At 59.4% G+C, this 56,492-nt stretch carries 52 protein-coding genes and 3 pseudogenes (2 of these 55 cut by a window edge); 20 read left to right on the top strand and 35 right to left on the bottom strand.

Going from position 1 to position 56,492, the window contains the following annotated elements; translation table 11 throughout:
- Positions 1 to 10 carry the end of a GntR family transcriptional regulator gene (locus ATY79_RS02225; RefSeq protein ID WP_088702894.1) on the top strand. The gene continues 683 nt to the left of window position 1, outside the view, so only the last 10 of its 693 coding nucleotides appear in the window; its start codon lies off the left edge, out of view; it ends in the stop codon at positions 8 to 10.
- A gap of 63 nt (positions 11 to 73) precedes the next feature.
- On the opposite strand, the gene ATY79_RS02220 is transcribed toward ATY79_RS02225, so the two are convergent.
- Genes ATY79_RS02220 through ATY79_RS02210 form a run of 3 tightly spaced genes read right to left on the bottom strand, consistent with a single transcriptional unit; the run spans position 74 to position 3,147 of the window.
- Positions 74 to 871, bottom strand: coding sequence for an ABC transporter ATP-binding protein (locus tag ATY79_RS02220; RefSeq protein ID WP_088702893.1), 798 nt, complete (start codon positions 869 to 871; stop codon positions 74 to 76).
- 11 nt (positions 872 to 882) lie between these two features.
- Positions 883 to 1,776, bottom strand: coding sequence for a nitrate ABC transporter permease (gene ntrB, locus ATY79_RS02215; protein WP_088702892.1), 894 nt, complete (start codon positions 1,774 to 1,776; stop codon positions 883 to 885).
- A 57-nt stretch (positions 1,777 to 1,833) separates the two neighbouring features.
- Positions 1,834 to 3,147, bottom strand: coding sequence for a CmpA/NrtA family ABC transporter substrate-binding protein (locus ATY79_RS02210; RefSeq protein WP_088702891.1), 1,314 nt, complete (start codon positions 3,145 to 3,147; stop codon positions 1,834 to 1,836).
- Between the two features lie 473 nt (positions 3,148 to 3,620).
- On the opposite strand from ATY79_RS02210, the gene ATY79_RS02205 reads away from it, so the two are divergent.
- A complete protein-coding gene (locus ATY79_RS02205) occupies positions 3,621 to 4,022 on the top strand; it encodes a GFA family protein (protein ID WP_088702890.1) in 402 nt (133 codons plus the stop codon).
- A 106-nt stretch (positions 4,023 to 4,128) separates the two neighbouring features.
- On the opposite strand, the pseudogene ATY79_RS02200 reads toward ATY79_RS02205, so the two are convergent.
- The 3 genes and pseudogenes from ATY79_RS02200 to ATY79_RS02190 form a co-directional block, all read right to left on the bottom strand.
- Positions 4,129 to 4,857 (bottom strand): annotated as a pseudogene (locus tag ATY79_RS02200) (TOBE domain-containing protein); the annotation flags it as partial.
- A gap of 357 nt (positions 4,858 to 5,214) precedes the next feature.
- The gene (locus ATY79_RS02195; RefSeq protein ID WP_088702889.1) at positions 5,215 to 6,423 is read right to left on the bottom strand and encodes a CaiB/BaiF CoA-transferase family protein; all 1,209 of its coding nucleotides are present in this window, start codon (positions 6,421 to 6,423) and stop codon (positions 5,215 to 5,217) included.
- Positions 6,423 to 7,616 carry an acyl-CoA dehydrogenase gene (locus tag ATY79_RS02190; RefSeq protein WP_088702888.1) on the bottom strand — a complete coding sequence of 398 codons (1,194 nt, stop codon included), beginning with the start codon at positions 7,614 to 7,616 and terminating at the stop codon, positions 6,423 to 6,425. The genes ATY79_RS02195 and ATY79_RS02190 overlap by 1 nt, the downstream gene beginning before the upstream one ends.
- Positions 7,617 to 7,764: 148 nt before the next feature.
- Between ATY79_RS02190 and ATY79_RS02185 the strand changes: the two genes are divergently transcribed.
- Complete coding sequence (locus ATY79_RS02185) at positions 7,765 to 8,661, top strand: LysR family transcriptional regulator (protein ID WP_189637944.1); 897 nt, start codon at positions 7,765 to 7,767, stop codon at positions 8,659 to 8,661.
- A gap of 58 nt (positions 8,662 to 8,719) precedes the next feature.
- Here ATY79_RS02185 and gabT read toward each other — a convergent pair whose 3' ends face one another.
- From gabT to ATY79_RS02140, 9 genes are all read right to left on the bottom strand, one after another.
- A complete protein-coding gene (gene gabT / locus ATY79_RS02180; RefSeq protein WP_088702886.1) occupies positions 8,720 to 10,027 on the bottom strand; it encodes a 4-aminobutyrate--2-oxoglutarate transaminase in 1,308 nt (435 codons plus the stop codon).
- Positions 10,028 to 10,120: 93 nt separating this feature from the next.
- Positions 10,121 to 11,626 carry an aldehyde dehydrogenase gene (locus ATY79_RS02175; RefSeq protein ID WP_088702885.1) on the bottom strand — a complete coding sequence of 502 codons (1,506 nt, stop codon included), beginning with the start codon at positions 11,624 to 11,626 and terminating at the stop codon, positions 10,121 to 10,123.
- 21 nt (positions 11,627 to 11,647) lie between these two features.
- The gene (locus tag ATY79_RS02170) at positions 11,648 to 12,436 is read right to left on the bottom strand and encodes an ABC transporter permease (protein WP_088702884.1); all 789 of its coding nucleotides are present in this window, start codon (positions 12,434 to 12,436) and stop codon (positions 11,648 to 11,650) included.
- Between the two features lie 10 nt (positions 12,437 to 12,446).
- Entirely contained in the window at positions 12,447 to 13,316 is an 870-nt protein-coding gene (locus ATY79_RS02165) for an ABC transporter permease (RefSeq protein WP_088702883.1), read from the bottom strand.
- Positions 13,313 to 14,410: an ABC transporter ATP-binding protein gene (locus ATY79_RS02160; protein ID WP_088702882.1), complete on the bottom strand. Its 1,098-nt coding sequence runs from the start codon at positions 14,408 to 14,410 to the stop codon at positions 13,313 to 13,315. Before ATY79_RS02160 ends, ATY79_RS02165 begins: the two co-directional genes overlap by 4 nt.
- 72 nt (positions 14,411 to 14,482) lie before the next feature.
- The gene (locus ATY79_RS02155) at positions 14,483 to 15,541 is read right to left on the bottom strand and encodes an ABC transporter substrate-binding protein (RefSeq protein ID WP_088702881.1); all 1,059 of its coding nucleotides are present in this window, start codon (positions 15,539 to 15,541) and stop codon (positions 14,483 to 14,485) included.
- Between the two features lie 2 nt (positions 15,542 to 15,543).
- On the bottom strand, positions 15,544 to 16,977 hold the full coding sequence (locus ATY79_RS02150; RefSeq protein ID WP_088702880.1) for a sigma 54-interacting transcriptional regulator: 1,434 nt from the start codon (positions 16,975 to 16,977) through the stop codon (positions 15,544 to 15,546).
- Complete coding sequence (locus ATY79_RS02145) at positions 16,977 to 18,131, bottom strand: PAS domain-containing protein (RefSeq protein ID WP_088702879.1); 1,155 nt, start codon at positions 18,129 to 18,131, stop codon at positions 16,977 to 16,979. Before ATY79_RS02145 ends, ATY79_RS02150 begins: the two co-directional genes overlap by 1 nt.
- Before the next feature lie 305 nt (positions 18,132 to 18,436).
- Positions 18,437 to 18,949 (bottom strand): hypothetical protein, encoded by a 513-nt coding sequence (locus ATY79_RS02140; protein ID WP_088702878.1) that lies wholly within the window; start codon positions 18,947 to 18,949, stop codon positions 18,437 to 18,439.
- A 314-nt stretch (positions 18,950 to 19,263) separates the two neighbouring features.
- On the opposite strand from ATY79_RS02140, the gene ATY79_RS02135 reads away from it, so the two are divergent.
- The 3 genes from ATY79_RS02135 (at position 19,264) to ATY79_RS02125 (ending at position 23,360) form a co-directional block, all read left to right on the top strand.
- Positions 19,264 to 20,247, top strand: a complete 984-nt coding sequence (locus ATY79_RS02135; protein WP_088702877.1) for an alpha/beta hydrolase — start codon at positions 19,264 to 19,266, stop codon at positions 20,245 to 20,247.
- Between the two features lie 83 nt (positions 20,248 to 20,330).
- Positions 20,331 to 21,008, top strand: coding sequence for a YoaK family protein (locus ATY79_RS02130; protein ID WP_088702876.1), 678 nt, complete (start codon positions 20,331 to 20,333; stop codon positions 21,006 to 21,008).
- A 234-nt stretch (positions 21,009 to 21,242) separates the two neighbouring features.
- Entirely contained in the window at positions 21,243 to 23,360 is a 2,118-nt protein-coding gene (locus ATY79_RS02125; protein WP_088702875.1) for a carboxy terminal-processing peptidase, read from the top strand.
- A gap of 250 nt (positions 23,361 to 23,610) precedes the next feature.
- On the opposite strand, the gene ATY79_RS02120 is transcribed toward ATY79_RS02125, so the two are convergent.
- The 6 genes from ATY79_RS02120 to ATY79_RS02090 form a co-directional block, all read right to left on the bottom strand.
- Positions 23,611 to 24,336 carry an amino acid ABC transporter ATP-binding protein gene (locus tag ATY79_RS02120; protein WP_088702874.1) on the bottom strand — a complete coding sequence of 242 codons (726 nt, stop codon included), beginning with the start codon at positions 24,334 to 24,336 and terminating at the stop codon, positions 23,611 to 23,613.
- Positions 24,314 to 24,973, bottom strand: a complete 660-nt coding sequence (locus tag ATY79_RS02115) for an amino acid ABC transporter permease (protein WP_088702873.1) — start codon at positions 24,971 to 24,973, stop codon at positions 24,314 to 24,316. The genes ATY79_RS02120 and ATY79_RS02115 overlap by 23 nt, the downstream gene beginning before the upstream one ends.
- The gene (locus ATY79_RS02110) at positions 24,970 to 25,641 is read right to left on the bottom strand and encodes an amino acid ABC transporter permease (protein WP_088702872.1); all 672 of its coding nucleotides are present in this window, start codon (positions 25,639 to 25,641) and stop codon (positions 24,970 to 24,972) included. Before ATY79_RS02110 ends, ATY79_RS02115 begins: the two co-directional genes overlap by 4 nt.
- 68 nt (positions 25,642 to 25,709) lie before the next feature.
- Complete coding sequence (locus tag ATY79_RS02105; RefSeq protein WP_088702871.1) at positions 25,710 to 26,507, bottom strand: transporter substrate-binding domain-containing protein; 798 nt, start codon at positions 26,505 to 26,507, stop codon at positions 25,710 to 25,712.
- Positions 26,508 to 27,266 (bottom strand): GntR family transcriptional regulator, encoded by a 759-nt coding sequence (locus ATY79_RS02100; RefSeq protein WP_088702870.1) that lies wholly within the window; start codon positions 27,264 to 27,266, stop codon positions 26,508 to 26,510.
- A 678-nt stretch (positions 27,267 to 27,944) separates the two neighbouring features.
- Positions 27,945 to 28,148 (bottom strand): DUF2735 domain-containing protein, encoded by a 204-nt coding sequence (locus tag ATY79_RS02090; RefSeq protein ID WP_088702868.1) that lies wholly within the window; start codon positions 28,146 to 28,148, stop codon positions 27,945 to 27,947.
- 487 nt (positions 28,149 to 28,635) lie between these two features.
- On the opposite strand from ATY79_RS02090, the gene ATY79_RS02085 reads away from it, so the two are divergent.
- The 6 genes from ATY79_RS02085 to ATY79_RS02065 all read left to right on the top strand — a co-directional run bounded on the left by ATY79_RS02085 (position 28,636) and on the right by ATY79_RS02065 (position 34,463).
- Entirely contained in the window at positions 28,636 to 29,676 is a 1,041-nt protein-coding gene (locus tag ATY79_RS02085) for a glutamine synthetase beta-grasp domain-containing protein (RefSeq protein WP_088702867.1), read from the top strand.
- A 235-nt stretch (positions 29,677 to 29,911) separates the two neighbouring features.
- Positions 29,912 to 31,858: a tetratricopeptide repeat protein gene (locus ATY79_RS02080; RefSeq protein WP_088702866.1), complete on the top strand. Its 1,947-nt coding sequence runs from the start codon at positions 29,912 to 29,914 to the stop codon at positions 31,856 to 31,858.
- A gap of 124 nt (positions 31,859 to 31,982) precedes the next feature.
- Positions 31,983 to 32,114, top strand: a complete 132-nt coding sequence (locus ATY79_RS31840; RefSeq protein ID WP_280950855.1) for a hypothetical protein — start codon at positions 31,983 to 31,985, stop codon at positions 32,112 to 32,114.
- A gap of 11 nt (positions 32,115 to 32,125) precedes the next feature.
- Complete coding sequence (locus ATY79_RS02075; RefSeq protein ID WP_088702865.1) at positions 32,126 to 33,385, top strand: YcaO-like family protein; 1,260 nt, start codon at positions 32,126 to 32,128, stop codon at positions 33,383 to 33,385.
- Positions 33,382 to 34,128, top strand: coding sequence for a TfuA-like protein (locus ATY79_RS02070; protein ID WP_088702864.1), 747 nt, complete (start codon positions 33,382 to 33,384; stop codon positions 34,126 to 34,128). Before ATY79_RS02075 ends, ATY79_RS02070 begins: the two co-directional genes overlap by 4 nt.
- 65 nt (positions 34,129 to 34,193) lie before the next feature.
- Positions 34,194 to 34,463, top strand: a complete 270-nt coding sequence (locus ATY79_RS02065) for a hypothetical protein (protein WP_088703014.1) — start codon at positions 34,194 to 34,196, stop codon at positions 34,461 to 34,463.
- 30 nt (positions 34,464 to 34,493) lie between these two features.
- Here ATY79_RS02065 and ATY79_RS02060 read toward each other — a convergent pair whose 3' ends face one another.
- Positions 34,494 to 34,886: a helix-turn-helix transcriptional regulator gene (locus ATY79_RS02060; RefSeq protein ID WP_088702863.1), complete on the bottom strand. Its 393-nt coding sequence runs from the start codon at positions 34,884 to 34,886 to the stop codon at positions 34,494 to 34,496.
- Positions 34,887 to 35,125: 239 nt separating this feature from the next.
- Between ATY79_RS02060 and ATY79_RS02055 the strand changes: the two genes are divergently transcribed.
- From ATY79_RS02055 to ATY79_RS02040, 4 genes are all read left to right on the top strand, one after another.
- Entirely contained in the window at positions 35,126 to 36,193 is a 1,068-nt protein-coding gene (locus ATY79_RS02055; RefSeq protein ID WP_088702862.1) for an HlyD family efflux transporter periplasmic adaptor subunit, read from the top strand.
- The gene (gene rbbA / locus ATY79_RS02050; protein ID WP_088702861.1) at positions 36,190 to 38,961 is read left to right on the top strand and encodes a ribosome-associated ATPase/putative transporter RbbA; all 2,772 of its coding nucleotides are present in this window, start codon (positions 36,190 to 36,192) and stop codon (positions 38,959 to 38,961) included. The genes ATY79_RS02055 and rbbA overlap by 4 nt, the downstream gene beginning before the upstream one ends.
- A gap of 2 nt (positions 38,962 to 38,963) precedes the next feature.
- Positions 38,964 to 40,076, top strand: coding sequence for an ABC transporter permease (locus ATY79_RS02045; RefSeq protein WP_088702860.1), 1,113 nt, complete (start codon positions 38,964 to 38,966; stop codon positions 40,074 to 40,076).
- 112 nt (positions 40,077 to 40,188) lie between these two features.
- Positions 40,189 to 41,064 (top strand): hypothetical protein, encoded by an 876-nt coding sequence (locus ATY79_RS02040; protein WP_088702859.1) that lies wholly within the window; start codon positions 40,189 to 40,191, stop codon positions 41,062 to 41,064.
- 509 nt (positions 41,065 to 41,573) lie between these two features.
- Here the strand turns inward: ATY79_RS02040 and ATY79_RS02035 are convergent.
- Genes ATY79_RS02035 through ATY79_RS02025 form a run of 3 tightly spaced genes read right to left on the bottom strand, consistent with a single transcriptional unit; the run spans position 41,574 to position 43,864 of the window.
- A complete protein-coding gene (locus ATY79_RS02035; RefSeq protein WP_088702858.1) occupies positions 41,574 to 41,807 on the bottom strand; it encodes a hypothetical protein in 234 nt (77 codons plus the stop codon).
- 57 nt (positions 41,808 to 41,864) lie between these two features.
- Positions 41,865 to 43,493 (bottom strand): chaperonin GroEL, encoded by a 1,629-nt coding sequence (gene groL / locus ATY79_RS02030; protein ID WP_088702857.1) that lies wholly within the window; start codon positions 43,491 to 43,493, stop codon positions 41,865 to 41,867.
- Between the two features lie 56 nt (positions 43,494 to 43,549).
- Positions 43,550 to 43,864: a co-chaperone GroES gene (locus ATY79_RS02025; protein WP_088702856.1), complete on the bottom strand. Its 315-nt coding sequence runs from the start codon at positions 43,862 to 43,864 to the stop codon at positions 43,550 to 43,552.
- A gap of 505 nt (positions 43,865 to 44,369) precedes the next feature.
- Here ATY79_RS02025 and ATY79_RS02020 point away from each other — a divergent pair.
- From ATY79_RS02020 to ATY79_RS02000, 4 genes and pseudogenes are all read left to right on the top strand, one after another.
- Complete coding sequence (locus ATY79_RS02020; protein ID WP_088702855.1) at positions 44,370 to 44,840, top strand: Hsp20 family protein; 471 nt, start codon at positions 44,370 to 44,372, stop codon at positions 44,838 to 44,840.
- A gap of 70 nt (positions 44,841 to 44,910) precedes the next feature.
- On the top strand, positions 44,911 to 45,210 hold the full coding sequence (locus ATY79_RS02015; protein WP_088702854.1) for a DUF982 domain-containing protein: 300 nt from the start codon (positions 44,911 to 44,913) through the stop codon (positions 45,208 to 45,210).
- A 499-nt stretch (positions 45,211 to 45,709) separates the two neighbouring features.
- A pseudogene (locus ATY79_RS02005) lies at positions 45,710 to 45,961 on the top strand (transposase); the annotation flags it as partial.
- A 483-nt stretch (positions 45,962 to 46,444) separates the two neighbouring features.
- Positions 46,445 to 48,202: an adenylate/guanylate cyclase domain-containing protein gene (locus ATY79_RS02000; protein ID WP_088702852.1), complete on the top strand. Its 1,758-nt coding sequence runs from the start codon at positions 46,445 to 46,447 to the stop codon at positions 48,200 to 48,202.
- A gap of 538 nt (positions 48,203 to 48,740) precedes the next feature.
- Here the strand turns inward: ATY79_RS02000 and ATY79_RS01995 are convergent.
- The 10 genes and pseudogenes from ATY79_RS01995 to ATY79_RS01950 form a co-directional block, all read right to left on the bottom strand.
- Positions 48,741 to 49,270, bottom strand: a pseudogene (locus ATY79_RS01995) (GntR family transcriptional regulator); the annotation flags it as partial.
- A gap of 49 nt (positions 49,271 to 49,319) precedes the next feature.
- Positions 49,320 to 50,312 carry a dihydroxyacetone kinase subunit DhaK gene (locus tag ATY79_RS01990; RefSeq protein WP_088702851.1) on the bottom strand — a complete coding sequence of 331 codons (993 nt, stop codon included), beginning with the start codon at positions 50,310 to 50,312 and terminating at the stop codon, positions 49,320 to 49,322.
- A 55-nt stretch (positions 50,313 to 50,367) separates the two neighbouring features.
- Positions 50,368 to 50,778, bottom strand: a complete 411-nt coding sequence (locus ATY79_RS01985) for a hypothetical protein (RefSeq protein WP_088702850.1) — start codon at positions 50,776 to 50,778, stop codon at positions 50,368 to 50,370.
- Positions 50,779 to 50,780: 2 nt separating this feature from the next.
- Positions 50,781 to 52,358 carry a putative PEP-binding protein gene (locus ATY79_RS01980; protein ID WP_088702849.1) on the bottom strand — a complete coding sequence of 526 codons (1,578 nt, stop codon included), beginning with the start codon at positions 52,356 to 52,358 and terminating at the stop codon, positions 50,781 to 50,783.
- On the bottom strand, positions 52,342 to 52,686 hold the full coding sequence (locus tag ATY79_RS01975; protein WP_088702848.1) for an HPr family phosphocarrier protein: 345 nt from the start codon (positions 52,684 to 52,686) through the stop codon (positions 52,342 to 52,344). Before ATY79_RS01975 ends, ATY79_RS01980 begins: the two co-directional genes overlap by 17 nt.
- Positions 52,686 to 53,084 (bottom strand): dihydroxyacetone kinase phosphoryl donor subunit DhaM, encoded by a 399-nt coding sequence (gene dhaM, locus ATY79_RS01970; RefSeq protein WP_088702847.1) that lies wholly within the window; start codon positions 53,082 to 53,084, stop codon positions 52,686 to 52,688. The genes ATY79_RS01975 and dhaM overlap by 1 nt, the downstream gene beginning before the upstream one ends.
- Positions 53,081 to 53,695 (bottom strand): dihydroxyacetone kinase subunit DhaL, encoded by a 615-nt coding sequence (gene dhaL, locus ATY79_RS01965; protein ID WP_088702846.1) that lies wholly within the window; start codon positions 53,693 to 53,695, stop codon positions 53,081 to 53,083. Before dhaL ends, dhaM begins: the two co-directional genes overlap by 4 nt.
- Before the next feature lie 25 nt (positions 53,696 to 53,720).
- Positions 53,721 to 55,361, bottom strand: coding sequence for a dihydroxyacetone kinase subunit DhaK (locus ATY79_RS01960; RefSeq protein WP_088702845.1), 1,641 nt, complete (start codon positions 55,359 to 55,361; stop codon positions 53,721 to 53,723).
- 51 nt (positions 55,362 to 55,412) lie between these two features.
- The gene (locus ATY79_RS01955) at positions 55,413 to 56,417 is read right to left on the bottom strand and encodes an ABC transporter ATP-binding protein (protein ID WP_088702844.1); all 1,005 of its coding nucleotides are present in this window, start codon (positions 56,415 to 56,417) and stop codon (positions 55,413 to 55,415) included.
- Positions 56,410 to 56,492, bottom strand: partial view of an ABC transporter ATP-binding protein gene (locus ATY79_RS01950; protein ID WP_088702843.1) — the final stretch only. 1,015 nt of this gene lie beyond the right edge of the window; the window shows 83 of its 1,098 coding nt (coding positions 1,016-1,098); its start codon lies beyond the right edge, outside the window; the stop codon is at positions 56,410 to 56,412. The genes ATY79_RS01955 and ATY79_RS01950 overlap by 8 nt, the downstream gene beginning before the upstream one ends.

Raw genomic sequence — 56,492 nt, 5'->3', positions numbered from 1 at the left:
TGGCGCCTAGATCAGGTCCGCGGCAAGATCGAAAGCCACGGCGGCCAGAACGACCGTGGCTGTTTGGCGGCGTCTACTCGGCGGCTTCTATGAAGCGGTGGCGTTCGTAGAGGAATTTCAACACGGCTTCGCGGCATTTGAGATATGTCCGATCGGAGGCGAGTTCGATGCGATTGCGAGGACGGGACATGATCACGTCCAGCACTTCGCCGATGCGAGCCGCCGGACCGTTGGTCATCATCACGATGCGGTCCGACAAAAGCACCGCCTCATCGACGTCATGAGTGATCATCACCATCGTGTTGCCGAGCCGGGCGTGGATTTCCATCACCGCGTCCTGAAGGTGGGCGCGGGTCAGTGCGTCGAGCGCGCCGAAGGGCTCGTCGAGCAACAGGATCTTCGGCTCCATCGAAAGTGCGCGAGCAATGCCGACACGCTGTTTCATGCCCCCCGAAATCTCCGAGGGCCGCTTGTCCTTGGCATGAGCCATCTGCACAAGCTCGAGGTTGGCCATGACCCAGTCGTGCCGCTCGGCCTTGGTCTTTGTTCTGTTGAAGACCTTGGAGACGGCGAGGTTCACGTTCTCGTAGACCGTCAGCCACGGCAGCAGCGAGTGGTTCTGGAAGACGACTGCGCGTTCCGGGCCTGGTTCGTTGACTTCGCGGTTTTCAAGGAGCACGCCGCCAGCGGAAACCGGGGTGAGACCGGCAATGAGGTTGAGCAGAGTGGACTTGCCACAGCCCGAATGGCCAATGATCGAAACGAATTCGCCCTTGGAGATCGTCAGGTTGATGTCTTTCAGGACTTCGGCGCGCATGCCGCCCCGATCGAAATGTTTGTCGACGCGGTCGAGTTTCAGATAGGCGTTCATGAATGGGTTCCTCAGTTGGCCATGGCGCCGCGGGTGACGAGTTTGCCGAGCGCGGCCACCAGCTTGTCGAGGGCGGAGCCGACGACGCCGATATAGGCGAGCGCGACGATGATGTCTGGAAGGCGCGACGAGTTCCACGCGTCCCAGATGAAGAAGCCGATGCCGACGCCGCCGGTCAGCATTTCGGCTGCGACGATGGCAAGCCAGGAGAGGCCGACGCCGATCCTGAGGCCGGTGAAGATGTAGGGCGCTGCCGAAGGCAGCATGATCTTCCAGAAAAATTCAAACTGGTTGAGGCGTAGCACCTCAGCCACATTGCGATAATCCTGCGGAATATTGCGTACGCCGACGGCGGTGTTGATGACGACAGGCCAGATCGAGGTGATGAAGATGACGAAGATCGCCGAAGGGTTGGAATCTTGAAAGGCTGCAAGCGACAGCGGCAGCCAGGCGAGTGGGGGAACCGTACGCAGCACCTGGAAAATCGGATCGAGGCCGCGCATCGCCCAGACGGATTGGCCGATGATGGCGCCGATGACAACGCCAATGATCCCGGCAAGCCCGAAGCCGTAAGCGACGCGTTGCAGCGAGACCAGCACGCGCCAGCCGAGCCCGATATCCTGGGAGCCGTTGTTGAAGAAGGGATAGGCGATCAGATCATAGCTATCCTGCCAGACCTGATGGGGGGAGGGTAAGGATGCATCCGTCGAAGAACACAGCGCCTGCCAGACGAAGAGGATGAGCGCCAGCACCACGGCTGGCGGAACGACATTGCGAAGTGCCGTCAGCCCCGCACGACGAAAGTCGATCTGCAAACCGCGCTTGCGGGAAAACGGTAAGACCTTTGCCGCCGGCTTGGCGCAGGCAGCCGTGGAGGAATTTTGTTTGCTTGCCAGGGCGGACATAGACGCGCTCCTCGTGTGAAGAAAGGCCGGCGCGCTCGTCGCGCGCCGAAAGCGGGCTCAGGAGACAGCCTTGATCGAAAGGCTGTCGAGATAGGCTAAAGGATTTTCAGGGTCGAAGACCTTGCCGTCGAAGAAGGTCTCCTTGCCGCGCGATGACGATGCGGGGATGTCGGCTGCGGCGACGCCGAGATCCCTGGCGGCCTCGCGCCAGATGTCGTCGCGGTTGACCTGGTTGACCAGTGCCTTGACGTCGGTATTCGCAGGCAGATTTCCCCATCGGATGTTTTCCGTCATGAACCAGCTATCGTGGCTCTTGAACGGGTATGAAGCGCCGTCCTTCCAGAACTTCATATAAAGGTTGGTGCCTTTGGCCTCGCGACCGTTGCCATAATTGATATCGCCCTTGAGGCGGCCGAGCACATCCTTCGTCGGAACGTTGAACCACTGGCGCTTTCCGAGGATGTCGGCCATCTCCGCCTTGTTGTCCATGCTGTCGCACCATTGCTGGGCCTCCATGACGGCCATCAGCAGGGCCTTGGCGGCGTTGGGGTTCTTTTCGATCCAGTCGGCGCGCAGACCAAGCGCCTTTTCCGGATGACCATTCCAGAGTTCGCCGGTGGTGGCGGCAGTGAAGCCGATGCCCTGGTTGACGAGCTGCTCGTTCCACGGTTCGCCCACACAGAAGACGTCCATGTTGCCGACCTTCATGTTGGCGACCATCTGCGGCGGCGGCACGACGATGGTCGAGACGTCCTTGTTCGGATCGATTCCACCGGCGGCGAGCCAGTAACGGATCCAGAGGTCGTGGGTGCCGCCCGGGAAAGTCATGGCGGCCTTGACTTCCTTGCCTTCCGCCCTCTTTTTTTCGAATGCCGCCTTCAGTTTGGAAGCGTCGAGCTGCACGCCGGTTTCGGCATATTCCTTGGCGACGGAAATGCCCTGGCTGTCGAGGTTGAGCCGGGCGAGGATTGCCATCGGCACCGGTTTGTTGTTCTGCGTCACCTTGCCTGTATGCATGAGATAGGGGAGTGGCGACAGGATGTGAGCGCCATCGATCCCGTTGGCGGCACCGCCGAGCACCAGATTGTCGCGCGTCGCACCCCAGGATGCCTGTTTGGCGACGTCCGTCTCCGGAATGCCATGCTTGTCGAAGAAGCCCTTTTCCTTGGCGATGATAAGCGGTGCGGAATCCGTCAGGGCGATGAAGCCAAGCTTGACACCTTTCACTTCAGGGCCTGCCCCAGCGGCGAAGGCGCCAGACGGAAAGGCAGTCTTGACGGCGCCGATGAGGGCAGCCGTTGCAGTCGTCTTGAGCATGCCGCGGCGGGTGATGCCGATTGTCGAAATGCCAGTCGTCGAATTCTTTGTCATGCGCAGGTTCCCTCTGCTGGCCGAATTTGGACACAAAAAAACGCCGCAGGAAATTGCGTCCGTTGGATCAAAATCCCGGACTTCAAAAACCTTGCGACGTCGGTGTCGAGCACAGGCGCTTATGCAGCGCCTGTCTGCGCCGGTCGCCGTTGACCGGTGCGTCTTGGAACCTGCAACGATCGTGCCAGTTTTAATATCGATAGTTAACTATAGGAAACTAAACGGGAAATTTGACAATCGCAAATATGCATAATTTTTATGCATGGTGAATTTGTGAAGAAAATTTGTTCAGTGGTTGCTGAGGCCGTCGCCGCGAGAGCGCTTATTTGTGCAGTGCACAGTAAGTGAGCAGTTATTACAGGCGGGAGACAAGCGGCTGGGGCGATCGCAGTCGTCTGTCCTCAGATGCGCTTCGGCTGCCCAGCCGAGGCGTGTGCCAATGATCGGACTGATACATAAACGGAGGTGTGCCCATGAAAACGCGTCGCGCAGCGTGCAGTTGCGGAAAACTAGAGATCGTTTGCAAGGGCGAACCGTTACGGATCTCGATGTGCCACTGCCTCGAGTGTCAACGTCGCACCGGAGCTGTTTTCGGTGCTCAGGCATGGTTTGCCAGGCCACAAACGGCAATCTTTGGCAACTCAACGCAATTCACACGTCAATCGGATGCCAAACGTTCAGTGTTGTTCCGGTTCTGCCCCGTATGTGGATCGACTGTGTATTGGGAAGCAGAAGCATTTCCTGGCCACATCGCGGTCGCCGTCGGGGCATTTGCTGATCCCGTCTTTCCGCCCCCAGCTTATTCAGGCTGGGAAGCGCAACGGCACAGCTGGGTTGACCCTCTCCTCGCTGTGGCTGTCCATCATTCAGATTGACAACGATATTTGGTTTCCCATTGAGGCAATGCACCTCCCACGCGCGACCGAGCTAGTTGTGGTGATAGGTTCGCCATGTGGTCCGACGCCGGGCTGCCCCCGGGGCTCAACCTGGCCGCAGCGTCTTGCCCGACGTCGCATCAAAAAGATGAAGCTTGCCGGGGCGGGGCGCTATCGTCACAACTTGGCCCGGTTCAAAATCGTGGCGTTCGGAAAATACTGCGACAAGCTCGCCCGGCCCGTAGCGCAGGAAGACCATCGTCTCATGCCCAGTGGGCTCGGTGACGTTGACAGATGCCGTCAAGCCGCTTTCTTTAAGCGACAGGTGCTCAGGCCGGACGCCGAGGAGCACAGACTGGCCGTCGGAGGCTTCCGGGGTGAAACCGAGCGCGATCTCGTCGCCGGTCTCGGTGACGAAGATTGCGCCATCAGCCTTGTAGCGACCTTTCAGGAGATTCATCGATGGCGAGCCGATGAAGGTTGCGACGAACGTGTTGCCTGGGCGATCGTAAAGTTCCAGAGGTGTGCCGATCTGCTCGACATTGCCGCGTTGCATTACGACGATCTTGTCGGCCATGGTCATCGCTTCGACTTGGTCATGGGTGACATAGACGGTGGTGGTCTTCAGCCGCTGGTGTAGCTCCTTGATCTCCTTGCGCATCTGGACACGCAGCTTCGCGTCGAGATTCGACAGAGGCTCGTCGAACAGGAACACTTGCGGCGACCTGACGATCGCTCTGCCCATCGCCACGCGCTGCCTCTGGCCGCCCGAAAGCTGACGCGGATACCGGTCCAGATAGGGCACAAGGTCGAGCGTTTCGGCCGCCGCCTGCAGAGAACGGAGCCGTGCCCCTCATTCAACTGCGCTCGTCCATTCACTTGCGCGATGTTTAAACAGGATCGCCGGCCCGTTTTCGTGATGCGAATACGCGATGGGCATGAAGACTAGGTCATAAAGGCCGGGAACGTGACGACGTGTCAAACCATCAGGCATTCCTTAAATCGATGTTATCACAGGCTTTTATTTGCGACGCCGACTGCGGATCGTCCACCAGGCGTACGCACAGCGGAAATTGGAAGCACAGCCAGACCGTGTCGTCGATTACAGAAGGCTGGAAACGACAACTTTGGTTCCAACTGACTGGGAGTGGGATCATCACCAGCCACCATTCAGCCTGAACTTCAGCACGAGTTAATCTGACATCAGCCCTTCGATGGTGTCGATTGTCGTGTCTACTTCCGGCTTTTCGGAAGCAAACCTCCAGCGTCCGGCGCCAAAAAGCGGCGAGGCCCCGTCGAGCGTGAGGGGACTACGCGAGAAGCCAATCGGCGTTCTCAACCCGGGCAAGCCTTCCGGAGCGATCTTAAGCCTGCGCGCCTTGATCTGCGGATCGTCGATCGCCTCTGCGACGCTATTGATCGGCCCTGCTGGAATGCCCGCCCCTTCGAGTGCGGCGAGCAGTTCTGCTTTCGGCCGAAGTCTCGTCTTTTCCGCAATCATCGCGCACAGCTGCTTCCGATTTTCCACCCGCGCAGGATTGGTGGCGTAGGCCGGATCTCCGGCAAGCGCAGCGAGATCCAGCAGGTCGCAAAGGGACGCAAACTGCCGGTCGTTGCCACAAGCGATGATGAGATGACCGTTAGAGGCGGAGAAAACCTGATAGGGCACGATATTCGGATGGGCGTTGCCCATACGGTGAGGCACGTTGCCGCTTGCGAGATAGTTCATGGCCTGGTTGGCAAGGACTGAAACCCCGACGTCGAAGAGCGCCAGATCGACCTGCTGGCCAGCGCCGGAGCGGTCCCGCTCGGCAAGAGCTGCCTGAATGCCGATGACGCCGTAAAGTCCGGTAAAGACGTCGATCCAGGCGACACCGACTTTCTGCGGCTCGCGGTCTGGCTCGCCGGTCAAATCCATAATTCCGCACATACCCTGGATGAGGAAATCGTAGCCTGGCTGATGCGCGCGCGGGCCAGTCTGACCGAAACCGGTCACGGACGCGTAGACGATCCGCGGATTGATCGCAGTGACGCTTTCATAATCGAGGCCGAATTTCTTCAATCCCCCGACCTTGAAGTTTTCGACCACGACATCCGCTTCCGCGATCAAGGCTTTGACGCGGTCAAGGTCCTCCGGCTCGCCGAAATCGCAAATGACCGACGACTTTCCACGATTTGCCGCATGAAAATACGCCGCCACCTTCTCGGTGCTGCCCTTACCGTCCGGGCGTTCGATGAAGGGCGGCCCCCAACTGCGGGTGTCGTCGCCCTGTGGGCTTTCCACCTTGATAACTTCGGCGCCGAGATCGGCGAGCGTCTGGCCGATCCAGGGACCTGCCAGGATGCGGGCAAGTTCGACGACTTTCAGGCCGGCAAGCGGCGCACTGTTCGGACCGCCCATCAGAAGAACGCCTGAATCCCAGTCTGGGCGCGGCCGAGGATCAGTGCGTGGACATCATGCGTGCCCTCGTAGGTGTTGACCGTTTCAAGGTTCTGCGCATGGCGCATGACGTGGTATTCGATCTGGATGCCGTTGCCGCCGTGCATATCGCGGGCTTGCCTGGCGATATCGAGCGCCTTGCCGCAGTTGTTGCGCTTGACGATCGAGATCATCTCCGGCGCAAATTTGTGCTCGTCCATCAGGCGCCCTACGCGGAGTGAAGCCTGCAGGCCGAGTGCGATCTCCGTCTGCATGTCTGCGAGCTTCTTCTGGTAGAGCTGAGTGCCAGCCAATGGTTTGCCGAACTGGATGCGATCGAGCCCATATTGCCGGGCGCGGAACCAGCAATCCTCGGCAGCGCCGAGCACGCCCCAGGAAATGCCGTAGCGAGCGCGGTTCAGGCAGCCGAACGGCCCCTTAAGACCCGAAACATTCGGCAAAAGGGCGTCCTCGCCGACCTCGACGCCGTCGATCACGATCTCGCCGGTGATCGAGGCACGCAGCGACAGCTTGCCGCCGATTTTTGGCGCCGACAGGCCTTTCATGCCCTTTTCGAGGATGAAACCGCGGATCTGGCCGTTATGGGCTTGCGACTTCGCCCAGACAACGAAGACATCGGCGATCGGCGCATTCGATATCCACATCTTGGAGCCACGCAGGCGATACCCGCCATCGATTTTCTCGGCGCGGGTCTTCATGCCGCCAGGATCGGAGCCGGCATCCGGCTCGGTCAGACCGAAGCAGCCGATCAATTCCCCGGAGACGAGTCCCGGTAGATACTTGTCTCGCTGTTCTTCCGAGCCATAGGCATAGATCGGATAGATCACCAGCGACGACTGGACGCTCATCATTGACCGGTAGCCTGAATCGACGCGTTCGACCTCGCGCGCCACCAGCCCATAAGAGACGTAGTTGGCGCCGGCCGCCCCATATTTTTCCGGCAACGTCACGCCGAGAAGCCCGGCCTTGCCCATCAGCCGGAAGAGACCGGGATCGGTCTTCTCCTGAAGATAGGCATCCCCCACGTGCGGCAGCAATTCGGCCTCTGCAAAGGCCTTGGCGGCATCGCGGATCATGCGTTCCTCGTCAGTAAGCTGCTCCTCCAAGAGGAAGGGATCGTCCCACGCGAACGCGCTCGTCTGTGCAGAAGACATGGCTGCGGCGGAATTTGTCGTCACGGATTTCCCTCGAATGAAATGCGACCTCGGATATCGAAGCTGCTTGCTCATGTATTTACCGATTGTGGTTCGCGAGAAATAATCCTATTTAGACGTGATCTAATTCATAAAATGCATAGGTTCGATGCGCCCGCGCCGGTTCCTTCCCTCCATGAGCCTTCTGTCTGCATTCGAAGCCGTCTTGCGCACCGGTTCGACGGCCGCGGCGGCGCGTGAGCTTGATCTGACACAGAGCACGGTCAGCCGCCTCGTGCAGAATCTGGAGCAGCAGCTTGGTCGGCCGCTCTTCGAGCGACACAGGCAGAAGCTCATTGCGACGGAGGCAGCTCACGCCTATGGGCGGGACGTGAGCCGCGCGCTCGATCTCATCCAGCGGGGCAGCATGGAATTTACAGCCAACCCAGGCGGCGGCACCCTGTCGCTGGCGATCCTGCCGGCTTTCGGCACGCGGTGGCTGGCGCCGCGGTTGGGCGCATTCCTGGTCAAACATCCAGGGATCACCATCAACCTCGCAACGCGGCTAAAGCGCTTCAACTTTGCCGCCGAGAGTTTTGACGCAGCCATCCATTTTGGAGCAGACGATTGGCGCGATGCCGACCATATGAAACTATTCGAGGAGCGCCTGACGGCCTGCATTTCGCCGGCGCTCCTGGCTGAACATCCGATTGCCGATGCCGCGGACATGGCGAGGCTGCCGCTTCTGCAACTGGAAACAAGGCCGACCGGCTGGAGGATCTGGTTTGCCGCTCAGGGAGCAGAACCGGCGAGTGTGACGGGGATGCTTTTCGACCAGTTCGCAACGATGACGCAGGCAGCGATCTCCGGGCTCGGCGTGGCTCTTCTTCCGGACTATCTCGCTGACACGGAAATAATCGAAGGGCGCCTGGCACCGGTCCTGAAGAGATCGGTGCCAGGCTCGGGATCCTATTGGCTCGTCTGGCCGCAATCACGGGCCAATTACCCACCGCTCGAAGCTTTCCGCGCCTGGCTGGCTACAGAAACCCTGTCGGGAACTTCCTGAATCTCCGGAGCGAGACGGGGTAGGATACAGGTTATTTGCCGGCACGAGCTCTCGAGCCTTACGCTGCCACCATGCCCCGTGACGCAGAGAATGCTGCCTCGATCGAGGCCTCCAAGATGTCCAAACCTTCCGAAAGGATATCCCATTCGATCGTCAGGGGCGGCAGCAGACGGATTACGTTCAGACGGGTTCCGCACGACAGCAGGATGAGCCCGCGCGCTTCAGCTTCCGCGACGATGCGGTTGGTGATCGCAGGCGCCGCTGTTTTCGTCTGGCGATCCTCGACGAGCTCAAAAGCGACCATGGCGCCAAGACCGCGCACGTCGCCGATCCGTTCCATCCCCTGGCGCGATGCAAGCGACGTCAACCGGTCGGTGATGCGACGGCCGATTTCGGTCGCGCGTTCACAAAGCTGCTCGTCGTCAATGACATCGAGGACTGCATTGGCGGCCGCGACACTGAGCGGATTTCCCGCATAGGTGCCGCCCAGTCCTCCTGCGTGCGCAGCGTTCATGATATCGCTCTTGCCGGTAACGGCCGACAGCGGGAAGCCGCCGGCGAGGCCTTTTGCCATAGTCACGAGATCCGGTTTGACGTCGGAGTGTTCGAAACCGAACATCTTGCCCGTTCTCGCCATGCCGGACTGCACTTCATCGGCGATCAGCACGATGCCATGCCTGTCTGCGATCTCGCGCAAGCGGACAAGGAATTCATTCGGGGCAATATTGAAGCCGCCTTCGCCCTGAACCGGTTCGACGATAAAGGCCGCAATACGCTCGGGATCGATATCGGCCGCGAACAAGCGCTCAAGGCTGGCGATCGCCTCCTGCGTGGAAATGCCGAGAAAGGGGGTCGGGAACGGCGCGTGATAGATTTCGGCAGGGAAGGGGCCAAAATTCCTCTTATAGGGCATGACCTTGCCGGTCAGCGCCATGCCAAGCATGGTGCGGCCATGGAAAGCGCCGGAAAATGCGACAACACCGGGCCGTTTCGTATAGGCGCGGGCGATCTTGACCGCGTTTTCCACCGCTTCGGCACCCGTGGTTACCAGCATCGTGCGGTTGTCATTGCCTGTCGGCGCGATCCTGTTCAATCGCTCGGCAAGCCTGACATATCCCTCATAGGGGGCAACGTGAAAGCAGGTATGGGTGAATTGCTGGGCTTGATCGGCGACGGCGCGCATGACGGCCGGATGGCGATGGCCCGTATTGTTGACGGCAATCCCGGCAGAAAAATCGATGAAGCGTTTGCCGTCCACATCCCAGAGCTCGGAATTTTGAGCTCTTTTTGCGAATATGGCACGCGTTCCAACGCCGCCGGCGACGGCGGCCTTCTGACGGGAGTGCAGGTCTCTTGAAGCGGTCATGATTGAAGTCCAGTGTCGTTGATCGGGATTGGGCCAGGCCCGGATATTCGGATCGCCTGGGCAGAGCGCGCTGCCCAGGCGATGGGGCAGTCGTCAGCCGAGATGCACCCATACAGACTTCGTCTGGCTGTATTGCGTAAGCGCTTCCAGGCACTTGTCGCGGCCGTTGCCGGTCTGCTTGTAGCCGCCCCAGATCGCGGTCATGTCGCCGTGGTCGAAGCAGTTGACCCAGACGACCCCGGCCTCGATGTCGCGGGCGAAGATATGCGCCTTCGAGATATCGCGGGTCCAGATCGAGGCGGCGAGGCCGTAGATCGAGTCATTGGCGATCTCGATCGCATCCTCCACGCCATTGACCGGGATGACCGCAGCGACAGGGCCGAAGATTTCCTCACGGGCGATTTGCATCCGGTTGTTGACGCCGGTGAACAGGGTCGGTTCGACATAGGCGCCGGCCGGGGCCGAGTTGAATGTGCCGCCGCCGAACTTGAGCGAAGCGCCTTCATTGCGGCCGATGTCGATATAATTCAGCACACGCTTCTGATGTGAGGCGGTGACGAGCGGGCCGATGGTCGTCGACGGGTCGAGCGGATCGCCGAGCACAAAATTCTCTCTGGTCCGGGCGGCAAAGCGCTCGACGAAATCGTCGTGGATACGTTTGTCGACCAGGATCCGGGAGCCGGCATTGCAGACCTCGCCCTGGTTTCCGTAGATGCCGTTGACCGCGTAGGTGACGGCCGTGTCGAGATCGTCGTAATCGCCGAGAATGATCTGCGGGGTCTTCCCGCCGCATTCGGTCGTCACCCGCTTCATGTTGGACTGGCCGGCATAGATCATCAGGAGTTTGCCGACTTCCGTCGAGCCGGTGAAGGCGATCTTGTCGACATCATTGTGCAGCGCCAGCGCCTTGCCCGCTTCTTCGCCGAGGCCGTGGACGACGTTGAGAACACCTGAAGGGCCGCCCGCCTCGATGAAGAGTTCGGCGAGAAGATTGGCCGAGAGCGGCGACTGCTCGGCAGGCTTCAAGACGACGGAGTTGCCGGTCGCCAGCGCCGGACCAAGCTTCCAGGCGGCCATCATCAATGGATAGTTCCACGGCACGATGATGCCGACGACGCCAAGCGGCTGGCGCAGGATGTAGTGCAGGGCGTTAGCGGCCGTGTTGGTGACGGCGCCCTCGATCTTGTCGACGGTCTCGGCGAAAAACTTCAGGCTGGTGACCGAGCCGGGTATGTCGATGTTCATCATGTCCATGACGGGCTTGCCCATGTCGAGGCTGTCCAGGACGGCGAATTCCTCGGCATTGGCTTCGATGAGGCTGGAGAACTTCTCCAGCACGGCCATGCGGGCGCGCGGGTCCATGCGTGACCAGCAGCCGGACTTGAACGACTTGCGTGCAACGGCGACGGCGCGATTGATCTCGGCTTCTGCGCCGCGGGCGACGTCGATAATGGTTTGGCCGGTTGCCGGGTTGATGCTCGGAAAGGTGCGGCCGTCGGCGGAGGCGATATAGGCGCCGTCGATGAAATGCTGGGTGCGGAATTTCAGCGACGAGGCTTTGCCACGCCAGAAATCGTGAGTGTAAGTCGATGCGTCCATGATGTTTCTCCCTTCGATGAACTATGATTGATCGCGTTCACGCAGCAGCGCGACCGACAGGATGATGATGATGAAGGAGACGGCGACAATGACCGTGCCGATCGCATTGATCTCAGGTGTGATGCCGCGCCTGAGGGTGGAGTAGATGTAGATTGGCAATGTCACTTCGCGGCCCGTCAGGAAGTAGGTGACCGGAATCTCGTCAAAGGACAGCGTGAAGCAGAGCAGGCCCGAACCGATGACGGCGCTGCGGATGGCGGGCAACGTGACCCGGCGGAAGGTTTCGACCGGCGTGGCGCCGAGATCGGCGGAAGCTTCAAACTGACGGCGGTTGATCTTGGCGAGCCGCGCCATCACCTGCGAGACGACGACGCCGAGAAGGGCTGTCGCATGGCCGATGATCACAGCTGCCAAGCTCTGCGGAATGCCGATCTGCTTGTAGAAGTTCAGCATGGCGATACCGGTAACGATGCCTGGCAGACTGAGCGGCAGCAGGATGGCGTTCTGGAAAAGCCGCTTTCCTGGAAACTGATAGCGGTCGAGCGCCAGTGCCGCCGTCACGCCGATGGCGAGGCTTAGGGCCGTTGCGAAGACGGCGACCATCAGGCTGTTCCAAAGCGCCTGCAGGATCTGGTCGTTTGCAAGAAAGGCCTCATACCAATGCAGCGTAAAGCCGGCGAGGGGGAAGGACGTCACCTTGCTGTCGTTGAAGGAGAATATCACCAACATGACGATTGGCAGGTAGAGGAAGGCGAGCACACCGAGGCTCACACCCACCATGCCCTTTTGCCACCATCTCAGAGAATGCATGGTTTTTTCCTCACGTCAGATCGATATGGCCGGCCCGGTCGAGCCGGGTCGAAATCTGCAAAAGCACCAGCACCAAGACCAGAACGAGCGTGGCGAGTGCCGAGCCGAGCGGCCAGTTCAGGGCCGCCCCGAACTGCGTTTGCAACAGGTTGGCGACCATCGTGCCGTCCGGGCCGCCGACGAGGACGGGTGCTACGAAATCCCCGAAAGAAAGGCAGAAGGTCATGGTCGCGCCAGCAATTACGCCGCCGAGGGAAAGCGGAAAAATGACCTTCCAGAAGGTCATGAACGGACCGACGCCGAGGTCTTCGGAGGCTTCGATCAGACGCTTTGGAATATTATCCAGCACCGTAAACAGCGGCATCACCATGAAGGGCACGAAGATATAGACCAGCGTGATGACCATCGCAGTCTGGTTGTAGAGGAAGATATCAAGCGGGGCATCGACGATGCCGGTCGAGACGAGAAGCGAATTGAGGGCGCCGTCGGTGCCGAGGATGATCTTCCAGGTATATGCGCGCAGCAGATACGACACCCAGAGCGGCACGATCACCAGCATGTAGAGCCCATTGCGAAGTGCTGCCGAACGGACGGTGAAAACGAGAAAATAGGCAAGCGGATAGCCGAGCATCAGAGCGCAGACGGTGACGATCAAGGCGATCTTCAGTGTACGCAGAATGACCGTCGTATATTGCGGATCGGAGAAGATCTGGGCGTAGTTTCCGAACTGGAAATCCGGGTAAAAGAGCGGGAATTGTCGCGTCCAGAAGCCAACCGAAATCATGATGCCGTAGGGCACGATTAGAAGCAGCACAGCCCAGGCTAGCGGAAACGAGAAAAGGGCGGCAAAGCCCGGAAACGTGCGGCGCGTCAGCATCATGGCACGTCTCCCGCAAACACCAGCACGTCGGCGGGATCGACGTAAAAGGTCACCTGTCTGCCCGGAGCGAAGTCTTGGGCGGACGAGGCGGCCAAACGCGCCAATTCGGCAAACAGTGGCTTGCCGATGCCGTCGATACCGAGCTCCAGGCGCAACCGATCGCCGTGGAACAGGCTTTCCAGCACGGTGCAATCGAGCGCGTTGAAACCTTCAACCGGCGCGGTCTGAAGTCTCTCGGGACGGATGCCGATGGCTGCTTTTCCGGTCTTTACGGACCGACCGCGGTTGCTGCGGATGTGTAAGCCGTTGCCAAGGCGGAAGGTGGTCGCGCCATTATCCTGATCGGTAGTCTCGACGTCGATAAGGTTCGTCGCGCCAATAAAGTCGGCGACATAGGGGCTTGCCGGGTTGTCGTAGAGATCGGTGGGCGAGCCGATCTGGGCAATGCGGCCCTGATTCATCACTACGATCCGGTCGGAAAGCGCCAGGGCTTCGGTCTGGTCATGGGTCACCATGACGAAGGTGATGCCGAGCTCGCGATGCAGACGTTTCAATTCTACCTGCATGCCTTCGCGCAGCTTGACGTCCAGCGCCGAAAGTGGTTCGTCGAGCAACAGAACCCGCGGCCTTCTCACGATAGCGCGGGCCATGGCGACGCGTTGGCGCTGGCCGCCGGAAAGCTGGCCAGGACGGCGGTGCGCCATGCCCTCCAGCCCGACCATGGAAAGCGCATCGCTCACTCGGCTGGTGCGCTCGGATTTCGGTACGCTGTTGGATTTGACGCTGAGGCCATAGCCGATGTTGTCGGCAACGCTCATGTGAGGAAAGAGCGCATAATCCTGAAACACGGTGTTGACCGGCCGGTGAAAGGGCGGGCTGTTGGTGACATCCTTCCCGTCGATGGCGACGCGGCCGGTGCTTGCCTGTTCAAAGCCACCAATCAGCCGCAGCGTGGTCGTCTTGCCGCAACCGGAAGGGCCGAGCAGGGTGACGAACTCGCCCTCGGCAATATTGAGATCGATGGCGTGCAGCGCCGTAAAAATTCCATAGGTCTTGGTGACATCGGCCAGCGCCACGATCGGTTTGGAAGTCATGCGTTCCCCACGAGCTTTTCGTTTGTTTTTTAGAGGCGCCAGCACGCGAGGCATGGCGCCTCCTGTGGTGAATCAGGGAGCCGCCTTAACGGCGTTCCAGACTTCCAGATACTTGTCGAGGCGCTTCGGCTGCTGCCACATGACGAGGCTTTTCACGAATTCGACATTGCCGACCTGACGGTCCGTCTTCATCTGGTCGTCCATGCAGCCGGTGACCGCTTTCGGATTGACCGGGAAGTAGCCGGTGGATTCGGCAATCCCGCACTGACCGTCGGCCGACTGCATGAAGGACATGAATTTATAGGCACAGTCTTCGTTCGGCGTGTCCTTCACCAGCATCATCGAATCCATCCAGCCCTCGGCCTTTTCCTTCGGCGTGAATTCCGCCACGTGGAAACCCTTTTTCAGGTTGTTGACGTCCTTGCTGCTGAGGCCGGTCCAAGCGTTGGAGACGAAGACCTCCTGATTTGCCATCAGTTCGGTCAACTCGCCGGCCGACGCCCAGTATTTGCGCACCAGCGGCTTCTGTTCGATGAGCTTGGCCTTGATCGCTTCCAACTGTTCATCGGTCAGATCGAAGACATTGGTGTAGCCGAGATAGCGGGCAGTCCAGTAGATCGCCGACTTGTCGTCCCACATCGAGATCTTACCCTTGTTGGCAGGATCGAAGAGGACGCCGATGGAATCCGGAGTGCCTGTGAACTTGTCGGGACGATAGATCAGCGAGACCGAACCCCAGATCAGCGGAACGGCCCAAGTGGCATTGTCCGCCACCACGTCACCCGACTTCGAGAATTCCGGGTAGATGCTGTCATGACCTTCTACCTTTGACGGGTCGATCGGCTGGACAAAGCCTGCAAGCCGCATCATCGGCACGGTGTCGAGCGAGGGAGTGATGATGTCATAGACACCCCCGCCGGCCGCGAGCTTGGCAGCAAAGTCGTCGTTCGACCCGACATAGGATGCCGTTACCTTGCAGCCTGAGCCGGCTTCGAATTTCGATATGAATTTCTCCGCCGTATATCCTTCCCAGGTAAGGATGTTGAGCTCGGCGGCAGAGGCGGCAAAGGCCTGTGACAGAAGGCTTGCGGTGGTCAGTAACAGAACGGCGGATTTGCTGAGTTTTCTCATTCTTATTCCCCTTTGGTGGTGTTGACGTTCATCGTTTTCCGTCTCGTCTTCCTGATGACGGTGGCGATATCGATGCCGAGCGCCTTCGCGGCACTTCTCTTGCTTCCATTTTCTGTGATGGATTTTTCCAGGACCCAGGTTTCGAACTCCTGGACCAGATCCTTGAAACTCGCCGGAGCACCCTCTGCAGAGTGAGGCGCAGCCGAGGTTGCGGGCTTTGCTACCCGTGCCCGCGGCTCCGCAACCGGCGCCGGCGCGATGAAATGCTCGGCGCGTGCTACATCAGTGGCGATGGCCGCGACCCGCTCGAGAATATTGGCGAACTCCCGAACGTTGCCTGGATAGGAGTGGCTGCGCAGCCTGGAGAGAAACTCGGCAGATAGTCTGAGCTGTGGCTTGCGCCCGAGATTGAGGCTGCGAAGCTGGTGGTCGATGAGGGCGTCGATCAGGTTCGGCTGCTCTCTCAAGGGCGGCAACTCGAACGGCATGACAGCGATGCGATAGTAAAGATCGCTACGGAAGCTACCGGTCGAGACGAGATCAATGAGGTTCTCGTTCGTCGCGGCGATGATCCTGATACCTACCTGACGTCGCTGGGCTGACCCCAGCCGGCTGAAGGTCTGGGTTTCGAGAAAGGCGACCAGCTTTGATTGGGCAGCAATCGAGAGATCGGTCACCTGGTCGAGAAAGAGAACGCCGCCATCGGCCGCTTCGACATAACCAAGTTTTCCGCGTGTCGATGTGTCGAGAGCAGAACCCGGTTCGATCCCGAACATTTCGGCATCGAAGAGTGCATCCGAAAGCAGGCCGCAGCGCACATGCACGAAGGGCATGCCCTGCCTGCTGCTGCCGACCAGGCGGGCGATTTCGCTTTTGCCGGTTCCTGTTTCACCAGTCAGAAGTACGTTCGCGCCGCGATCGAGCGCGGTTTCGGCCCGTTTGACGATCACATCGATATCATGCGTCCTGACGAAGCTGCCTCGTGTCACGCTGCCGGTTTCTGTTTCGAAACGGAAGTTTTCCGAGCCTTCGGTGCGCGACTGGCGGCCAGCTTCGCGCATGATGAGCAGGGCGCCATACGCGCCGCCATCGGCGGTGCGCAGGATGCTGAGGGTGGCAACGACGCTGCGTTGCGACGTCAGCGTCCCCGAAACCTCTGTGCGCTTCAGTTGCTGTAGCGCGGTCGACAGTTTCTGGATTACCGGGCCAGCGGTCCTGGCATGTTTTGCAAGCTCGGAGCCGACAAGATCACCACGGGCGAGGTTAAGCAGGAGTTCGAGCTTGCCGTTGACCAGCTTGATGCGGCCATCGGCTTCGATGAGGGCGGCGCCATCCGGCAGCGCTTCGAGGAAGCTGCCGAATTGGGGATCGTCGATGAAGGCGGGACGCAGGCGGCGATGGGAAAGGTTGGTGACGTCGTTGCCGTAGAATTTCATCACACGGCCTCCTCTGCGGTTCGGCGCGTTCGGCGTTTCGTCTTGCGTCGGGCCGTCAAGACGTAGCGTCGGGTTTCACCCTCCATCAGGGCTGAGCGGAAGCGCCAGATCTCGCGATTGTCATCGGCCGAAATCATGCCGAGATCGAGTTCGCTCTCGTCCGCGTCGAGGGCCGCTTGCCTGAGTTTGTCCGTTGCGTTTCGTGTCTCGACGAACTGCTGAATGGGGCGACCGAGAATCTTTTCGGCGCTGCGCCCCCAGGCAGCCTCCGTTGCCGGATTGGCCGCCAGCACGGTTCCATTTTCCGAGATGACCAAGATGGGGTCTGGCGTGGCACTCAGGATATCGAGCATCGTATCGGCACGGTCGGAAAGCTGCTGCTCGCGCTGTTTGTAGGGGCCGATATCGCGCGTCGTTCCCCACAGGCGCACGAGAAGTCCGTCCTTGATCGCGGCGCGAAAATCGTTTTCGACCATCATCTCGCTGCCGTCGTGCCGGCGATCGACGGCGGCGGCACGGTCGAGCCTGTAGTTCGAGCGAACGAGATCACGGATCATCTGACGGTTGATGTTCGTATCGGGGAAATAGCGCGACACGGCTTGCGTGTTGAAGTCGAGACCTTCCGGCACACGGTAGAGCCTGGCCATCGCCTCGTTACAGGCCCGCCAGCAACTCTGATTGGAAAAGATGCGGCCGACGATTTCTTCTTCGGCAAGGGACGTGTCCACCGGCTCCAGAAATTCGATGCACCAGCATGCCTCGGTGGCAGCGCCTATCATCTGGGAGAGTATTTCAACGCGCTCGATCAGCTCGGGGCCTATGCCGAGAACACTGGGAGAAAGGGCTTGCTTGACGACAGCAAGGCCGCGTGATCCGTCGCCCAACACACTCGCGATCATCGGAATTTCATTGTAACGCGCGGAATTCACCCAAACGGGAAAGCTTCCGTCAGCAGACTGCTCGCCCCGAGCAACGGCTCTCAGCAGTTGTGCGGAGGCGCTGCTGTAGACACGTTCCAGCGGCAGACTGCCCGTGACCTCGATGCCAAGCTCGCGAGCTTCGACATCATTGATCGCGGCAATATGTCCATCTTCATCGATCCAATCGATCAGGAGCGTATCGAGTTCGGCGGCGGATGGCGTCGGTTTTGTCATTGTGCGGTCCTGCTGTTGAAGGATTGCCTCCTTCCCACAGCGGCTAGCTGCGATATTGCAGCAATCCAGCCGCTCGTTGAGAGCGATGCAATCCAAAAAATTCCAGTTGCGGTTCGAAAGGCGATTGATGCGAAATACATGCGCAATATCGCAGCGAAATGCTGCGATATTGCGGATTTTGCAGGGCGTGACAACGAGCTATGTCTGCGCAATTGCAGACGCCTTGCGCCTAAGGAAATGCGCGAGAGTTGATGAACCGATGATCGCGGGCTTGTCGGCAGCTTTTCTATGGCGCGAACGGACTGTCAGCGGGCGGGATTCTTTACGTCGCTTGAGAGGCGGTTGGCCTTGGCAGCCTCATCTGCTGCGATCCCTTGGAGAAATGCTGTAAAATCCGGATCCTCCCCAGGTAACAGCAGCGGCAGACTGTCGCGAAAATCTTCGCGTCGACACCACTCGCGCATAAAACCTTCCCACGCACGCCACCGGCGCGTTTCCCGTGGTGACATTTTTTGCCCATAGGCGACCATGTAAGCGCGTTCGAACAGTGAAATGAGAATCCCAAGAATCCCGAGCATCCGCTCTCGCTGTTCATCGGTGAGATTAGTGGTTGCGATGTTGGATCGCAGCTTCAAATCGGGATTGTCAATGGTGAGCTTCAGGAAGTCGATGTAGCCATCGGAGAGAAGTTGATTGATTTGTTCCTCCTCATTTTCACGCGCCTTGCGTTGCTGATACAAGAAAACGAAGATCGCCAAAGGCAGTCCAATGACCCGTACGATGTAGCTTAGCAACTCCCAGACCTGCATGAAATTCATCGTCACGCCTCCATGCTGCTAACGAATGTCGCGGAGGATATGCTGGGACGACCTCTGTTGCCAGCTAGCCGCGGCCGAGCGAAGGTAGAGACCCTCGGTCCGGAGCGCAGATTTAGAACGGGCAGCGGATCGCTGCCCGTTTTTGCGTGCCCATGCCGAACGGTGATCTTCTCGCCCTGTAACAACTATTGCAAATTTCACAATTAAATCGAAACTATTCGTGCAATTGTTGGTCGCAATCTTTCGGGCCAATGTCACTCCATCGACGAACACAGCGCCGCTTTTAACAAGCAGCGAAGATCGCAGGAGAAAAAATGACCAACCGTTCTTTATCCCTTACTCGCCGCCACGCACTGCTTTCTGGAGCCGCTGCTGCCGCTTCCATAGCATTTCCTCTGTTCAACTTTGCCGCCAATGCGGCCTCCTCCTCTACCTCCACCTCAATCGAAGGAAACAAGACCATGGGCTTCATCACCACCAAAGACGGCACCGAAATCTTCTACAAGGACTGGGGTTCAAAGGACGCACAGCCGATCATGTTCCATCATGGCTGGCCGCTGTCGTCGGATGACTGGGACGCACAGATGCTGTTCTTCCTCTCCAAGGGCTACCGCGTTGTTGCCCATGATCGCCGCGGCCATGGCCGTTCCGCACAGGTCTCAGACGGCCATGACATGGATCACTATGCCTCGGACGCCTTCGCGGTCGTCGAGGCCCTCGACCTCAAGAATGTCGTCCATATCGGCCACTCGACAGGTGGAGGCGAAGTTGCCCGCTATGTCGCCAAGCATGGCGAGCCGGCCGGTCGCGTCGCCAAGGCTGTTCTGGTCTCTGCGGTTCCCCCGCTGATGCTGAAGACCAAAGCCAATCCGGAGGGACTGCCGATCGAGGTCTTCGATGGCTTTCGCGCAGCCCTTGCCGCAAACCGCGCCCAGTTCTTCCGTGACGTTCCGGCTGGTCCCTTCTACGGCTTTAACCGCGACGGCGCCAAGGTTCAGGAGGGTGTTGTCCAGAATTGGTGGCGGCAGGGCATGATGGGTGGCGCCAAGGCGCATTACGACGGTATCAAGGCCTTTTCCGAAACGGACCAGACCGAAGACCTCAAGGCGATCTCCGTCCCAACACTCGTCTTGCACGGCGAGGACGACCAGATCGTGCCGATCGCCGACTCCGCCCTTAAATCTGCGAAGCTTCTGAAGAACGCAACGCTCAAGACCTATCCCGGCTTTTCGCATGGCATGCTGACGGTCAACGCGGATGTCTTGAATACCGACCTTCTCGCCTTCGTAAAAGCGTAAAACCCGACCAATGGCCTGCCGCTGATCGATGCGCGGCAGGCCATTTTCGTTGGCTAGAACGTAAAGATTGATCGGATAGTAATATGAAGTTCCCATCCCTCCCGCTTTTATTAAGTTTCAACGGCGGTTACGTCGACACGCTCGGCTTTCTCGCCCTGTCGGGGCTGTTCACCGCGCATGTGACAGGCAACTTCGTAACCTTTGGCGCGACGGTTGCGCTCGGCACGGCAGGCGCCCTTCCGAAACTTCTGGCGCTTCCGGTCTTTTGCGCGGTTGTTTTCTTGTCCAGGCTGGCAGGGCTGTGCCTGCAGCGGCGAAATCTGCCGGTGGTCAGGCCGCTGCTATTTGTCAAATTCCTGTTGCTGGCAGCGGTTGGCGTCTATGCGCTCTACCATGGTCCGTTTGCCGCGAGCGAGGGCCTCGTGATGCTGGTCGTCGGTATGACGCTGGTCTCGGCGATGGCCATTCAGAACGCCGTCCACAGGGCGCATTTTCCGAAGGCGCCGCCCTCGACACTGATGACCGGGACGACGACGCAGATCATGCTTGATCTGGCTGATCTTCTCTTAGGTGCGAAGGGCGAAGAGACTAAGGCGGCGTCTGCGCGCATCAAACGAATGATCGTCGCAGTCATCGCCTTCGCCATCGGCTGCGGGCTGGGGGCACTCGCCTTCATCGTGGCGCCTGCCGCAGCCTTTGTCCTGCCCGCTGTCGTTGCTGCGGCGGGACTATTCTTGAACCCGGCGGTATCCGAGGGCTGAAGGATCACTGGCTGGGATTCGCGGATGGTGATGGCGGTCTCGTCGAAGTACGTTCGATAACAGCTCGGCGGCCGGGAGGGCGGCTTCTTTTCGGCGCTCCCTGTCTGGCGTTGAACGGACTTTTCGGCCGTACGAATTGGCCCGTATGATGATCAACCCGGTTGCCAAAAAGCCATAATTGCTTCACCTAGATCGCACATCGACACTCGGCATTAAGAATTGGATCAACGCTGAATGCGCATACCATACGTTCTCCTCGGTGCATTTCTTGCAATCGTACAGTCCGCCTATGCTGACGTCGCATCACCGCCTGTTTTGTCGCCACTAAAGCAACAGGCACAAGCCGCTCAATTGAGTGCACAATTTCTCACGCGTTTCAGCTACAAGCCCGTTCCACTCGACGACGCCTTGTCGGTGAGAGTCATGGATCGGTTCATCAAATCACTCGATCCGGACCGCGTGCTCTTTTTGCAAGCGGACATCGACAAGTTCAGGTCTGACCGCAGCGAGATCGACGATGCCATCAAACGGGAGGACTTGAAGATCCCGTTCGCGCTTTTCAACGTGTATGAGAAGCGTGTTGTCGACCGGATGAACTACGCGCGAAATTTGCTTAAGCAGGGCTTCGATTTCAGTGCGCAGGAAACTTATTCCTTGTTGCGCGACAAGGAGCCTTGGCCGCAGTCGGAAGCCGACAGCAATGAGCTTTGGCGCAAGCGCGTCAAGGCCGACTGGTTGCGGTTGAAACTTAGTGGCAAGACCGACGCGGCTATTCGCGAAACGCTCGACAAACGCTACGCAAACGCTCTCGAGCGCGTCTACAAGTATAAAAGTGACGACATTTTCCAGTCGTTCATGGATGCCTATACAACGTCGATTGATCCGCACACGGACTATTTCGGCGCGACCGCCTCGGCTGACTTCAATATCGCGATGAAGCTTTCGCTCTTTGGCATCGGCGCGGTCCTGCAGGAACGCGACGACTACACGACGATCCGTGAGCTCGTACCTGGCGGGCCGGCGCAGTTGTCGGGAAAGCTTTCGGTCGGAGACCGCATTGCCGGCGTCGGGCAGGGCAAAGACGGCGCGATCAAGGAAGTGGTAGGCACGCGCCTTGATGAAGTCGTGCAATTGATACGAGGAAAAAAAGGCTCCATCGTGCGCCTGGAGATCCTGCCGGCCGATGCCGGTGCAGATGGCACCCATCGTGTTATCAGCCTGGTGCGCGATAAGATCAGCCTCGAAAAACAGGCTGCCAGCAAGGCCGTGCTGCCCGTGAAAGTGGGCGAGGCGACACGTAAAGTGGGAGTGATTACTCTGCCGGCATTTTATGAGGATTTCGAAGCCCGGCACAAGGGAGACAAGGACTACAGAAGTGCAAGCCGCGACGTCGCGAAGCTTCTCGGTGAGCTGAAGCAGGAAAATGTCGACAGCGTTCTCATTGACCTGCGCAACAATGGCGGCGGTTCATTGGACGAGGCAATTGATTTGACCGGCCTGTTCATCGGCCATGGCCCGGTCGTTCAGCAGCGCGGCAGCGACGGCAAGGTGACAGTAAGAAGCGCTGACTTTCCAGCGCCTGTCTGGACTGGTCCCGTTGGCGTCCTGATCAATCGCGGGTCGGCGTCGGCCTCAGAGATTTTCGCTGCGGCAATTCAGGATTACGGTCGAGGCGTAATTGTCGGCGAACCCAGTTTCGGCAAGGGTACTGTTCAAACTGTCGTCAATCTTGACGAGATGGTTCGCAACAGCAAACCCGAATTCGGTGAGCTGAAAGTGACGATTGCCCAGTTTTTCCGGATCAACGGCGGTACGACGCAGCTGCGCGGCGTGACGCCTGATATCAGCTTGCCCGGCCTTTCGGATCCGACAAGCTTCGGCGAGACCAGTTATGACAACGCCCTGCCGTGGGCGCAGATCAAGCCCGCGACCTATGCGCCCGCCGACACTGTAGCGACGTTGATCCCGACGCTGCAAAGCCGCCACGATGCGCGGGTCGAGAGCGATCCTGACTTCCAACGCCTGCTCAAAGACATTGCTGACCTGAAGGCGCAGCGCGAGAAAGGGGTTGTCTCCCTCAATGAAGCCGAGCGTCGCAGCGAAGCGGCGGCTCGAGAAAATCAGCTCAAGTCTCAAGCGCAATCAGGCGATGGCGAAGATACCGGTGCAGATGATGGTCTGCAGGCAAACGAACGCAGCCTGAGTGCTGATATTGCCATTGAAAATGCCCGCAAGAAGGCAAAAGACGTGTTGCTGGGCGAGGCGGCCGCCGTTCTTGCCGACGAGGCGAATTTGCAGGAGGGCGGGCTGAAGGCCGCCACAAAACCAACAGGAAACACGGAAGGAAAATAGTCATACCCGACCGGCGCAACCGCATGCGAAGCTTTGCAATCGTGCCCTTGTTGGTCGTAGCGGCCTGCGGCTAGGGCCGTGCGCTGGACGAGCCGCGCGAATTCCTGGCTGCTTAGGCCATCCTTTCCTGTCGAGCGCCGGCCGCGCTGGCGCGGCTTGAAGTCCGCTTATCAAGAATTGCCTGAAAATCTTCGGCACTCTCGAACATCAACGCGCTTTTGCAATAAGGCCTCAAACCGATGCCGACGCCTCAATGGAGACCAATGAACTGTTTCAGCTCCGGCGTCTTCGGTGCCGTGAAGACCTCCTCTGGCGGCCCGACCTCGTGGACACGGCCCTGGTGCATGAAGACCACGCGCGAGCAGACGTCGCGGGCAAACTTCATTTCGTGGGTTACCATCATCAGGGTCATGCCCTCCGCGGCCAGTTCGCGCACCACCGCCAGCACTTCGGTGACTAGCTCGGGATCCAGTGCCGAGGTGATTTCGTCACATAGAAGTGCGATCGGCTGCATGGCCAGCGCTCGGGCAATCGCCACCCGCTGCTGCTGCCCGCCGGAGAGTTCATCCGGATAGGCATCGAATTTGTGACCGAGACCGACACGCTCCAACATCTTGCGCGCCGTTGCTTCGGCCTCCGCCTTGGGCGTTTTCTTTACGACGATCTGCGACAGCATCACATTTCCGCCGGCGGAGAGATGCGGAAAAAGGTTGAACTGCTGGAAGATCATCCCGACCTTCAGTCGCAGCGCCTTGAGGTGCAAATCGTTCGGCAGCAGTTGCGCACCGGCAACCGCGATCGAGCCGCTATCGATCGTTTCCAGGCCGTTGATGCAGCGCAGGAGCGTCGATTTTCCCGATCCACTCTTGCCGATGATGGCGATCACCTCGCCGGGCTGCACGTCGATGTTGATGCCCTTCAGCACTTCGTTCATGCCGAAGCTCTTGCGGACTTCAGTGACTTCGATGAGCGACATTAAGCTTCCTTTCGAGGATCTGGCTGCTTTTCGAGAGGGGCCAGCAAAGAGCGAAATAGATCAGGGCGACGAAACCATAGACGGCGAAGGGTTGGAACGTGGCATTGGTCACCATCGTGCCAGCCTTGGACAGTTCGACGAATCCGATGATCGAGGTCAGCGCCGTGCCCTTCACAACTTGCACTGAAAAGCCGACCGTCGGAGGAACGGCGATCTTCAGTGCTTGCGGCAGGATCACGTAGCGCATCTGCTGCAGGTAGCCCATGGCGAGGCTCGAGGAAGCCTCCCACTGCCCCTTGGCAATGGCCTCCACGCAGCCGCGCCATATTTCCGCGAGAAAGGCCGCCGTCCAGAGGACCAGCGCAACACCGGCTGCGAGCCATGCTGGCACGTCGATGCCGATCAGGCCCAACCCGAAGAAGGCCAGGAACAATTGCATCAGCAGCGGTGTGCCCTGGAACAGCTCGACATAATATTTGGACAAGACCCTGAGTGCCCTCGTCTTGCTGATGCGCAGGAACAGCAGGAGCATGCCTACGAGCCCGCCACCGAGGAAAGAAATGATCGACAGCAGGACCGTCCAGCGGGTTGCCAGCAGCAGGGCACGTAAAATGTCAAAGGTCGTGAATTCGGTCATCGTTGCACCTTCCTCGGGAAGATCATTTTGCCTGCAAGAAGCATGGCCTGCCGCAACATGACGGCCAAAGCCAAATAGATCAGGGTGGAGAGGAAGTATGCCTCGAAGGCCCGAAAGGTGCGTGACTGGATGAAGTTCGCCGCGAAGGTCAGATCCTCCGCCGCAATCTGCGATACGACAGCCGAACCCAGCATGACAATGATCACCTGGGACGACAAGGCTGGCCATATACGCTGCAGCGATGGCACCAGCACGACATAGCGAAAGGTTTCAAAGCGCGACATCGCCAAGCTGGCACTCGCTTCGAACTGCCCCTTGGGCGTTGCCTGGATGCCGGCCCGGATGATCTCGCAGCTATAGGCCGCGAGATTGATGATCATGGCGAGATTGGCCGCCTGCAACTCGCTCATCTTCAACCCAAGCGAAGGCAGGCCAAAGAAGATGAAGAACAATTGGATGAGGAAGGGGGTGTTCCGGATCAGCTCAACATAGAGGCCGACCCCGGGCTTTGCCCACGCCGGCCCGAGCGCACGCGCCCAGGCGCACACAATTCCAAGCGCAATGCCACAAAACCCGCCAACGGCCGTCAGCTCGAGAGTGATGAAAATGCCCTTCACCAGTATCGCATAGTATTCGGCAAGCCAGGAAAAATCGAAAACATAAGTCATGGACGCGCTACCTCGACTTGAGACCACGGCAGGATGCCGGGCCGGTCTGACACCGGCCCGACGCAGTATCAAAGGTTGGCGGGAAGACCCACTCCCAGCCATTTCTGTGCGATGGCTTCAAGCGTACCATCCGTCTTGGCGGTAGCGACGATGGCGTTGACCTTTTCGAGAAGCGCGGGCTGGTTCTTGTTGAGGCCAATGTAGCAAGGCGAGTTCTTGATCAGGAACTTCATTTCGGGGCGTTTTGGCGGGTTGCGGGCGAGGATGGCCGCGGCCACGACGTTGCCGGTCGCGACCACATCCACCTGGCCGGAAAGAAACGCCGAGATCGTGCCGTTGTTGTCCTCATAGCGCTTGATCATGGCATCGGCGGGCGCGATCTTGGTCAATTCCAGATCCTCCACAGCGCCACGCGTCACACCGATGCTCTTGCCTGCCAGATCCTCAGCCTTGGTCACGGCCATGTCGGCGGGGGCAAAGACGCCGTTGAAGAACGGGGCATAGGCGGCCGAAAAGTCGATGACAGCCTCACGCTCCGCATTTTTGCCGAGACTCGAAATCACGAGGTCGACCTTGTTGGTCTGCAGGTAGGGAATGCGGTTGGCGCTGGTGACTGGCACAAGTTCGACCTTAACGCCCAGCTTGCCGGCAATTAGGGTAGCCATATCGATGTCGTAGCCCTGCGGAGCCATGTCTGCGCCGACGCTGCCGAAGGGAGGAAAATCCTGCGGAACGGCGACGCGCAGCGTGCCGCGCGCGCTGATATCGGCCAATGCATCGGCATAGGCCTGGTTCGGCATGGTCGATAGTGTGACGGTGGCGAGGATCGCGGAGATGGCTGCAATAAGACTTCTGCGGTTCAGCATTCAGATGTTCTCCTGGCTATTGGTGTTACTGACGGGGGAAATATTCGACGGATCCGGATTGTCGCTGGCTGGGTCGGGCACTGCGAGGGATTGACGCAGATCGGCGAGCGGATCTGCGCGGACAGTCAGGTCGAGCCCTGCCTCTACCTCGTCGAGGTGCTCGATCGAGAGTTCCGCCGCGCGGGCGAAATCGCTGGCCAGTAGGGCCGCCGCAACGGCGCGGTGGCCCTCATGCGACTGGCGGGCGTGATAGTCCGATTGGAATTGCAGCGAGATGAGCAACGTTCGGGCTGTCAGGTCGCGCAGGATGTCGACCAGCACCATATTGCCTGAAAGCTCGGCGATGCGGATATGAAAATCGCCCATGAGATAGGTGAGCCGCTGGCGGTCGCCCGATGCAATTGCCGCGCGTTCCTGATCGAGATGAGCTTGCAATATGTCAGCTGCGGCAGCAGGCAGGGAGGTGAAGCCACGCAGCATTCCGGATTCCAGCGCCCGGCGGGCGTCATAGACCATCATAGCCTCTTGCGCCGAGGGTTCGACGACATACCAGCCGCGCCGCGGGCTGACCTGGACGATACAGCGGGCCTCCAAGCGCATCAGGGCTTCTCGCACAAGGGTGCGGGAAACTGAAAAGATGGTCGCCAGCTGGCTCTCGCCAAGTCGCGTACCGGGCTTGATGCGACCCGAAAGAATGCCCGAAACGATGGCCTCTTCTATGCTGGCTCTCTTGTCATTGGTACTGGTGCTATCTTGCATGCAAGAGATGAATGCAAGTGCCGTGCCAAGGTGGAAAGTATAGTTATAACAGATGCATAATGAGAATTGATCGCGGGCTGTGGCGGCGGGCGTGCAAGAAAAAAGACCATGTCTTGCCCATTTGGCGTGCGCGAAAGGCAGGCGCCGGAACACCAAGGCGGCAGTCTCGCGGTGCGCAATAGTTGCGATCAACTGGCGCTGCAGGCATAACGAGGTTGAGTTGGAGCCCGCAGCCAGTGTTCAGCCAGCCGGGAGATTCTCGCATCGATCATTTGGCGCTGACGCTAGGCGGGACGTCAAGTACGAGACCATCTTGATCGCCGGCGCGTCAGCCAGCTTGGCACTTCCGATGCTGGTCCACCACCTCGTCCAGATGCCATCTGTCTGCCAGACTGCCGGCTGCCAGACTGCCGGCTGATCGTCTGCGGATTGTGTTGGTGAATCGGCTGGCGAATTTTGCGGCCTATAGGCCAGATCGTCCGGCGCGGGACGATGGTGGCCGCGCCAGCAGCATGTCCTCCGCCCTCCTCAGGCTGAGAGGAAAGATCCTGGACCGCTGCGTCTCACCTATCAACTCGACGTGTTGGGCAATGCTCTCAAAAGCCGCTTCCACATCGTGAGGCTCGAAATGAAGCAGCAGACATTGCCGTTCAGCGTCGGTTCACGATCAAGGAAAGATCAATCCACGATGCGGGGCGTGAACTTCGGCTGTGCTGGCTCTGCGGCTTTTTTTATCGCCTCGTCATGATACCAGCAGCTTTCATAGACGGAGGACATCATATCCGGTTCAATATCGACCGCCGGGCGGCGCTCTGCCGCAGCGAACCGCTTTGCCGGAAACGCGTAGATTGTTGCCGTCTCGTGATGCACACCAATGGCCATAAAGTGCCTCCTTGCTCATCGACGCCCGAGGACGTCACGGGACCATAGCAGACTTGCACAGTAATTGCGCGATCTGATTGAAAAAAGTGCAACATTTGTTGGAATTATGGGCATACGAATCTGCTGGCATTTAAATCAGAATTTCAGCAAGTACATAAAATCATCAAATGCATAAATAATAGCCATGTGCGCTTTGCTGCAAAAAATATGTTGCAGTCGTCGTCGGCGGCGGCTGCAGCGGTCGAACGCACACTGCGCAGATGCCTTCGGCAACTAACTGTTTGAGTCCGCTATCAGTTCCGTCTCCCCATTGTCCCCACAGCAAGTCCAGTCGACCGGTTTGTCGGGAGATCTAGAGCGGTGTGGGGCGTCGTTGCACACGAACTGGCACACCACGTGCATATGATTTGGCATCCCTTCGCGGGCTGGTCGCTTCGGTCGGTTCGCTTGAGGATTTGCTCACGATTTATGTTTGAGAGAATCGCAAATGACCAAGTATAAGCTCGAGTACATCTGGCTCGATGGGTACACCCCGGTACCAAATCTCCGCGGCAAGACGCAGATCAAGGAATTCGACGCTTTTCCGACGCTCGAGCAGCTGCCGCTGTGGGGCTTCGACGGTTCGTCCACGATGCAGGCAGAAGGCCGCAGCTCTGACTGCGTGCTGAAGCCCGTCGCGATCTATCCGGATCCGGCGCGCACGAATGGCGTTCTCGTCATGTGCGAAGTCATGATGCCCGATGGTGTTACCCCGCATCCGTCGAACAGCCGCGCCACCATCCTTGATGACGAAGATGCCTGGTTCGGCTTCGAGCAGGAATACTTCTTCTACGAAAATGGTCGTCCGCTTGGCTTCCCGGAAACCGGCTATCCGGCTCCGCAGGGCCCGTACTACACCGGCGTTGGCTACAAGAATGTCGGCTCGATCGCTCGCGAGATCGTCGAAGAGCACCTCGACCTGTGCCTTGCAGCCGGTATCAACCATGAAGGCATCAACGCCGAAGTGGCCAAGGGGCAGTGGGAGTTCCAGATTTTCGGCAAGGGCTCCAAGCGCGCTGCCGACCAGATCTGGATGGCCCGCTACCTGCTTCTGCGCCTTTGCGAAAAGTACGGCATCGACATCGAGTTCCATTGCAAGCCGCTCGGCGACACCGACTGGAACGGCTCGGGCATGCACTGCAACTTCTCGACCAAGTTCATGCGCGAAGTCGGCGGCAAGGCCTATTTCGAAGCGCTGATGGCGCAGTTCGACAAGAACCTGCAGGCTCACATCGACGTCTATGGCCCGGACAACCACCTGCGCCTGACCGGCAAGCATGAGACAGCCCCGTGGAACAAGTTCTCCTACGGTGTTGCTGACCGTGGTGCTTCGATCCGTGTTCCGCACTCCTTCGTAAAGAACGACTATCGCGGTTACCTGGAAGATCGTCGCCCGAACTCCCAGGGGTGCCCCTACCAGATCGCTTCGCAGGTTCTGAAGACGATCTCGGAAGTTCCGACGGCTGGCTTTGCTTCAGCCGCTGCATAAGCTGGCGAGTTGCATTCTTGCAAATGGCGTCGATCGGAAGATCGGCGCCATTTGTTTTTCATGACGTCAGCGGAGCGAAATGCGGCGGAATAGTATTTCAGGCGTGGTGCTCTTCCGGTAAGTTACTTGCCGAAATCATCTCCCGGTTGATAAATTCAACCGGACACGCATAATCCTTTTGCGTTGCCATTGTTTGTCCTTATACTCGGGTCGGATCTCCAATCGCGAGTTGCTCGTGACAGGCAAACAGAACCGTCTTCTCCGTCTACTTGGAGCGCCCGCGCTTTTTGCGGAGGGCGGCGAGATCGTCTTGCCGGAGAAGGCTTACGGGTTGCTCGCTTTCCTCGTAACTGCACCGCAACACATGATGGAGCGGGAGATTTTGCGGGCAATCCTTTGGCAGTCGGATCAATCCAAGCAGCGAGCCGGCAGCCTGCGCCAGCTTCTGGCGCGGATCGACCGCAGCATTCCCGACAGCCTGCCGCGTTTGCTCAAGACGACAAATACCCATGTCTTTTTCAACGGTGATGATTGGGACGCAGATGTCCTGGTTCTTGGCGATACTTCCGCGCCCTTGCCACGATCAATGTGGACGCTGCTTCGCGGCGATCTCCTTGAGGGGTTCAAGGCGCCGACGATTGAGGCCGAAGAGCGGATCGTCGTCGAGCGTCAGCGCATTGAGCAGCGCCGCGAGGCTCATATCATTGCGCTTCTGGAAACGCCGGAGAAACGGACATCCGACGACATCCTGATGCTTGCAGGCTCGCTGCTTGAGGCTGACCCTGCGAACGAAGTTGCTTGCCGCGCGCTGATGCGGCGTCATGTGGACGCCGGTGATCTCGCAGCCGCACGTCAGGTATATTTGCGTTGCCGCAATGAGCTGAAAGCAGAATACGGTGCGGAGCCGGGTGGCCAGACCCTGGCTCTGGCGCAGGAACTTGGGATTATCGCGCCTGCCTCACTTCAAGGCCCCTTGAAGATTGTCCCGGGCAATATCCCCGCGGACCCGGTCGGTCAGCCGCGGGTCCTCATTCTGCCGCCGGATACCATCTTGTCCGATCCGGTGCTGCAGCGTGTGGGCCGCGCGCTTTTGGAAGAGGTCACGATCGGACTGAGCCAGCAGCGCGGCTTTAAGGTCATTGCTGCGCACACCAGCCTGGAGATCGTCAATCGCAGCCTTGCTGGCGATCCCATCGTGCCGACGCCGCCTGAACTGCGGTTCGACTACACGGTCTATGTCACGATCCACGGTCGCGAGGATGACATCTATTCGACGTGTCGGCTGACGAAGACTTCGACGGCGGAGGTGCTCTGGGCGATCGATCTGCCGCTCGCCATGCAGAAGGTCAACCAATCCTTTGCTCAGCTTGCGCGACGTATTGTGATGACGCTTGCCGACACTATTGAACGCCGCGAGCTTCTGGACATGACGCATGACGTCAATCCGTCGGCCTATCGCCTGTACCTCGAAGGAAAGCGGCTCGTTTCGAAGACTGATCTGCAGCATCTGCGCCAGGCGCGCAAATGGTTCAAATCGGCGCTTTCCCGCCACGACAGGTTTTCATCGGCTCACGCTGGAATGGCCCGCGTACTCGGTATGGAGTGGCTCGTGCGCGGGATGAAGGACACGCAGCTGCTGGAGGAGGCCGACCGCTCCGCCTGGCGTGCCCGTGACAGTGACCCCAACAGTGGCAGGGCAATGCGCGAATTGGGCTTCGTCGCTCTCTATCGCCGCCGTTTCGACGATAGTCTCGACTTTTTCGCGGAAGCCCAGATGCTGAACCCGAATGACGCCGACATTCTCGCCGATCATGCCGATGCCTTGCTGCATGACGGTCAGAGTGATCGGGCGCTGGAGTTGAGCCTGGCAGCGCTCAAGCTCAATCCGTTGCCTCCCGACTACTACTACTGGAATCTCGGCGGTATCCATTTCGTGCAGGAAAACTACGCAAAGGCGATCGAGGTCCTGGATCGCGTCAAGGATCGCCCTGCGACCTCGCGACTTCTTGCTGCATCTCACGCGAAGAACGGTGACTTGAGAACCGCGTCGCGCTACGCCTCTATCGTGCTTGAGAATTTTCCCGATTTCCGCACGGATGATGTCTGGCAATTCGTGCCGGACCGCAATCCCGATGACACCCGTCAGCTGATTGACGGCCTTCGCATGGCCGGATTGTCCTGAAGCGTTACATCTGCGGCGCTTGGGCGCCGTCCTAGCGCGAATCTCGGTCACGCCGAAATAACGCCCGTTGAGGCATGCTCCTCCTGTCCGCAGCATGATGCTGCTTCCAGCAGGAGATGACACAATGACGACCACCCAGATCAAGCCAGTCGCAGTCCGCCTTTCCGCTGCCGCTCAGGCCGTCCTGAAGCAGGAAGCCGTCCAGCTTGACACGAACGCCACGGCAAGCATTGTTCATGCCCTGAAGTTCCGTTGAGGTCGATGCGAATGTCTGTTCAGACCGCACTCGAGCGCCTGGCGAAAGATCTCAGCCTATCGTCGGCCGGCATCAATAGCTATCACGACCGTTCACTGACGCCTGGACAGACATTCGCGGCCATCAAGCCATACTTCAAGGAACTCGGCATTACGCGGGTGGGTCTGCTCACCGCGCTCGATCTTGTCGAGATCCCCGTTGCTTTCGCGACGCGCCCGAACAGCTACACGCTTTCCGTATTTCAGGGAAAAGGCATCGACGAAGAGGCTGCCATGACCTCGGCAGCGATGGAAGCAGTCGAGACGCGCATTGCGGAAATCCAGCCGAGCGACCTGGTGATGGCGACCCTGGACGGAATGACGGCCGAGCACGCGCCGATGATCGACCTCGGCTCGGTCGCCCGCTGCGTTCCCTTGGAGATCGGTTCGCAACCGATCGCCTGGAGCGAGGGGCTGGACATCATCTCCGGGCGCCCTGTTTTCGTGCCGTGGCCGCTCGTCGGTCTCGATCATCGCGGCGTGCGCCCCTCCGGCTTCGAGCAATCGAGTGATGGTCTTGCATCCGGAAATCGGCCAGCGGAAGCCGTTCTTCACGGACTCTGTGAGCTTGTCGAACGTGACGCCTGGGCGCTGACGCAATTGCGCCCATACGAGCAACTGCGTGGCGCACGGATCGACCCGGCGGCCTTCGGCGATCCCGTGCTGGATATCATCGTCGATCGCATCAAGCGCGCAGGAATGCGTCTCCTGCTCCTCGACATGACGACCGATATTGGCGTTCCCAGTTTTCTCGCCGTTATCATTCCCGGTGATCTTGGTGAGCGTGTGGATGCGCGCTGGACCCATGTCTGCGGGGGATGCGGCTGCCACCCCGATCCTATTCGCGCCGCGATACGCGCAATCACTGAGGCAGCGCAGAGCCGTTTGACGGCGATCGCTGGCAGTCGCGACGACTTTTCCCCGCGGCTCTACCAGAGGCTCGACAATGGCGGACCAATGCAGGAACTCATCAACCTCTGCGACGAAACGCCTGTCACTCCCAAGGTCTCTTTCGATGCTGCGCCGCGCAGCATCCAGGAAAACATCAATCACATTCTCGATCGCCTCAAGGCGAGAGGTGTCGATCAGGTGGTGGCCGTGCCACTTGCCCATCCACGCCTGCCGGTTTCGGTCGTTCGCATGATCGTTCCGGGCCTTGAGGTGGACGTCAGTGGCGAGTTCATTCAACTCGGATTGCGCGCCGTCAACGCCATGCAAGGAAAAATGCAATGAAGGTCATTTTCGCAGGCCCGAGCTTCGGCGCCGATATTGGCAGGCTTCGCGACGAGAACCCCTCGATCGCGTTTCGCGGTCCGGCAGCGCGCGGCGACATATTGCAGGCTGTGCAGGACGGCGCACGAGCGATCGGGATTGTCGATGGCTACTTTGGCGAAGTACCCTCGGTATGGCACAAGGAAATCCTCTATGCATTGCAGCACAATGTCGTCGTTGCAGGGGGAGCCAGCATGGGGGCGCTGCGCGCTGCCGAATGCGCAGCGTTCGGCATGGTGGGTCTCGGTTCGATCTATGAGGATTATGCGGAAGGTCGCCTGATCGACGACGAGGCCGTGGCGCTTGTGCACGCGCCGGAAGAACTCGGCTGGCTGCCGCTCTCGATCCCGTGGGTCGACTTTCAGCCGACGATAGACGGCCTGTACCGGCTGGGAGCGCTCTCGCTTGCCGAACACAAGATGCTGTTGCTTGCCGGTCGCGCGCTCCACTTTTCATTGCGCACTTACCCGAAGGTCGTCGAGGGCTGCGCTTTCGTCGGCGAGGGCCGCGCCAAGACGATCCTACGGATGATCCGAGCCACCAAGATCGAGCGCAAGCGTCACGATGCCGAACTCGTCCTGCAGTATTTGCAGGAGGTGGAGTTTGCAGATCAAGAGCGTGACTGGGGCTTCGCCGCCACCTCGCACTGGGAGCACCTGCGGGCGGAAGTCACGGCGGCCGTCACGCCTGTAACGCCTGAGTAACGCCAGACCCGAATGATGGGAACCGTTGAAGCCCGGGAGGCTCATCAGCAGAGAAGGCGATGGCAATGAACATTCTGACGAGGGACGAGGGAACGGGTAGTGAGTACGCCAGGATCTTCCGGTTGCTCTCCGCCGCCAAAGATGAGGCCCAGAAGCTCAAGCTGCATAATCTGCTGCACTTGACCAATATGGCGCTTCTACAAGTCGTGATCGATTGGGACGGCATTGACCCTGAACGCGAGCTCGACGTCAATCTCGAAAAGCTGATCGGCAAGAAGACGCAAGTCGCAATGAAGGACGCCAGCGAGAACCTCGTGCTTCTCGACTGCCATTGACGGTCGCACCGTCTATCTCCGATCACGGCGTTACTGGTTGTCGTCCAATTCCATGCCGGCAATTGCCTGCACGAGCTTTACGATCTTCTTGCGAACCTGTTCGTTCTTGATCGCCAGGAACGCGGCGTTCAGCAGTACGCCGTCGCGCGAAACAACGAATTCCTCGCTGGGCGTCGGATTGTCGTTGGCGCTGCCGGGTTGCACGTCCTCGAAGAACGAGCGGACGTCGACATCGAGCGCGCCGGCAATCTCAACCAGCATGCTCGCGGAAACGCGGTTCGATCCCTTTTCGTATTTTTGAATCTGTTGAAACGTGACGCCGACCCGATCGCCAAGCTCGGTCTGCGATACCTTGCGCATCAAACGCTTGATGCGGATCGTCTTCCCGACGTGAACATCAACTGCATGGGGTCCATCTTTCATGGTTTTCTCCTTCCAACGCCGGTTGTTGCGCGACTATTATGCCAGCGATCAACCTAACGGAGATAATTGATCGGATCAATTGTGTTGATTCGTTTTTATTTGGCGTTTTGCGCATGGCACAACGTATTGAAGATGCGGACATCCCGTTGATTCGTGAGTATTTGAAACGTCAAATCACTGTTATTGTTACGATCAACCATAGATCGTGGTTGCTATTCGCTTAAGTTTGAGAGGTCAGCATGCCGGCAAAGAAGAATTGGCTTTTCATTGCCTTGCTCGCCATTTTGGTCGTTGGTGGTTACTACGCATGGCAGAAATTCTCCAAGAGCGGCCTGCCTGATGGCATTGCCAGTGGCAATGGGCGCATCGAAGCGACGGAAATCGATATCTCGACAAAGACTGCAGGCCGCATTCAGGACATTCTCGTCAATGAGGGCGATTTTGTCGCGGCGGGCCAGGTGCTCGCGCGAATGGACACCGAGCAGCTCGAAGCGCGACGCCGTCAGGCCGAGGCGCAGTTGCGCCGGGCCGTTATCGGAGTTGATACGGCAAACAGCCTTGTCAAACAACGCGAAGCCGAGCACGCTGCGGCTATTGCCGTCGTTGCCCAGCGCGAGGCGCAAGCCGACGCGGCGCAGACGAAGCTTACACGCTCGGAGCAATTGCTGAAGAGCAACACGATTTCGCAGCAGATTCTGGATGACGATCGCGCGGCTGCCCAGGGAGCAAAGGCTGCTGTTGCAGCAGCCCAGGCGCAGCTCGCCGCCGCCGAGGCCGCCATCACCTCTTCGAAAGCGCAGGTGGTTGATGCGGACGCTGCAGTCGATGCCGCCAAAGCGGAGATCGAAAGCATCGAGGCCGACATCACCGACAGTGTCCTGAAGTCACCGCGTGAGGGCCGCGTCCAATATAAAGTAGCGCAGCCGGGCGAGGTTCTTGCCGCTGGGGGCCGCGTGCTCAATATCGTCGACTTGAGTGATGTCTACATGACGTTTTTCTTGCCGACTGACCAGGCGGGGCGCGTAGCGATGGGCGCAGAGGTGCGGCTCGTGCTTGATGCAGCACCGAAATATATCATACCGGCCAACGTGACGTTTGTCGCAGACGTCGCCCAATTCACGCCAAAGACCGTCGAGACGCAGGAAGAGCGGACGAAGCTGATGTTCAGGATCAAGGCCCGGATCCCGCCGGACCTGCTGCGCAAATATGTTCAGTTCGTCAAGACGGGCCTCCCGGGCATGGCCTATGTCCAGCTCGACCCCAAGGCGGAGTGGCCCGCCCATATTTCTGGACCGGTGCTGCAATGAATGGCAAGCCAACCGGCGCGACAGATCGCCAGGTCGCTCGCATCGAGGGAGTGAGCCTCGCCTACGGGAAGACGAAGGCGCTTGACAATATAACGCTAGAGCTGCCGGCGAACCGCATGATCGGCTTGATCGGTCCGGATGGCGTGGGCAAGTCGAGCCTTCTGTCGCTGATTGCCGGTGCGCGTGTTATCCAGAAAGGGACGGTCGACGTCCTGGGAGGCAATATTGCCGATGCGACACATCGCAGCATAACCTCCCCAAAGATCGCCTACATGCCACAGGGGCTTGGCAAGAACCTTTACCCCACACTTTCGGTTTTCGAGAACGTGGACTTCTTTGCGCGGCTCTTTGGTCAGGCAAAGGAGGAGCGGGAGGCGCGCATTGCCGGACTGCTGAAGGGCACAGGGCTAAGCTCGTTTGTCGATCGCCCGGCCGGCAAACTGTCCGGCGGCATGAAGCAAAAACTCAGCCTTTGCTGCGCGCTGATCCATGACCCCGATTTGCTCATCCTCGATGAGCCGACGACCGGTGTCGATCCCCTGTCGCGTCGTCAGTTCTGGGAATTGATCGACAGCATCCGGCAGTCTCGCCCACACATGAGCGTTATCGTTGCAACGGCCTACATGGAGGAAGCGGCGCGCTTTGACTGGCTGGTTGCGATGGATGGTGGCAGGGTCCTGGCGACCGGAACGCCGGGGGAGCTGATGAAGAGCACCGCCACGGCCAATCTCGATGCGGCCTTCATCGCGCTTCTTCCCGAGGAAAAGCGCGCCGGACACAGCTTTGTTGACATGCCGCCGCGGACGGTGGCTGCGCAAGACGAGATCGCGATAGAGGCCAGCCACCTGACGATGCGCTTTGGCAGCTTCACTGCCGTCGATGATGTCAGCTTTCGCATCGCGCGCGGCGAGATATTCGGATTCCTTGGCTCGAACGGCTGCGGCAAGACGACGACGATGAAAATGCTGACGGGCCTTCTTCCGGCAAGCGAAGGAACGGCGCATCTCTACGGTCGCGAGGTCGAACCACAGGATATCGAGATCCGCCGTCGCGTCGGCTATATGTCGCAGGCTTTCTCCCTTTATACGGAGTTGACGGTTCGCCAGAACCTCGACCTTCATGCGCGGCTGTTCAGCATGGACCCGCAACTGGTACCGGTTCGCATCGAGGAAACCACGCAGCGGTTCGACCTGAGTGATGTCATGGATGTCTTGCCGGATGCCCTGCCGCTCGGTATTCGCCAGCGCCTGTCGCTGGCGGTGGCGATGATCCATTCCCCAGATATTCTGATCCTTGACGAGCCGACATCCGGCGTCGACCCCGTTGCCCGGGACAATTTCTGGCAGATACTGTCGGATCTGTCGCGAAAGGACAATGTTACGATTTTCGTCTCGACGCATTTTATGAACGAGGCGGCCCTGTGTGATCGGATATCTTTGATGCACGCCGGAAAGGTGCTTGTGAGCGATGCGCCTGAGACCATTGTGCAAGCGCGTTTAGCAACCAGTCTCGAGGAGGCGTTCATTGGCTATCTCGAAGACGCGATCGGGGACAGGCAAGCAGCGCCGGCAACCTTTGTCTCTGCTGATGTGCAAACGGGCGACGCTGCGCAAAAGCAGGGGGCAGGCTGGCTGCGGCGGATCTTCGATTTTCGAAGAATGTTTGCCTATACGCGCCGCGAGGCGCTTGAACTCAGGCGCGATCCCATTCGCGCGACGCTGGCGATCCTCGGCAGTGTCATTCTCATGTTTGTCATTGGCTACGGCATCAACATGGATGTCGAGAACCTCACCTTCGCTGTTCTCGACCGCGATGACACGACCATCAGCCAGGACTATGTCCTGCAGATTTCCGGCTCCCGGTACTTCGTTGAAAGGTCGCCGATCATTGACTATGCCGATATGGATCGTCGAATGCGGTCGGGGGAGCTCAGTCTCGCCATCGAGATTCCGCCAGGCTTCGGCAGGGACGTGTCGCGGGGCCGAAGTGTCGAGATAGGTGCCTGGATCGATGGCGCCATGCCAAGCCGAGCCGAGACGGTGCGGGGTTATGTCGAGGGAATGCACGCTGAATGGCTGGCGCGCAAGGTCCAAGCCAGCGCCGGCGCCGCAGCGGCGGCCGCAAACTTTCAGCTGGATGTTCGATACCGCTACAATCCAGACGTACAGAGCCTTGTCGCCATGGTCCCCGGTGTCATTCCTCTCCTGCTGATGATGATCCCGGCGATGCTTGCCGGCCTCAGCGTCGTGCGCGAAAAGGAACTCGGCTCGATCATCAATTTTTACGTGACACCGGTTACGCGCATCGAATTCCTGTTTGGCAAGCAATTGCCCTATATCGCCCTTGCGATGCTCAACTTCTTCATGTTGACCGCATTCGCGGTATTCATCTTTCGCGTTCCCTTCACGGGCAGCTTCCCGACATTTGCCCTTGCCGCACTGATCTATGTGACGATAACGACAGGCATGGGGCTGCTAATCTCCGCCTTCATGAACAGTCAGATTGCAGCGATTTTCGGCACTGCTTTGATAACCCTCATTCCGGCTGTTCAGTACTCGGGCATGATCGACCCGGTGTCATCCCTGCAAGGGGTGGGGGCCTTCATCGGCAAGATCTATCCTGCCGCCCATTTTGTCACGATCTCGCGTGGCACCTTCTCCAAGGCTTTAGGCTTTGGCGACCTGGTCGGCTCCTTCATGCCTTTGCTGATTGCCGCCCCGGTGCTGATGTGCCTGGGGGCATTGCTCTTGAAGAAACAGGCGAATTGATCATGCGCATTGCCAGTGTTTATCGACTGGGGATCAAGGAGCTCTGGGGCGTCGCGCGCGATCCGATGCTGCTGGTTCTGATTATCTATGCGTTCACGGTATCAATCTACACGGCGTCGAACTCTCTGCCTGAAACGCTAAATCGTGCTGCCATCGCTATTGTGGATGAGGATCAGTCTCCACTTTCCGCACGCATCATTACGGCATTTTATCCTCCCTATTTCGTTGTGCCGCACGTCATTACGCTCTCTGAGGTCGATCGCCGCATGGATGCCGGGCTGGATACATTCGCACTTGTAATTCCACCGAATTTCCAAAGGGATGTACTTGCCGGTCGATCGCCGAGCATTCAGCTGAACATCGATGCGACACGGATATCCCAGGCGTTCACTGGTGGCGGTTATGTTCAGTCGATCGTCTCGGGCGAGGTTAACGAGTTCGTCAACCGATATCGCGGCGGCGACCAGGCATCGGTCGCGCTGACGCTGCGATCCCGGTTCAATCCCGAGTTGGACAAAAGTTGGTTCGGCTCGATCAACAATGTCATTTCGTCGATTACGATGCTTTCGATCATCCTGACCGGTGCGGCTTTGATCCGCGAACGGGAACACGGCACCATCGAGCACCTGCTCGTCATGCCCATCACGCCGCTGGAGATCATGCTGAGCAAGATATGGTCGATGGGCCTTATTGTCGTTGTCGCCTCCACCTTCTCATTGATCTTTATCGTCCAGGGGCTGCTCAACGTGCCGATCGAGGGCTCGTTCCTACTCTTTGTGATCGGTACCACGCTTGTCGTATTCGCCACCACATGCCTCGGCATTTTCCTTGCGACCGTCGCAGGCTCGATGCCGCAGTTCGGCCTGCTCCTGATGTTGGTGCTGATCCCCCTCCAATTGCTCTCCGGCGGTACAACCCCGCGCGAAAGCATGCCCGAGATTATCCAGAACATCATGCTGGCAGCGCCAAATACCCACTTCGTAATCTTATCGCAGGCCGTTTTGTTCCGCGGCGCCGGTCTTGCCGTGGTGTGGCCGCAGCTTGTGGCGCTCGCGGCGATCGGCGCCATCTTCTTCTATCTGGCACTGCGCCGTTTCAGGCAGTTCCTGCGCTAGGCGGCGGGCGATCGACAGATGAAAATTCAAGCATATTCATCCCGGGTGTGCTTCCTCAAGTTGGTCCGTTGTGCCAGAGATTGCCTGTTTGACAACAGGAGGCGTACTTTCCTTGACGATCGGGTTTGCACATGCCGAATTGATAGCCGTGCTCGTCGCGGTCACGGGCGGCGAGCCGCGTGTGATGACGATCCGGTCCGGAGAGGCCCTCCCGTCAGGTCCGTTCGAAATGGGGCACCGCACGCTGCAGAGCGGTCTGCGTGAATGGGTTCAGGAGCAGACAGGCCATCCGGTCGGCTATCTGGAGCAACTCTATACCTTCGCCGATCGCGACCGAAATAATGAGATCCTCGGCGGCAGGACGATCTCGATCAGCTATCTCGGTCTGGTGCGGGAGCAGTCTGCAACGGGCGCTGGCGGGCCTGCCTGGCATGGCTGGTACAGCTATTTTCCCTGGGAGGACTGGCGCGCCGGGCGCCCGGCTGTCCTTGACGACATCGTCGCACATCTCGCCACCTGGGCAAGGCGCGACCCCTTGCGCAAGGAAGAGCGGTTGCGTCGAGTGAACTTCGCCTTTGGATGCGGCGAGGTTGCCTGGAACGAAGACCTGGTGCTGCAGCGCTATGAAATCCTCTACGAGGCCGGTCTTGTGAAAGAGGCCGGTTTTCCACCGGAGGTAAATCCGGGACGGCCGATGTTTGCCGACCATCGGCGCATTCTTGCGACTGGCATTGCGCGACTGCGGGCGAAAATCAAATACCGGCCTGTCGTCTTCGAGTTGATGCCGGCAAGCTTTACCTTGCTGCAATTGCAGCGCAGCGTTGAGGCGCTTGCCGGGTTGACGCTCCACAAGCAGAATTTTCGACGGTTGATCGAGCAGCAGGACCTCGTCGAGGAAACCGGAGATACGACAAGCGAGACTGGCGGCCGCCCCGCAAAGCTGTTTCGCTACCGCAGTGAAAGCCGCGAATACGAGTCACAAATCTAGACCCGCCCCAATGTAGACCCGCCCCGTGACGACTGTAATTTTACCTTGTTGCGTCATGCCATGCTCCTCAACCAACGTGATGGGAACCTTCGGAGGCGTTCGTACGTGTCCGGTAAGAAAAGGCGAGCGCGTGGGCAAAATGCTCAGCTAGCCCGATCCGACCCTTTCGCCAAGTTACGTCGGATCGCGGGAGAGGCCTCCTACCTCAATTTTAGGAAAGAAGGCGCCTACAAATCTAGGGGTTGGAGTTTCGCTGAAAACTGAGGCTCCTCCGCCTTTGTCGAGGATCAGTCTGGCTAGCTCATTCGGCTTTTCTGGAAGCTTCTCCCATAGGCGTCTCTATCCATCTGGCCTTTTGCCCGTCATGCCGTGAACGCCTTGGTGGTATCGAGGCGCTAGGCGGCCATTTTCTCGAGAAAGAGGCTGCCGACGCAGGGAATCCAACGGTCCGAGCAGCAAGTTGAGACGGGCGGTTCGCACAACGCTAGGTCTGCGAACCGACAACGGTCCTAGTGGTCCGCAGTTGCGGCAATCGCACTGCTCGGCATACCAGCAGACTTCATCGCGGCCGACATCAGCTCTTCGCGGGTGCGCAGTCCGCTGTTGAAAAGCCGAGCAACCAGAACGGTCAGTTTGCCGATCGCGGCCGGATCGTCTGCAAGGCTTAAGTCACGAGCCAGATTCCTGACTACATTGGCACATAAGCGCGCTTCATCCTTCGAGGGTAATGGTCTCGCAGTCATGGCTTGTCTTGCAAGGCGGCTCGCTCTTACGACGGAAGAGCGAGCCGTTCCTACCGGTTAGAAATCCATGCCGGCGCCTGAAGGCAGCGCCGGTGCGGCGTCCTTCTTCGGCTTTTCGGCGATCATGGCTTCCGTCGTCACCAGCAGACCGGCAACCGAGGCTGCATCCTGAAGCGCGGTGCGCACGACTTTAGCGGGGTCGATGACGCCCTGAGCGTAGAGATCACCATATTCGCCAGTCTGGGCATTCCAGCCATAGGAGAGGTCGGTCTTCTCGCGCAGCTTTCCGACAATGACCGAACCCTCGGCCCCGGCATTCTCGGCGATCTGGCGGACCGGAGCTTCGATAGCACGACGAACGATTTCAACGCCGACCTTCTGGTCCTGATTGACCGTTGAAAGATCGTCGAGCACCTTGACCGCACGAAGGAGCGCCACGCCGCCGCCCGGCAGGATTCCTTCTTCGACGGCTGCCCTAGTGGCATGCAACGCATCGTCGACGCGATCCTTTTTCTCCTTGACTTCGACTTCCGTCGAGCCACCAACACGGATGACGGCAACGCCGCCGGCAAGCTTGGCGAGGCGTTCCCGCAGCTTCTCGCGGTCGTAGTCGGAAGTTGTTTCCTCGATCTGCGTCTTGATCTGGGCGACACGTCCATCGATTTCGGACTTCGAGCCCACGCCGTCGATGATCGTGGTGTTCTCTTTTTCGATCGCCACCTTCTTGGCGCGGCCGAGCATATTGAGCGTGACATTCTCGAGCTTGATGCCGAGATCTTCGGAGATGACAGTTCCGCCCGTCAGGATAGCGATGTCCTCCAGCATCGCCTTGCGGCGGTCGCCGAAGCCAGGAGCCTTGACAGCAGCGATCTTCAGGCCGCCGCGCAGTTTGTTGACGACTAGCGTGGCGAGGGCTTCGCCTTCGACATCCTCCGCGATGATCACCAGCGGTTTCCCAGACTGAACTACCGCTTCCAGGACAGGAAGCATCGACTGAAGGTTCGACAGCTTCTTTTCGTGGATCAGGATATAGAGATCCTCGAACTCCACGCGCATCTTCTCGGCATCGGTGACGAAGTACGGGCTGAGATAGCCGCGGTCGAACTGCATACCCTCGACGACTTCGAGTTCCGTTTCGGCCGTCTTGGCTTCCTCGACGGTGATAACACCTTCATTGCCGACCTTTTCCATCGCTTCGGCGAGGAAGCGACCGATCTCGGTATCTCCATTCGCCGAAATCGTGCCAACCTGGGCAATCTCCGAGTTGCTCGTGATCTTGCGGGCGCGGGCCTGGAGCTCCTTGACGACGGTGTCGACGGCCAAGTCAATGCCACGCTTAAGATCCATTGGATTCATGCCCGACGCAACGGCCTTGGCGCCCTCCTTGACAATCGCCTGTGCAAGTACTGTCGCCGTCGTCGTGCCGTCACCGGCCAGATCATTCGTCTTCGACGCGACTTCACGCAGCATCTGGGCACCCATGTTCTCGAACTTGTCTTCCAGCTCGATTTCCTTGGCCACCGACACGCCGTCCTTTGTGATGCGCGGAGCACCGAAGGACTTGTCAATGACCACGTTGCGGCCCTTCGGACCGAGCGTAACCTTGACGGCATTCGCAAGCACATCGACCCCACGCAGCATGCGTTCACGGGCGTCGGCGTGGAATTTGACTTCTTTCGCAGCCATATCTTTAACTCCTCAATAGGCAGCTATTGTTGACTGATGGTTTCACACGGTCACATTCAAGCGACTTTTTTCTGCTCCGCCTGGGTGTCGATGATACCCATGACGTCGCTTTCCTTCATGATCAGCAGATCCTCGCCGTTGATCTTGATTTCGGTACCCGACCATTTGCCGAACAGGATTCGATCACCGGCCTTGACGTCCAGTGCCTGGACCTGGCCCGCGTCGTTGCGTGCGCCGGGGCCGACGGCGATAACCTCGCCTTCCTGGGGCTTCTCCTTGGCGGTGTCTGGAACGATGATGCCGCCCCTGGTCCTTTCCTCGGACGCGATGCGGCGGACAAGAATGCGATCATGAAGCGGTCGGAACGACATGTTTTCCTCCGTTGGACAAAAAAGATGACGTTGAAATCCCCGCCCGACCCGATGGCCGGTCCAGGCGGGTGCGAACCTCAAATGAGCGTTCGCGGGAGTGATTTATTTTCGGGATTTTTCCATTTCAAGGGGGCTAAACGAAAAAATTATAGTTTGGCGTCGATGCTGATAACAGCCTGAAAAGAAAAGGAAAGAAATTTAACGCATTCACAATCCAGAGAGGACGGCTAGTGTTTCGTCTCAGAGGAATCGTCGCCTGCAGACTGTAAAGACAGTCGTCGAGCGGCAACAGCGTATGCCGGCGGAAGGCGATGATGATCGCTTCCTCTTCGGTCGACAGAACGGTGGACTTCGGATGCCGCCGAAAATTTTGATGTCCATACCTTGAAACCGAAACCCGCGAAAACCAAATCGATCGCCGCCAGCCGCTAGAACAGGGTTGGCCCTGCTGGGAGCGCTGTCTTTCGGCGCTTCATACCCATGTTGCTTCAAGGAGGATATGGCTATGGCAACATCTTACGACTACACACCACTCTTCCGCTCGAGCGTTGGCTTTGACCGCGTCTTCAATCTCCTGGAGAACGCTCAGCGTGCTCGCTCAGTCAGTGACTGGCCGCCGTATGACATCGTCAAGACCGGCGATGACAGCTATCGAATTTCGATCGCTGTTGCGGGCTTCGCGCGCGATGATCTGGACATTACCTTCCAGTCGAACCTCCTGACCGTGACCGGTAAGAAGCAGGACACGACTGCGGAAGCCTATCTGCATCGCGGCATTGCGTCCCGACCGTTCGAACACCGCTTTGAGCTTGCGGATCACGTCAGGGTCAACGGAGCAGAGCTGGTCAACGGTCTGCTGTCGGTCGATCTCATCCGTGAGATCCCCGAAGCTCTCAAGCCTCGGAAAATCGACATCGAGATCGATCCGGCGCTGCCGGCTCAGGCGGCTCAGATCGAAGGACAGAAGGCCGCGTAATCCAACGCTGATAAACGAGGCGCCGCTTGAGCGGCGCCTGACAGCATGACGGGTTGGAAAGGAGAAAAGCATGAAACCCGATATGTTCAGGGAACCTGTATCCGTTCTGGTCGGCCTTGGATTGCCGGTCGACGTGAAATCAGTCATGGACGCTTACCAATATCTCGTTGAGCGGCCAGTCTCGACGAGGGACGCCTCGCATTCGATTGCTCTGAAAGCTTGCAGAGCTGCGTTGCTCGGTGAAATCGAAGCAGAGACCGTCCGCGGCCTCTTTACGGCGTTCGCCGAGAAGCACGATCTGCTCCCGCCGACAATTGACCCGGTCATCGCATCACGGTCCGGTCGTGACCGGGGCCCGCACATTTGCTGAGGTTCAACGATGATGGACTCAGTGCTTCAGCAGATAGTCAACGATGCTGTGACGAAAGGGCCGACTTCTCTGGTGCCGCACCACGTAACGATTCGACGTCCGATCGATGTAGTCAATTCGCTAGTCCTGGCGGCCCATGACAAGAGGGCGATCCTTGCTGCGTGGGCATCGGATTACTATGCAGTCGAGTCCGAGCCAGCCCTGAGAAAAATACCGGATACGCCTGCACCGGTGACGATAGATGAGGTTCAGTTGGCTCTCCTGGAACTTGATCGCCGCTTCAGCATCTAGCTGAGATAGCTCATACAGCGGCAACATAAGTTTTTATGCTGCCGCTGTCCGGCGATCCCTCTCGGGAGAACCACGCTTGAGATGACGCGCGTCGAACAGGCTAGACGGTTCTCGGGAGCGCGTTGGAGATGCAGGTGCATAGAGAATTGGCGGCGGGATCACGCTTGCGCAAGCCGGAGTAGGAGAATTGACCCATGATGCAATCGACTTCCAATCCATGATCCGCTCGAAGGCGGCACGAAAGCTCGACGAATGGCTCGAAGCTACAAAAGACAGCTTGGTGGGATCGTTTGCAGGCGGCGTCGCAAGAGACCTCGCCGCGGTCAGAAACGCGATCATCTCACCGTGGTCGAATGGGCAGACTGAAGGCCAGATCACGCGGCTGAAGCTCATCAAACGTCAAATGTACGGGAGAGCAAAACTCGATCTGCTTCAGGCGCGTTTGATTGGAGCGTCGTAGGGGCTGCACATCAGCAAAAGTGCGTCAGAGCCAACTCTCAATGGAAATATCTGGCTGTGCCGGGTCCGTTCTCAGTGGCAATCAACAGACTGTGCTTTCTGCTCCCGGCGCATACAGACCGAGGTCATGGTCGCAATCTGCCCCAGACACGCGCATGCTCAGGACCCGAGTGCGGAGGGCGGCAGCGTTCCGGCTGGCCGCAGCCGGCGGAATGAGGGTTCAGCCATCGACGCCAGACAGGAAACGGGACATTGAATGCAAACCGGGAATGCCTCTTTCCTTGCTTTGGACCGCAGCAGGCCTTTGCAGTGACCGTTTCACGGATCCTGTTCCTGTTGAAGGCAGCACTCTCGTGAAGTGTCGCCTTATGACCGTCTCAGTGGTATCATGAACCAAGCACGTCGCGGTGTCGGGCAGCCGGCTGGTGCATCTCGCGTCAATCGCGTGGGTTTCATCCGGCGGATCTCCTGAGGGGAGACAGCCATGGCAATTGCAAGAGCGGAGCGGCGGCTGGCGGCGATCCTGGCCGCTGACGTCGTCGGCTATTCCCGCCTCGTCGAACATGACGAGGCTGGGACGTTGTCGGCCCTGAAGGTTCTACGCCGGGAGGTGATCGATCCGCTGCTGGCCGAGCATCAGGGCCGTATCGTCAAACTGATGGGCGACGGTGCGCTCGTGGAGTTCGGGTCTGTCGTCGATGCCGTCGCGTGCGCGGCTGCCATCCAGAAGGGCGTAGCCGCGAACCAGTCCGATATCCCTACGGAGCGACGCATCATCTTCCGGGTCGGCGTCAATCTCGGTGATGTGATCCACGAGGTTGATGGCGATCTCTACGGCGATGGCGTCAATATCGCGGCCCGCCTCCAGACATTGGCGGATCCGGGCGGCATTTGCATTTCCGGCACGGCGTACGATCACCTCCAGGGCAAGCTTGACTGCGACTACCAGTACCTCGGCGAGCGCGCACTCAAAAACATGGAGCGGCCGGTGCGACTGTACCGAGCCCTTCTGGAACGGACGACTGCACGAACGGTATCGCCCAAGCCCGCACTTCCGGACCGACCATCCATTGCCGTGCTGCCGTTCAACGCCATGAGCGCCGACCAGGAGCAGGATTTCTTCAGCGATGGGCTCACCGAGGACATCACCACCGCGCTATCCAAGCTCAAGGGCTTCTTCGTGATCGCCCGCAACACGATGTTCACCTACAAGGCAAAGCCAGTGGATGTGCGCGCCATTGGGCGAGAACTCGGCGTCCGCTATGTGCTCGAGGGCAGCGTCCGCAAGTCCGGCAACCGGGTGAGGGTGACCGCGCAGCTCATCGATGCGGCCTCCGAAGTCCATCTCTGGGCCGAGAGGTACGACGGCGACCTCGGCGACATCTTCGTCATTCAGGACGAAATCACCGCAAGCGTCGTCAGCCGCATCGGGCCGGAACTCATGGCCGCAGAGCATGCCCGCGAAAGCTCCAAGCCGCATTATGGCCTTGACGCCTGGGAATGTGTCGTGCGGGCGGTGTTCCTATGTTCGCAGTTGTCTGAGGAGAGCAGCCGGACGATGCTCCCCCTGCTCGATCGGGCAATAGGACTGGCTCCCGATTATGCCCAGGCGCTCGCTATGAAAGGTTGGATTACGCTATGGCGCGCGTTCCAGGGGTGGGAGGATATGGGATGCGCCTTGGCCCTTGCCAGGGATATCGTCCAACAAGCCATTGCCGCTGACGATAAGGAACCGTGGGTTTACCTTGCGCAGGCGATGATAGCCTTTGCGACGCGTGACAATGTCCTGGCGACGGCAGCAATCAGTCAGGCTATCGCGATCAACCCCAACTCCGCATTTGCACACGGCCAGCTGGGACTTGCGCATGCCAACGGGGGCCGCGCGGCAGACGCTATTCCTTGCATCGACTACGCCCTCAGACTGAGCCCGCGTGAGGCTTTTCTCGGCGACTTTCAGTTCTACTATGCCATGGCCTATTTCCAGGGCGCGAACTACAAGCTTGGATTGAGTTATGCGCGGGAGGCGCACCGTTTGCGGTCCGGCCACGCCGTGCCGCTGGTCATCGGCACGGCCTGTGCCGGACTTCTGGACAACCACGAGGCTGCCATGGACTTGCTCGGACGGCTCAAGTTGCTAGTCCCTGACATCTCACGGGATGCTGTCGGAGCAACATCTTCTTTCGTCCGCGCCGAGGATCGGGCGCGCCTGATCGAGGGGCTTGCCCGTGCCGGCCTCAATTGACAGGTTGCATTGACCTTGAGAACTGATCGTTTTGCCGGAGAGGAGTGTTCCTCGCAGGATGTCGCGACGACTTTCGGAATTGTGCTGCGTGGGAGCCGATCTCACGGCCGCCGCAAACAAAGCTGCCAACACGAAGGTCGCTCCAGCTACCGCGGAAACGCTCCCCATGATTGGCTCATCGCGAAAAAGGGCGTCCACACGCTGGAAGGCATGGCTTAAGTCAGGCGGCGTTTGCTACGCAATGCCGGACCGATGTGCGATCGCCTCAATAATAGCTTCTCCCCTCCACATCCGGAACTCGTCGGCCTTCACACGGGTTCGGCAATCGCGGTGATCTTGCTCCCGGATTTGCGCGGTGTCGTCGCGGAACGATTTCCATCGATGAAAGAATCGACGCCATCCGGCCATGTCTGGTCAGGGTCCGCGCGCCGATTGTCGGGAGGGGCGGGCAAAATCGCGAGGTTTTGGACGAGAGACTGCCGCCTGCGTCGGCCTTCAAGTCCGCCCGATCCCGCCCATCAAGCTGGATAATTTGACATCATCGTTCGAAGGCTTCCTTCATGCCGCCGACGCTCTTGCGTTCGCGAAGATCAAGATCAGCCTCGATGTGCGCAATGTGGCGCAGCATCAACCTGCATGCCTCGTGAAGGTCGTTCGCGGCCACGATGTCGCCGTGCTCGGATTGGCCGGAAAGAGCAATCACCAGCGACGAGCGGGCAACCAACTCATCCATGAGACGCTGCGTGATGGCGTTGCCGGATATGGCGGCAAGCGTCAGATGGAAGTCGCCTGATGCCTTGATCTCGGCACGCCGGGCCGTCTGGCCGCGCTCGCCCATCAGGCGGCCTTCCTCGAGCAAGCAATTGCTTCAGATGCTGGATTTACGAAGGCGGAATCTTGGCCGCCGCCTCGCGCAAGATTCCGGGCTCGACGAGACGACGGGCGGGAAAGATCTGGCGCGCTTCCTCGGGCGAGGGGTAGGCGACGAATGCGCCACGATTTTTTCTCGACGCTGACCAACCCCTCATAGGAAAGAGCCTGCAAGGCGGCGCGAGCGAGCGTGCGGCTCCGGCGAGTTGCAGGCCGCTACGCTAAGCTCGCTAAGACAGGCCCACCCCTAGCAGCCCCACCGCAATGCAGCCGTCGCAACGGGCGAATCCCAGAGAATGAACTCTTCGTCACTGAGGAGAGCGAGCGAGATGGAAAGGCCCTGCATGTCAAGTGAGCTGGCGTAAGTACCAACCAGCGAGCGTGCAATCTGCAGACCATGACCCAGCATGAAGCGATGGGCGACGTTGTAGGCAAGGTAAAGCTCCGCCGGTGGCGTGCCGCCAAGTCCGTTCACCAAAAGCAACGCCTTGTCAGAAACCGGAGCGACATCGTTGAAAACCACCTCGCTTAGACGCCTCACGATGGTGTCGGCGTTAGAGAAGGGCTCTCGTGAATGGCCTGGCTCTCCATGAATTCCGACACCCATTTCTATTTCGCCGGGGCCGAGTGAAAAGGTCGATCGCCGCGTGTGCGGCACCGTCACACCGGTCAGTGCGACACCCATTGATCGGACACGGGACGAGAGGCCAGCAGCAAGGGTTTTCAATTCAGCAAGCGCCATGCCGTTTTCCGCGGCGGCGCCGAGAAGCCTTTCCATGATCACCGTGCCGGCAACGCCTCTTCGACCACGGCCGTCGTGCGTCTTAGCCGTTTCGATGTCGTCACTTACGATCACCATCTCAATCCTGTGGCGGCTCGAGGCCATCTCTGCCGCCATTTCGAAATTCATAAGGTCGCCGTCGTAATTCTTTACCACCAGCAGGCAGCCAGCGCCGGTGTCCACGTCTTCTATCGCGCTGAGGATTTGGCCCGGAGTAGGGGACGTGAAAATATGCCCGACGCATGCCGCATCCAGCATGCCTCGACCGACGAAGCCGATATGCATCGGCTCGTGGCCTGCGCCGCCGCCGGAGATGACTGCCACCTTGCCTGGAACGAGGTGGCGACGGCGGACAAATTGACGGTCTGGGCCGAATGCAACGAACTCCTCATGGGCGCGCACGAAACCTTCGACGCTTTCGGCGACCATTGTTTCCGCTGCATTCATGAATTTCTTCATCAAACCCCTCCCAAGGCGATGATCATCTAGCGCTCGTCACGCGCGAACCGCCTGTTCAATCAGGCGGTCCCGAAATTGCAGCGATTTTCTGGACCAGGTCCGTGATCGCCTCTTCCAGAAGCCGGTTACGGCGTTCATCGCCGAAGTCAGGCACCATTATGGAAAGATGGCGCAGTTTTTCCGTGGCGCCAAACTCCGGCAGTTTGCCGGGATGGGCGACTTGATAGGCGCCCAGAAAGCGATCCTGTTCGGCGGGGCTAAAATGGCACACCCTGAAGATGGTCGCGAGGTGACGCGCGGGCAGAGGCGTCGCATAAGTGGGACTGGTTATCTGGGTGACGAAGCTGCGATGCTTGCCGAGTTCCGTCGCCAGCCTCTGCCGCGTTCCGGACGGTCGGTTGTCGATGATCTGCGCCAGAATATCCTTGTAGGCGATAATGGCGTCTTCGGTGTCTTCGCGCGCCATCCCTAGTCCCCGGCTGCCTTTGTCCCATCGGCGTTCAGACCGAGGAGTGCGGATCTTATCGCGCCAAGTCGAGCTGGCGCCACCGAAAAATGCCGTATGCCCGCCGCGAGAATACCGGAGGTGCGAACCGGGTCACCAGCCATGTCACCGCAAATGCTGACTGGTCGGCCGCCGGCAAGCCTCACCGCCTGGGTTAACAGGCGCAGCACGGCCGGTACGGCTCGCTCTTGGTCCAGGCTGAAGCCGGCGTCGCGGGCGGAAGCCACGAGGTATTGCGTCAGGTCATTCGTGCCGAACGAAAAGAAGTCAGCGCCTTCGAATTCGTCGAGCATGACCGCGGCTGCCGGTACCTCCACCATCATCCCGATCGGTGGAATGCGGTGCGGGACGCCGCGGCGGCGAAATTCTCCGGCTTCTTCGCGATAGATTTGCCGCATATCGTGAACTTCAGACGGGAATGTCACCATTGGCAGCATGATACGCAGATTACCGAAGACCGCCGCTCGAAGGAGCGCACGCGCCTGAACCCGCGCAATCTGCGGCTGGGCAAGAAGCAGGCGGATGCCGCGCAACGAGGAGGTCTCTGTAATGCCCGGCAACGGCTTGTCGCCCCCAACATCCAACATGCGGATCGTTACAGAGCGCCCATCTGCCCAATCCAAGAGGCGTCGGTAGATTGCAAACTGCCTTTCTTCGTTTGCTGCATCACCGAGCGACATCACCGCGAATTCCGACCGCATCAAGCCTATGCCCGCGGTCATCTCGGCTGGAACCGCGTCGATTTCGTTCGGAGCGTTGACATTGACGGACAGGAGTACTTGCGCACCGTCTGACGTGTAAGCAATTCCGTTGTCGAGTGGCAGAGCAGCGCTTTTAGACGCATCGCGGTGTTCCACCGAGGTTTCGCACGATTTGGCAGCCTGAAGTATGACAATACCGGCGTCACCATCAACTCCGATATCTTGCCCGCCCACTGTTGCGAAGCGACCGGCGCCGATCACCATCGGGACCGACCGCGACCTAGCCAGCAGGGCGACATGACCGACCGCGCTGCCTGCGTAAAGAACGATGCCGCCGCCGGCCGACCAATCGTGCGCGAGGAAGCGGCTGGGTTCCATGTCCTTTCCAACATAGATGGATCCGGCTGGAAAGTCGCTGACGGGCGTTCCCGTGAGCGCCGAAAGGACGCGGTTCTTGATGTCGAGGATGTCAACGGCGCGCGTCCGCAATTGGTCTTCTTCCGAGCACTCCAGTTCCCGGATGTATCCGTCGAGCGTTCCGACCCAGGCGAATGCTGCGTTTTCACCGGCCTTGATGCGCGCGCCGGTCGCCTCGATCAAGGTTGGATCGCGAAGCACCTCAATCTGAAACTCGACAATATCGCCGGCGTCGGGATCCGTCCCGGTCGCCAGTTCCTGCAGTTCGAGAATAGCTGTCTCGATCGCACTTGCGAGCTCGATCTGGCCGGAGACGGTTGATGGGATTGGTGCGGCGGTTTCGACCGGTTCGGCGACGAAGGCCGGGCCATTGGCAATACCTGGCGAGGCGCTCGTGGCTTTCAATCTAAGCGGTTCGGCCATGTTTCTTTTCCTCATCGAAATTGCGCTCGACGAGGTCCTTCAATGCCCGGATTGCTTCTTCGGCGAGAATGCCGTTTGCGCGGATCTTGAGCACCGAGCCCTTGCGGATCTTGGCCCCCATGATCTTGATGATGCTTTTGCCGTTCAGCCAGACGTCGTTGCCGTTGACGGCGACGTCGATCGAGCAGGGAAACGACTTTGCCAATCGCGTGAACGTCACCGAGGGGCGGGCATGTAGGCCAACGCCATGCTTGACCTCGACTTCCGTCTGGCAACTCGCGTGGACCTGCCCGGCCTCGTGGGCCCCAATGCGGAAACCTCCAGTCATCAGGGTGACAACTCCTCTGCCGTTGCGACCACCTTGGCCAACGATGCCCCGCCAGAGGCCTCGGCGGCAGCGATAACGGCTCCTTCGACAATCGGGGCGTTGCAGATCGAAACCCTTTGGGAGCGGGGCGAGCCGAGCATCTCGATCGCCATTTCGCTGTTGGTTTCGGCGCCTCCCAGGTCGACGAAGACGGCGACGCCAGCTTCCGACCATGCCTCTTCGACGGCCTTAAGAATTCCTTCTGCATCCGTGCCAAGTTCGCCGCGACTGTTGCCGCCCGACCAGGCAAGCGGCACGCTGTCACCCACCATCTGCCGGACCATGTCGGCGGTGCCTTTCGCGACCAGCGGCGAGTGGGAGACGATCACGATCCCGACGTTTTGGGCCTTCGCATTCATTCCGGGCGGTGCTCCTCAAGGTAGCGGCAGATGGCTGTTGTCAGAAGGGCGCAACTCGACGCGCCAGGGTCGACGTGTCCGATCGAACGGTCTCCAAGGTAGGCCGCGCGGCCGCGCATCGCCTTCATGGCGGCGGTCAGCCGGGCGGAAAGTTCTGCGCGGCGCACGATATCCGTCAGGGGCGAATGCTGTGCAAGCGCATCCTGCACGGGATACAGGACGTCGAGCAGGGTCTTGTCGCCGGCGTGCGAGCGCCCACGCCGGGCAACGGCATCAATGGCCTGCTTCAGGGCAAGCGAAAAATCCTGTTCCTGGTCCGATTTGCGAAGCTCGCGCCCCATCTCCATCAACAAGGTTCCGTAGAGTGGACCGGCCGCTCCGCCGATGCTCATCACCAAGGTCAGGCCGATCCGTTCCAGCGCCTCAGGCAGAGGAAGGCTTGAGACCGTTGCTTCTTCGGCGCTGACCGCCTCGCAGCCGCGCTGCATATTGGTCCCATGATCGCCGTCGCCGATCGCGCGATCGAGGGCGCACAGGTTATCGCTGTTTGCCGCGATCGCCGCCCGACAAGCCTCAATCAATCCCGCAAGAAGAACCGGTTCTGCCTGCACCTGATACCCTCCCAGCGGCACCAACTCATACCAGCCTTGCCGCGACCTCGAATACACCTGCCACCGCGACGGCTCCCGGATCCGGCACTCCCTCCAGATCCTTCTCGCCGACATAAGAAGCTCGTCCGGCCTTTGCCTTCCGCATCGCTTTTGTCGACTCGGCGCCGGCCGCCGCGGCATTTGCCGCAGCCGTTACCCCGCCCGACCGCAAGGCCGCGAGCGCCGGCGCCAGCGCATCGACCATCGTGCGGTCGCCGACGCTGGCTCCGCCATAGAACGTCATCCGATCAAGCCCGGCAAGCAGGGCAGTCGCAAGATCCGCCTTTTCCGCCATGGCTTTCGACGCGGCGGTAAAGAAGATCGAGAGCAATACACCGCTCGAACCGCCCATGCTGGTGCTGAGAATCTCGCCGATGGCGGCCATGGTGGCGGCGGGGTCTTTCAGCGGCAGTGCATCGATCCTGGTAAGGATGCTGCGCGCACCCGTCGCCATGGTGGAACCGGTGTCGCCATCGCCGACACGGCTATCCAAGTGGTTCAATTCGCCTTCCAGGGACATCAGATGCTCGCAGAGAACGGTCAGGAGACGGCGACTTTGCGTATCGTTACTTGCCGACATCGTCCGGCTTTGCAGCGCGGCTCTTTGTGGTGCCGGAACGATGGTGATCTCGTGCCGTTCGACGACGGGTGTCCATGCATGCGGTTCGACGGCAGCCTTCAGCGCGGCCTCGCGGGTGGCATCGAGACGGATCAGCGAAAGCGAAAAGCCGTTCATGTTGAGCGCGGTCATCATTGGCGCCGGTCCGACGATCAGCCGGACGCGACGGGCAAGAGGAGAGGACAACACCGCATTGGCAATCACGCCCATTTCAAGCGGTGGCACCGCGCCGAGATTGTTGATCAGCAGCCCATAGTCGCCTGCGCCGTCAATCTTTGCAGCCAGCCGCTCGCTCATGGTGGCCACCAGGTCCGCAACCGGTTGCAGCGCGATGCGCTCGACGCCGGGTTCCCCGTGGATGCCAAGACCGAGTTCTCCCTCGTCGGCGGCCATCCGATCCTCATGCGCCTGGCCAGGTACACTGCAGGTCGAAAGCGACATGCCGAGCGAGACGATGTCGCGCGCTGCCGCTGCCGCCTGGCCCGCGACTGTCGTCAGGTCGGCTCCGGATTCGGCGTGGTAGCCGGCGATCTTGTGCACGAACAGCGTGCCCGCGACGCCGCGGGGCTGGTTGATGCCGGGGATCGCAATATCATCGGCAACGATCACCATCTCGACGGCGAACCCCTCTGCACGCGCCTTTTCGGCAGCCAGGCCAAAATTCAGGCGGTCGCCGGTGTAGTTCTTGACGATGAGCAGTGCACCCTTGGGGCCGGTCACGGCCCGGATTGCCGTCAGCACGGCATCGACGCTGGGCGAAGCAAAGATCTCGCCGGATACCGCGGCCGTCAGCATTCCCTTGCCGACGAAGCCAGCATGCGAGGGCTCGTGGCCCGCACCACCGCCGGAGATGATCGCAACCTTCGATCGGTCCCAGTCGGCGCGCAGGATCACCTTGATCTCCGGGAAGCTGTCCAAGCGGGCAAGGCGACCGGCGCTATTTGTCATAAGCAGGCCGTCGAGGGCTTCGGTAACGATGGTTTCCCGGCGATTGAAGAAATGTTTCATGGCGTGAGACCCGTCCGTTCATGCAAGTGTTTTGTTTGGTTCTGCGTCGTGTCAAAGCCGCTGGCCGCTGGCATCGAAAAAGAGCGGATCGCGCAGTGTCAGGCTGATTCGATCACCCGGCCGGATTGCGAGATAGGGATCGGCAAGCGTGACGAGCTTGTGGTCGCGCACCCGGATGTGCAGGTGGTTCTGGTCCCCCAGGTGCTCGATCCAGTCGATCTCAGCATTTGCATTCTTGTCCACGACGATTTCGAGATGTTCGGTCCGTGCCCCGACCGTTCTGGTTCCGGGAGGCGGATTGGCGCCGGGTAGAAGATCAGAGGGCAGCAGGTTGATGTGCGGCTGGCCGAGACGGGCCGCGACATGCAGGCTGGCGGGATTGCCGTAGATTTCGCGCGGCGTTCCGACCTGGAGCAGCCGGCCTCCCGCCACAATGCCGATGCGGTCCGCCATCGTCATCGCTTCGACCTGGTCATGGGTTACATAGAGCAACGTGGAGCCAAGCTCCTTCTGGATGCGCTTTAGTTCCAGGCGCAGCTCCGCGCGCAGCTTCGCATCGAGCGAGGAAAGCGGTTCGTCCATCAGGTAGATGGCGGGCCGGCGTACCAGAGCACGGCCGATCGCAACACGCTGCATTTCGCCGCCCGACAGACGCGTCGAACGGTTCTCCAGCTTGTGGTCTATCCTGACCATGCGGGCAATGTCCCGGACGCGACGGTCGATCTCTTCGGCTCGGAGTTTGCGCACCGGCGCTCGCAGTGGAAAGGCGAGGTTGTCGTAAACCGTCATGTGCGGGTAGAGCGAATATTGCTGGAAGACGAAGGCGACATCCCTTTCAGCGGGAGCTTCGCCGGCAACGTTACGACCGCCGATTTCGATCCGGCCGCTGTCGGGGCGCTCTAGGCCGGCAATGAGGCGCAATGTCGTCGTCTTGCCGGCGCCGGTCGGCCCAAGCAGGACCACGAACTCGCCGTCACGGATCGAAAGGTCGAGATCAGCGAGGGCCTGCGTATCGCCGAAACGCTTGTTGAGGCCCTTGAGAGCGACGTCAGCCATGACGTTCCTCCGAATAGAGTGCCGAGGCAACGGCGCGGCCCGACTTGCAATCGAACAGCGCAAGCTTGGCCGGGT

It is taken from the genome of Rhizobium sp. R693 (genome assembly GCF_002211315.1).
Lineage (GTDB): Bacteria > Pseudomonadota > Alphaproteobacteria > Rhizobiales > Rhizobiaceae > Rhizobium.
Note: the sequence above shows the minus strand (reverse complement) of the source record. Positions and strands in the feature narration are given on the sequence as shown.

Excerpts from the sequence above, each read along its gene's own strand:
- ATY79_RS01960 (WP_088702845.1), bottom strand. The coding sequence starts at position 55,361 with ATGAAACATTTCTTCAATCGCCGGGAAACCATCGTTACCGAAGCCCTC.
- ATY79_RS02070 (WP_088702864.1), top strand. The coding sequence starts at position 33,382 with ATGAAGGTCATTTTCGCAGGCCCGAGCTTCGGCGCCGATATTGGCAGG.
- groL (WP_088702857.1), bottom strand. The coding sequence starts at position 43,493 with ATGGCTGCGAAAGAAGTCAAATTCCACGCCGACGCCCGTGAACGCATG.
- dhaM (WP_088702847.1), bottom strand. The coding sequence starts at position 53,084 with ATGAATGCGAAGGCCCAAAACGTCGGGATCGTGATCGTCTCCCACTCG.
- gabT (WP_088702886.1), bottom strand. The coding sequence starts at position 10,027 with ATGACCGCTTCAAGAGACCTGCACTCCCGTCAGAAGGCCGCCGTCGCC.
- ATY79_RS31840 (WP_280950855.1), top strand. The coding sequence starts at position 31,983 with ATGACGACCACCCAGATCAAGCCAGTCGCAGTCCGCCTTTCCGCTGCC.
- ATY79_RS02140 (WP_088702878.1), bottom strand. The coding sequence starts at position 18,949 with ATGAATTTCATGCAGGTCTGGGAGTTGCTAAGCTACATCGTACGGGTC.
- ATY79_RS02100 (WP_088702870.1), bottom strand. The coding sequence starts at position 27,266 with ATGCAAGATAGCACCAGTACCAATGACAAGAGAGCCAGCATAGAAGAG.
- ATY79_RS02045 (WP_088702860.1), top strand. The coding sequence starts at position 38,964 with ATGCGCATTGCCAGTGTTTATCGACTGGGGATCAAGGAGCTCTGGGGC.
- ATY79_RS02115 (WP_088702873.1), bottom strand. The coding sequence starts at position 24,973 with ATGACCGAATTCACGACCTTTGACATTTTACGTGCCCTGCTGCTGGCA.
- ATY79_RS01990 (WP_088702851.1), bottom strand. The coding sequence starts at position 50,312 with ATGAAGAAATTCATGAATGCAGCGGAAACAATGGTCGCCGAAAGCGTC.
- ATY79_RS02025 (WP_088702856.1), bottom strand. The coding sequence starts at position 43,864 with ATGTCGTTCCGACCGCTTCATGATCGCATTCTTGTCCGCCGCATCGCG.
- ATY79_RS02000 (WP_088702852.1), top strand. The coding sequence starts at position 46,445 with ATGGCAATTGCAAGAGCGGAGCGGCGGCTGGCGGCGATCCTGGCCGCT.
- ATY79_RS02210 (WP_088702891.1), bottom strand. The coding sequence starts at position 3,147 with ATGACAAAGAATTCGACGACTGGCATTTCGACAATCGGCATCACCCGC.
- ATY79_RS02055 (WP_088702862.1), top strand. The coding sequence starts at position 35,126 with ATGCCGGCAAAGAAGAATTGGCTTTTCATTGCCTTGCTCGCCATTTTG.
- ATY79_RS02155 (WP_088702881.1), bottom strand. The coding sequence starts at position 15,541 with ATGAGAAAACTCAGCAAATCCGCCGTTCTGTTACTGACCACCGCAAGC.
- ATY79_RS02145 (WP_088702879.1), bottom strand. The coding sequence starts at position 18,131 with ATGACAAAACCGACGCCATCCGCCGCCGAACTCGATACGCTCCTGATC.
- ATY79_RS01985 (WP_088702850.1), bottom strand. The coding sequence starts at position 50,778 with ATGGCGCGCGAAGACACCGAAGACGCCATTATCGCCTACAAGGATATT.
- ATY79_RS02020 (WP_088702855.1), top strand. The coding sequence starts at position 44,370 with ATGGCAACATCTTACGACTACACACCACTCTTCCGCTCGAGCGTTGGC.
- ntrB (WP_088702892.1), bottom strand. The coding sequence starts at position 1,776 with ATGTCCGCCCTGGCAAGCAAACAAAATTCCTCCACGGCTGCCTGCGCC.
- ATY79_RS01980 (WP_088702849.1), bottom strand. The coding sequence starts at position 52,358 with ATGGCCGAACCGCTTAGATTGAAAGCCACGAGCGCCTCGCCAGGTATT.
- ATY79_RS02090 (WP_088702868.1), bottom strand. The coding sequence starts at position 28,148 with ATGGCCATTGGTGTGCATCACGAGACGGCAACAATCTACGCGTTTCCG.
- ATY79_RS02065 (WP_088703014.1), top strand. The coding sequence starts at position 34,194 with ATGAACATTCTGACGAGGGACGAGGGAACGGGTAGTGAGTACGCCAGG.
- ATY79_RS02220 (WP_088702893.1), bottom strand. The coding sequence starts at position 871 with ATGAACGCCTATCTGAAACTCGACCGCGTCGACAAACATTTCGATCGG.
- ATY79_RS02105 (WP_088702871.1), bottom strand. The coding sequence starts at position 26,507 with ATGCTGAACCGCAGAAGTCTTATTGCAGCCATCTCCGCGATCCTCGCC.
- ATY79_RS02085 (WP_088702867.1), top strand. The coding sequence starts at position 28,636 with ATGACCAAGTATAAGCTCGAGTACATCTGGCTCGATGGGTACACCCCG.
- ATY79_RS02035 (WP_088702858.1), bottom strand. The coding sequence starts at position 41,807 with ATGACTGCGAGACCATTACCCTCGAAGGATGAAGCGCGCTTATGTGCC.
- ATY79_RS02170 (WP_088702884.1), bottom strand. The coding sequence starts at position 12,436 with ATGCATTCTCTGAGATGGTGGCAAAAGGGCATGGTGGGTGTGAGCCTC.
- ATY79_RS01955 (WP_088702844.1), bottom strand. The coding sequence starts at position 56,417 with ATGGCTGACGTCGCTCTCAAGGGCCTCAACAAGCGTTTCGGCGATACG.
- ATY79_RS02175 (WP_088702885.1), bottom strand. The coding sequence starts at position 11,626 with ATGGACGCATCGACTTACACTCACGATTTCTGGCGTGGCAAAGCCTCG.
- ATY79_RS02110 (WP_088702872.1), bottom strand. The coding sequence starts at position 25,641 with ATGACTTATGTTTTCGATTTTTCCTGGCTTGCCGAATACTATGCGATA.
- ATY79_RS02160 (WP_088702882.1), bottom strand. The coding sequence starts at position 14,410 with ATGACTTCCAAACCGATCGTGGCGCTGGCCGATGTCACCAAGACCTAT.
- ATY79_RS02190 (WP_088702888.1), bottom strand. The coding sequence starts at position 7,616 with ATGTCTTCTGCACAGACGAGCGCGTTCGCGTGGGACGATCCCTTCCTC.
- ATY79_RS02165 (WP_088702883.1), bottom strand. The coding sequence starts at position 13,316 with ATGATGCTGACGCGCCGCACGTTTCCGGGCTTTGCCGCCCTTTTCTCG.
- ATY79_RS02015 (WP_088702854.1), top strand. The coding sequence starts at position 44,911 with ATGAAACCCGATATGTTCAGGGAACCTGTATCCGTTCTGGTCGGCCTT.
- rbbA (WP_088702861.1), top strand. The coding sequence starts at position 36,190 with ATGAATGGCAAGCCAACCGGCGCGACAGATCGCCAGGTCGCTCGCATC.
- ATY79_RS02075 (WP_088702865.1), top strand. The coding sequence starts at position 32,126 with ATGTCTGTTCAGACCGCACTCGAGCGCCTGGCGAAAGATCTCAGCCTA.
- ATY79_RS02150 (WP_088702880.1), bottom strand. The coding sequence starts at position 16,977 with ATGAAATTCTACGGCAACGACGTCACCAACCTTTCCCATCGCCGCCTG.
- ATY79_RS02060 (WP_088702863.1), bottom strand. The coding sequence starts at position 34,886 with ATGAAAGATGGACCCCATGCAGTTGATGTTCACGTCGGGAAGACGATC.
- ATY79_RS02135 (WP_088702877.1), top strand. The coding sequence starts at position 19,264 with ATGACCAACCGTTCTTTATCCCTTACTCGCCGCCACGCACTGCTTTCT.
- ATY79_RS01975 (WP_088702848.1), bottom strand. The coding sequence starts at position 52,686 with ATGACTGGAGGTTTCCGCATTGGGGCCCACGAGGCCGGGCAGGTCCAC.
- ATY79_RS02125 (WP_088702875.1), top strand. The coding sequence starts at position 21,243 with ATGCGCATACCATACGTTCTCCTCGGTGCATTTCTTGCAATCGTACAG.
- ATY79_RS02185 (WP_189637944.1), top strand. The coding sequence starts at position 7,765 with ATGCGCCCGCGCCGGTTCCTTCCCTCCATGAGCCTTCTGTCTGCATTC.
- ATY79_RS02205 (WP_088702890.1), top strand. The coding sequence starts at position 3,621 with ATGAAAACGCGTCGCGCAGCGTGCAGTTGCGGAAAACTAGAGATCGTT.
- ATY79_RS02120 (WP_088702874.1), bottom strand. The coding sequence starts at position 24,336 with ATGTCGCTCATCGAAGTCACTGAAGTCCGCAAGAGCTTCGGCATGAAC.
- ATY79_RS02130 (WP_088702876.1), top strand. The coding sequence starts at position 20,331 with ATGAAGTTCCCATCCCTCCCGCTTTTATTAAGTTTCAACGGCGGTTAC.
- ATY79_RS02195 (WP_088702889.1), bottom strand. The coding sequence starts at position 6,423 with ATGGGCGGTCCGAACAGTGCGCCGCTTGCCGGCCTGAAAGTCGTCGAA.